The sequence below is a fragment of the Bergeyella cardium genome (assembly GCF_009914665.1).
In the GTDB taxonomy this organism is placed as follows: domain Bacteria; phylum Bacteroidota; class Bacteroidia; order Flavobacteriales; family Weeksellaceae; genus Bergeyella_A; species Bergeyella_A cardium.
The window spans coordinates 1,282,672-1,340,342 of the sequence record NZ_CP029149.1 but is presented as its reverse complement, the minus strand read 5'-3'; the positions used below and the strand labels follow the sequence as shown (position 1 = coordinate 1,340,342).

Below are 57,671 nucleotides of genomic sequence, written 5' to 3'. Positions count from 1 at the left end.
CTCCTCTTCAGCGGCGGGAAGGACTCTATCACCCTCGTACATCTCGCGATGAAAGCCTTCGCACCGATGAAGATTCCCTTCCCACTCGTCCATATCGATACGGGGCACAACTTCCCCGAAGCACTCAAATTCCGCGATGAATTAGCAAAAAACATCGGTGCCGAGCTCATCATCCGAAATGTGGAAGACACCATAAAAGCCAAAGGGCTCACCGAACCTAAAGGTAAATTTGCCTCGAGAAACTGGCTCCAAATCCACACCCTCCTTGATACCATCGAAGAATTCGGCTTTGATGCCTGCATCGGTGGTGCGAGGAGAGACGAAGAAAAAGCCCGAGCAAAAGAGCGATTCTTCTCGGTGAGAGATGAATTCGGTCAGTGGGACCCGAAACTCCAGCGCCCAGAGCTCTGGAATATCTACAATGGGAGAATCCACAAAGGCGAGAATGTCCGCGTATTTCCGATAAGTAATTGGACGGAGCTCGATGTATGGAGCTACATCAAAGCCGAGCGCATCTCGCTGCCTTCGATATACTTCGCCCACGAAAGGGAAGTAATCGAGCACGAAAACCGTCTCATAGCGGTTTCAGAACACATACAAATAGACGAGGGCGACCGCATCCTCCGCAAGCAGGTGCGCTACCGAACCGTTGGCGATATGACCTGCACCGCTGCCGTAGAAAGCTCCGCCAAAACCCTCGACGAAGTAGTGGCAGAAATCTCCGCATCGCGAATCTCCGAGCGGGGAGAAACGAGGATAGATGATAAAGTAACCGAAGCTGCAATGGAAGACCGTAAGAAAGGCGGATACTTCTAAACTCTCCTACAGAAAGAGATTTTAATGACAGACAGGATTAAAAATTTGAATCAATAAAGAAATGGATATACTTAGATTTATCACCGCAGGAAGCGTGGACGATGGGAAAAGTACCCTGATCGGTAGGCTTTTGTACGATAGCAAGAGCATCTTGGCAGACCAGCTCGAGGCACTCGAACAGCAGTCTAAAAACAAAAATGCAGAGGGAATAGACCTCGCGATCTTGACCGACGGGCTGCGCGCCGAGCGCGAGCAGGGGATTACGATAGACATCGCGTACCGATACTTCGCTACACCGAAACGAAAATTCATCATCGCCGATGCCCCTGGGCACATCCAATACACCCGAAATATGATTACGGGCGCATCAAACTCGGAGCTCATCATCATCCTCGTTGATGCCAGAAATGGCGTTACCGAGCAAACCCGCAGACATTCCATCATAGCCTCGCTTCTCAATATCAAAAATGTTGTGGTAGCAGTGAATAAAATGGATCTGGTGAATTACGATGAAGATATCTTTACAAAAATCAAAACCGATTATCAGGAAATCGCTCATCGTTTGGGACTTCAGCAAGTGAGCTTCTTCCCGATTTCGGCATTCGTGGGCGATAATATCGTGAATACCTCTGAGGCGATGCCTTGGTATAAGGGAGAATCCTTGCTGCACTACCTTGAAACGGTGGAAATCAGCCATAGGGAATACGAGCAGTCGAGGTTTCAAGTTCAATATGTGATTAGACCACAAACCGAAGAATTGCACGATTACAGAGGTTATGCGGGGCAAATCATTTCAGGGACTTATGCGAAGGGAGACGAGGTGATCATCTATCCGCAGGAGCAGAAGACGCGCATCAGCAAGATAGAATCTGCGGGCGAGGAGGTTGAGCAAGCCTTTGCTCATCAGCCTGTGGTGCTTCACATCGAGGATGATATTGATATCTCTCGCGGAGATTTCTTCATTAAAGCCGATGAAACCCAGCCTCTCATCAATAATGATGTAGAAGCATTGGTTTGTTGGCTCGATAAACGCGAGCTTTCGGAAGGCAGTAAGTGCCTCCTCCAGCACCGAAGCAGAATCCTGAAAACCATAGTGAAAGAAATAGAATACAAGATAGATGTAAATACCCTAGAGCAAGTACCTGCCGACGGAACCCTCAAGCTGAACGAGATTGCTAAAATAAGGCTCCGCACCGCCTCGCCCGTTATCTACGATGATTTTAAAGAAAATGAAACGATGGGCAGTGCCATCCTCATCGATGAAACCAGCAATGCAACCGTAGGTGCACTGATGATGATGAGGTAGAAACCAACAAAGAGAGGGCAAAAAGCCTTCTCTTTTTTTAGGCAAAAGCTCGGTGCGAAGAATGAAAAAGATTTTCTACATTTGCGCACCCAATACAGGGGAAGCTAAAACATCATAATGCCACATTCTCAGAGGAAACACATCCGTTTGTCATTAAAATCCGAATACCTTAGGGTGCTCATCATTGGGGAGCCAGAGCTTATTATGGACGAGCTACCCCTCCTCTACGATAAAGACTTGGAAGACCTGCAAATCTTTGCCCCAGAAGAGACGGAGAGCCTTAGGAACTTCGCAGAAGAAATGCCCAATACCACCCTGCACACCGGCATACCTAACGATAGCGACTTTGAGAAAGCGCACATTGCGTACATCCTAACGAAAGATGAGACTGAGAAAATCAACCTGATACACTTAGCAAAAAAGCATAAGATTATCATTATAGACGAACTTGCCCCTTCATCAAAACATAAGAACACAAAGGAAAAACTCATCCTTAATAAAGTACAAAGCACCATACCCGGCACCAGAAATTACCAGAACCCTTACGAGGTTTTGGAATATATGACCACCTATACCAAAATGGCGAAAATTCGTGCTACAATGTACCTTTCGCTTATCGGGATAATGGTTTTTGCAGGATTGTTCTTCCTCACCATCTACGAATTTGAGCTCTATCCAGAGGTGAAGGACTTTCTGGGCAGAGATCACAGCATATTCTATTGGATGCTTCTCGTGGGCTTCCTTGCGGAAATGGTCGCAGGTTCTATGGGAATGGGCTATGGGACTATTTGTACCGCGATATTGCTCTTCCTCGGGCAGAGCCCAGCGGTTGCCAGTGCCAGCATACACTCTGCACAGACCTTTACTACATTTGCAGGCGTAGCGAGCCATTACAAGCTGAGAAATATCAATATGAAATTGGTAAAAGCCCTTGCTCCTTACGCCATCTTAGGCGCTCTGATGGGCTCATTCTCCCTTTACTTTATCGATAAAGAATACGGAAAAATAATGAAACCTCTGCTGGCTGGCTACACGATGTTTATCGGGGTTAATATCTTCATCCGTACCCTTATGAACCAGCGAAAGAGGCAGAATATCAACCGCAAGAGGAGTAATTTGCCAGTGCTTGGGCTCGTAGGGGGATTTCTTGACTCATTTGCAGGCGGAGGCTGGGGGCCATTGGTTACAGGCTCGCTGATAAAAGATGGTAGAACCCCAAGATATGTAGTGGGGAGCTCCATATTCCTGAAATTCCTGCTCACGACCACCAGTGCCATTACCTTTATCTTTACACTGGGAACCCAGCATTGGAATATCATTCTCGGGCTATTGCTCGGTGGGGTTATTACGGCGCCTTTCTCAGCAATGCTTACCACTCGCCTCCCGATAAAAAAGATGACCCTCGCGATTAGTATCCTCGTTATTATAATGAGTGCAATTACTTTGTATAAAGCGCTATTTTAAATCTCCACCTATAAATCTGAATGCTTTAAAATGCCTATCTTTGGGGGCGTAAAGATTGATTATGCAGAAAACTTCTGAACAGTTTAAGAAAATCATAGCCGAGTGCCGTGATTTATTTTCAAAGAAAATGAAAGACTATGGAGTCGCCTGGCGCGTGCTGAGACCGAGCTCTATTACGGATCAGATTTACATAAAAGTGAACCGAATACGCACCCTGCAAATGTCTGCCAAAAGAATGATAGATGAGAGCGAAGAAGGAGAGTTTATCGCGATTGTTAATTACGCGATTATCGGGCTTATACAGATGGAAAAAGGGCTGACCGATAATCTGAATGAAAGCCCTGAGGAAATCCTAAACCTGTATGACAAATACGCAAGCGAAGCACAACTGCTGATGGAAAAGAAAAACCACGACTATGGAGAAGCGTGGCGGGAGATGCGGGTGTCTTCCATCACCGATTTAATCTACCAAAAAGTTCTTAGGACGAAACAAATTGAGGACAATAACGGGGCAACCCTCGTCTCCGAAGGTCTGGATGCCAACTATTTTGATATGCTGAACTACGCGGTATTCTGCCTTATAAAATCAAGCGAAGAATCTAAAAAATAAGATATGAAAGACGCATTAAGAATCATCGTTGGAGTGATTTTCATTATCTCGGGATTTGTGAAAACCATTGATGCGAGAGGGTTTTCATTCAAATTGGAGGAGTATTTCTCACCATCGGTCTTTAACCTCTCGTTGCTGGAAACCTATGCACTGCCTTTGGCAATATTCGTTGCCATCTTTGAGATTCTCTTAGGGCTGGCATTGGTGATAAAACTTTGTTTAAAGAAATCATTAGCACTGCTCATCGCACTCTGCGTATTCTTTGCTTTTCTCACTTTCTATTCAGCCTATTTTGATAAGGTAACCGACTGTGGATGCTTTGGTGATGCTATTAAATTCACCCCTTGGCAGAGCTTCTGGAAGGATATTATCCTGCTTGTCGGGCTGCTGATTTTATGGATTGGATACAGAAAAGAAAAGGAACAAAAGAACAAACTCGCACTTGCCTTCTTTTTTATTGGGCTTTTGGGGACTATCGTTATAACCTCAGCTGGGATTTATGGTGAGCCTTTAATTGATTTTAGAGATTATAAAATCGGTACCGACCTGAATGCTGAAAGAAAAAAAATAGAGAAAAACCCTGCCGAATACAAAACCTATTATACCCTGAAAAATACCAAAACAGGCGAGGAAAAAGAAGCAAACCAAGACGATTATGTGAATAAACAAGAATACTGGGAAGAAGGCACACCTTGGGAAATTATTGAAGATAAAACCATTTCCAAGCTCGTGAAAGAGGGATATAAATCTGAGATTTCTAAGTTTAAACTCAGCGATAAAGATGAGAATGATGCCACAGAGGAAATCCTAAACAAGGAAAAAGTGATCTTGATTTTTAGCTATAACCCTAAGGAAATAAAAGATTACTCTGCAAAAATCAGCGAACTGAAAAAGAAAAACTCAGAAATCTATGGTGTATCTCCAGAAGGGGATACTTTTAAAGGGCTTACGAATTTCAGTATGGACGGTACAGCTATCAAGACGATTGCCCGCTCCAATCCTTTTGTTCTTGTATTAGAAAAAGGAAAAATAGTAGATAAACAACCTCTGAAAAACTATTAATATAATGCTACAAAAATCTAATAAATCCATTGCTGGCTATCATCTGTTGATGATTCTATCCGCTGTAGATCACCACTTCTCACCAGAGGAAGGATTAAAAATTCGAGAATATCTGGAAGAAGAATTTCCATTCAGAATCAACCTTGACAATGAGCTGGACATTATTGCACGGCTACAACCCGAGGAGTGGAAAGACCATTTTGAGTTTCACTCACATTGCTTCTATGACGACTCTACCGAAGAGGAGAGGCTCAAGTTTGCTGACTTTGCTAAAACCCTCATCAAGGCAGATAATGAAGTAACCGACCGCGAGCATAAATTCTATAAACTAATGAAACACATCTGGAAGCTGGAGTAAAAAGTAGATTTCATTAGCTACATTACGATTAACGATAATATGAGGATAGAAAAAACAGCTTAGAATAGAGTAATTAACCTCGGGATTATTCTGGAAAATATTATAAAAGACTATCGGTAGCATCTTTGGTGCTACCGATAGTCTTTCTCAACCAAAACTAAAAGAGTGTTGAGTACCACTAACCAAAACTCTATACTTTATAGTTTAAAGTATCAAAGTCTCTCTACCAGTCCTTACTTTTGGTTACAGTAAAGAGGTTTTCTTTGTCTAAGCCTACGAGCTCGTGCTCTATATCAGCAGGGATGTGATAGGTATCATAGGTATTGAGGAGGATTTCCTCCCCTGCGATGATGAACTTCACCTTGCCTCTAAGCACTACCAAAAGGGCAGGCTCGGAGGTAGTATGATTGGGCAATACGGCATCTTTCCCGAGGGCTACGGCCACCTGCTTTGCGGTGCTCCCAGACTTTATTACAAATACCGAAGGCTTATCTTTTAGGAACTTTACCTTTTGTATAATGTTGCTCTTCTGTAGCATCTTTACATTATCTACGGTTTTGCCGTTATAGACATTCACGCCTTGCTTTTTCAGGATTTGATACGCCTTTTCTGCTCGCTTGCCAGAGCGGCAGAAAACTACGACTTTCTTCCCTTTAAGCTGGTAGACTTGCTTATCAATGGTATCGACAGGGATATTGATAGCGCCTTTTACACTGCCTTCATCAAACTCTTTTTCGGAGCGAACATCTACAAGGACGGCGTCTTTGGAATTAATAACCTCTGATAATGACTGCGCCCTTGCAACCGAAGTGAAGAAACTCAGCAGAAGGATGAGGGGAAATAAAAACTTCGTTGATTTCATTTGTTTATGGTTTTAAAATTAGACTTTATATCAAAGAGGGAAGTAAAGCCCATACAAGCGCTCCTCCCCTATACATTTATTTTAATAATACATACTGGAAAACAGGGTGACCTCTTTCTCCGCTCTCGCTACTTACAGCACGGAAAATGAGTTTATACTTATTTCCCTCACTATCTTTTACTACAAAGATTAAGTCTTCAGCTACGGCAGTCTCTCCAAGCCCTCCTTTCCTCCAAGCAGTAGCCATAAAGTTTTGATTAATCCTCTTAGGTGTTTCAAAATCTATTTTATTTGCTTTTTCTAAATTATAAGCTTGAAAAATCTTTTCTTTTTCATATCTGTCTACTTGCAGACCTGCTGCTCTTACACCTCCGTGAACATTGAGCTGAATAAGATCTGGGAAGAAATAAACAAACTGCTTATCAAACGGTGCATTTGCCACCAATGCTGTATATGTATAGTTTGTAGTAAAGCACAAATCCCAGTCTTTCTTCTTAGGCTGAACATCTACGGTATTATTAGCCTTTATACTGAAAAACTTAAAATTGTATTCCGAATCTTTTTCTATAAAGAACTCTTTATGCTGGGTATCTGCCAAGTCGGCATATTGAAGGAGGTATCCATTTGCCCTTTTCAGAACTCGGATTTTCTTCCAGCCTCTATGCTCACCTGTAAGGTCTATGCTGCCTGGCTGTGGGTTTTTATTGCTTATTTCATAACCCATACTTACAAGATAGACTTTATTTTCTGAATCGTTCGCAGAGATTTCTGCTATGGCTGTACCTGAACCCTTCTGCCCATTATCTTCTTTCAGCTTCCCTGATGGATTATCTACATAGCCCAAACTTGCTTTCGTAACCTCAGTTGTATTTGGACCTGGGGAAGAAATCAGGATACTGTTATCTATTGACTGTACCTCATCTATATTGGTAGAGTTAAGGGCTTTTGTAGACATTTTTACAGAGCCATTAAGTATTACTCTGAAATCTTCGCCACAGTAAAAACCAAAGTCCCAAGAGTCTCTTCTTACTACTTTCGTGGTATTGGTCCTCAAATCTACATAAACCTGATTGGGCTGATTATGCCCTCCTACTTCGGGTTTCAGAGTCAATAAAGAACCCGGGGGTATACTTGGCACTTCTGCTATACCATCTTGCCCATCTTCTGTGGAAGAGCAGGAAGTAAGCATTAAAGTAACTGCTGCTAATGTTGTGATGATTACATTTTTTCTCATAGCGATGAAATTTTTATTGTTTTATATTAAGATTATATGTTAGTTTCAAATAGAAAGATCTACCGTAGCCCAATGCCACAGACTGTACATTCCTGCTACTACCATCAGCGGAAGTGGTTGTTCGCTTTATATCGGTAGTGTTAAGTAAGTTTCTCGCACCGAATGCTACCTCTACATTCTTCTTAAAGAATTTCTTTTGTAGGGACATATCCAGCCAGCCATAAGGGTCTTGCTCGCTAATGACATAGCCTTTGGTACTCACCGTCCACTGCTGAGATTTCCCAATAAACTTATAGTAAGCGGAAATCCTTGTATCCCACTGAGGGATATTATATGAGAGGTTTAGATTCGCATTGATATTGAGCAGGAATCTGTCATCTGTATGATGTTTCTCACTCTCTACTTTTTGAGAAACCCAAGCGAAGGAAGCTCCTAAACCAAAATCCCAGTTATCCGACTTAAAATTATTGCTGGTAGAGATATGATAGCTTTTGTACTTACTGATATTAATATACTGGAACTTCGGGGCATTACCATCTAAATCGAGCAACGCATTATAGATTTTATCACTGATATTATTAGTACTGAACATTACTTGATTGTGCAGTCTGGATTTTCCGTTATTCAGTTCGGTGGTCTTTTTAATACTCGCTTCTGTGGAGAAACCATTTTCGGGGATTAAGTTTTCATTCCCAAGGAAAGAATGCCCTTCGAATACATTATAGGTATAGAGCTCATCAAAACTTGGAGTACGATAAGATTTCCCTCCTGAAGCCCTAAACTCATAGTCATTTAACAAATACCTCAGCCCAAGTGAATAGGAATATTGGTTATTAAAGAGCGTCTGGAAAGAATACCTGAAACCTGGGCGAATGGAAAAGTTCTTGGTAAAACCGATTTCGGATAGAGCAAAGACATCATAATTATCTATTTTCTTGTTGATTTGTTTTATGGTATGCCCTGCATCATCTACTTCGGAGAAGCCTTTGTTATTCACCAACTCATATCCGAGCTGAATATTATACCTCTTATCCGCAAAGCTCTTGCTGAGAGTACCTGTGGAGTAGATCACATCCATAGATTGATCTTTTTTACGCTCTCTATTAATGGACTGTCGTGTATTAATAATATATCGGAAGCGCTCAATTTCCCTTTCCTGATACTGATAGGAGGCAGAGATGTTATAAGCAAAATCATTAAACCTGCCATTAGCATTTAAGTGATGAGCATTTCTTGAATAATAGTACTTTTTATCTGTTCCGTATCTATACGCTCCTATTTCATCATTATATCCAGATTTAGAATTCCTATCGAAGAAATTAAAGTTTGTTTCCATATACTCAAACTTGTAAAAAGATTTAAAACTCCCTTTACGATAGCTGATTAAAGCATTTTCCTGAGTATAATCTCTCGGGAGAAATTTATATCCCCTTCTGCCATCGGGCAACAGATAATTTTTCCCTTTATAGTTTCCAAAATATCCATTAGACTGGTTTCTATTAAAGCCTGTGGAGAACATCCAATTATCATTAATATTATAATTGACTTTAAGGCTTTGTATGTGCCGCCCTTTATCTTTCAGGTTATATTCATTTCCCATACTCTCTTCCTGCACACTGGCACTTATCTCATATCTGCTCTGTGCTTTTTTCTTGGTAATAATGTTGAGAATACCGCTCACGGCATTGGCTCCGTGGGTAACGCCCATAGAGCCTTCTATAATCTCCACCCGCTCTATATCATTGATATTGATTTGAGAAAGGTCGGTATTATTCCCCACTCCCCCTTCGCTTACAAAAGGAATATTATCTATAAATATCTTGAAATAAGAGCTGTCGAGCCCAAAAAGAGAAACAGTGGAGCGGCCACTATTTACATCTGGGAGTACGGTAATATTAATATATTGATTTAATGCGTCATCTAAATTTACAGCACCCATATTTTTTATATCCTGTGCTGTAATTACCCGTACATTTTTTATTGATTCTTTTACTGATTGAGGGGAAATCTGCCCCGTAATTACGACTTCTTTTATATTTCTCTCTCGGATTTTTTCTTTATTCTGTGCTATTGCAGAAATGCTGATAAGCAGAATACTCCCAAGAAACAACTTCCCATCAAGCCTCATTATTTAGTTATTTTATTTTATCACTTGCAAAGTTAAAGCATCTATTTTCCATAAACAACCAGATATTTACTTAGTCTCATTCTAAGGAAATGACAGGATGTAGGCTTTTACTATTATTATATTTCTAATTATTTTTCTATATATTTTTTATTTAATCTTATTACTGTGTGTTATGGTAAAAATAAATTAAAAACAAGTCTTATGATATATATCATATTTCTATTTTTTTAATTCTACTTATTCTTTATTTAAGACTTAGAACTATTTATTTTGTGCTCATACCACTAATAAAACTAATTAATAATAATTTATATATGTCGTATTCTATTATTTTAAATCGAGCTGTTGCTACAGCAGCAGTTTTCGCACTTACAGGAGTAGCTACTGCTCAATCTACACAAGCCAATGGAGATATCTTTGAAGATGCAAGTTTTAAATACGGCATCTTAGATGAGGTTCAAAAAACAGTTGCTATTATTGACTCTAAACTTGCTACAAAGCAAGAGGAAACAAAAGTTACAATCCCTGAAACTGTAACACACGAAGGCAATACTTATACGGTTACCGAAATCCGTGCGATGGCCCTTAATGGTCATCAGTTCGTAAAAGAATTCGTACTTCCAGAAACTATCACCTATATTGGTGAGAGAGCATTTCTCAATTGTCTGGCTCTTGAAAAAATTAATATGCCCAATAGCTTGATTGAAATAGACAATGCTGCTTTCAGCTTTTGCCGTTCTTTAGCTTCTGTTAAATTCGGAACTTCTCTTAAAAAAATCGGAGAGAAAGCTTTCCAGTTCTGCCACGCGCTTACTTCTGTGGAGTTCCAGGAGGGGCTTGAAGAGATAGGAAACAATGCTTTCTGGTATTGTGCTTTAGAGACGGTTAATCTCCCTAAGAGCTTAAATAATTTGGGGGCTGGTGTCTTTGCCATTAACGAATCAAAAACTGATGTTAGAACCCTAAAAAACATCAATGTAGATCCAGATAATCAGCACTACGCAAGTATAGATGGAGTTCTTTTCAATAAAGATATTACGAAGCTATTACAATACCCTATTGGTAAAGAGGATACCGAGTATTCTGCTCCTGCTACAGTTACCATTATAGGAGCACATGCTTTTGAGCAGGCAACTCTTCATACCATTACATTAGATGAGTCTGTTACTCATATTGAAGACTATGCGGTAACTTCCTGCCCAAATCTTACGATATTCAACTTCCCAGATTCTCTTGTTCATATAGGGGAGCACGCTTTCAGTTTTAATGAGAAAATTGAGTCCGTTCGTATCTCTCCTAATGTTCTTACTATTGGTCCAAGCGCGTTCAGCACTTGTAAGGCATTAAATGATGTTCATCTCCCTGAAAGATTAGAGAAGATTCAGAACAGCACATTTGCCAACTGTGAGTCTTTAGAGAATATAGAAATCCCTGATAGCGTTACTGAGATTGAAGACTCTGCGTTCAATGGCTGCAATAATCTTAAAGCCATAAAAATCCCTGATAGCGTTACTAAAATCGGTGCTCAGGTATTCCAAGATAATGAAGCTTTAGAAGATGTAGAGCTCTCTAAAAACTTAACTGAAATAGGTAAATACAGTTTTGATGCTTGTAATGCAATTCGTGAAGTAAGAATACACGCTTCTACCCCTCCTAAATTGGGCGAAGGTGTATTCCGTGGTGTATTTGAACCTGACTATAATGACGATGAAGAAAGAAAAGTGCCTTTAAAAGTTCCTACTGGTGCTGCTGCTAAGTATAGAAATGCTCCTCAGTGGGATCAGTTCCAGATTTCCGTAGACCCATCTCTTGAAACCAATGAAGAAGCCTTGAGCAAAGCATCTACCGTAAGCGTATATCCTAACCCTGCTACAGGTACATTCTTCATCAAGACAGATAAAGCAGAGACAGCTACACTCCTTAATATAGAAGGTAAACTCATCAGAACGCTGAGCTTGAAAGCAGATACCAATACTATTAATATCACAGGACTACCTGCGGGAGTTTATTTCGTAGTGGTAGGTGGTAAGTCTCATAAGCTTATCGTTAAATAAACCTTTAATCTTGTAAATATTATTTTTCATAAAGTTATATTTTGTTTTTAGGTTATCTTCATCAGGGCTGGTCTTGTACCAGCCCTGATTTTTTTACATTAATGAATAGCAATCTTATTTGTATTTTTGTGCAAAATCAGTAGAATGCAAACCGATAAAGTAATACACCATATTGTAGGCTGGCTAAAAAACTACGCCGAAACCGCAAACGCAAAAGGATATATTATAGGTGTATCTGGCGGGGTAGATTCTGGGGTGGTCTCTACCCTCTGTGCTATGACGGGGCTGGATACTTTGGTGCTTGAAATGCCCATTCGCCAAAAAGCCGACCAGATAGATAGAGCACAGGAGCATATCGCTTTCCTCGAAAGGAAATTCAAAAATGTAAAAGGCTTGAGGGTAGATTTAAGCCCCACTTTTGAGGAAATCTTTACGACCTTTAAAGAAATCGGAGAAGCATCCGAGCAGGAAAATCTCGCTTTTGCCAATACCCGCTCGCGTCTCAGGATGCTTACCCTCTATCATTTCGCACAGATTAATGGACTTTTGGTCTGCGGAACGGGGAATAAAATTGAGGACTTTGGGATTGGCTTTTTTACCAAATATGGAGATGGTGGAGTGGATATTTCTCCGATAGCCGACCTCTATAAAACCGAAGTTTATGAGCTGGCAAAGGCACTCGACCTTCCAGAAAGCATTAAAAACGCCATCCCTACCGATGGGCTTTGGGATACCGACCGCACCGATGAACAGCAGATAGGTGCTACCTACCCCGAACTGGAAAAAATACAGAAAGAATACAGCACAAAAACAGAACAGGACTATACAGGCAGAGCGCTTGAAGTCTATAAAATATTCCGTAGAATGCACAGCGCCGCAAAGCACAAAATAGAGCCTATACCCGTATGCTACATCCCTGAAGAACTAAAAAAATAAACCATAAAATGAATTTATATATCGATTTCGTAGATATAGGAGACAGCGAAGACTTCTATACCCAGCTAAAAGAAAAACTCAACCTTCCAGAATCTTTTAACCATAGCCCAGAGGCTTTATTAGACTACATCAGCACGGAGGTAGAGCACCCGCTTCATATAGAATTTATCAATATGAGCGTAGAGCAGCTGGACACCTTTGAGGATTTACTCACCGCCTTAGAAGATACAGAGGAGGAGGTAGAAGGCTTCAGCTTTTCCTATTATTTGGAGCAGTATGAAGATTAGTCTGCCAAAATTTCCATCCATTAACATTAAAACTCTGCCAAAATTTCCATTAAAAACCTACGGCATATTCTTAGTGAAAAGGCAGAGCATCCAATCAAGAACATAAAATAAATAGAAACTATGAAAAATATTATCATTATTTGTGCATTGCTTTTGAGTGGGATTTCTATTGCTCAGACGAAAACCTATAAAGGTGCTTGGTTTGAAATAAAATATCCCGCTTCTTTCAAGGCGAAGGGCTCAATAAAGTCTGCAACCTCAGGCAGTGGGTTTGACAGCGCTGTATTCGACTCTCCCGATGGGAAAGTACAGTTCTACATTTTCTCTCCACAATGGAGCGGTACCGCCCACGATATCGAGATAAAATCCTCCGAAAAGCTCGTAAGCTCCGAAACAAAAGAGAGCGGAGATAAAGAACTATTGTGGTGGACAATCTCTGCAAAAAATAATAGCTACACAAGAAGCTACCAAGAAACAAAAGAACACAGTACAAACTGGATATTCGGAATAAAATACAAGGATGATGCTTCCCTTAAAAAATACAAAAAGCAGTATCTGAACTTTAAAAAATCTTTGGTACAGTTTGCAGACTAATCAAAGAAATCTACCAAGAAGAATCAATAATTTCAACAATAAAATAACATTATTATGTCAGTAAATTTTAGACCATTAGCAGACAGAGTGCTCGTAGAGCCTGCTCCTGCCGAAACAAAAACCGCTTCTGGACTTATTATCCCAGACACAGCGAAAGAAAAACCACAAGAAGGAACCGTAGTAGCCGTAGGTGATGGCAAAAAAGACGAGCCCCTTACCGTAAAAGTAGGAGACAAAGTCCTCTACGGAAAATACGCTGGACAAGAACTGAAATTGGATGGTAAAGATTACCTTATCGTAAGAGAAAGTGATTTATTAGGAATTATTGGATAATTAAAAGCAAAAAAATATTATGGCAAAAGAAATTAAATTTGATATCGAATCAAGAGACGCATTAAAAAGAGGTGTAGATGCATTGGCGAATGCAGTAAAAGTTACATTAGGTCCTAAGGGGAGAAATGTGGTTATCGAGAAATCTTTCGGTGCCCCTCATGTAACCAAAGACGGAGTTTCCGTAGCTAAGGAAATAGAATTAGAAGACAAAGTAGAAAACCTCGGTGCACAGATGGTGAAAGAAGTAGCTTCCAAAACCAATGACATCGCAGGGGATGGTACTACTACTGCTACCGTACTCGCTCAAGCAATCGTAAGAGAAGGGCTTAAAAATGTAGCCGCAGGAGCTAATCCTATGGACTTAAAAAGAGGTATCGACAAAGCGGTGGCTACCGTTGTGGAAAACCTTAAATCCCAATCTCAGCAAGTGGGCGATAATAACGACAAGATAAAACAAGTCGCTTCCGTATCCGCAAATAATGACGATACCATCGGCGGACTCATCGCTGAAGCATTTGCAAAAGTGGGCAAAGAGGGCGTTATCACCGTAGAAGAAGCAAAAGGTATAGACACTACCGTAGATGTGGTAGAAGGTATGCAGTTTGACAGAGGCTACCAGTCCCCTTACTTCGTAACCAATCCAGATAAAATGGTTGCCGAGCTCGATAATCCTTACATCCTTTTGGTTGAGAAAAAAATCTCCTCTATGAAAGAATTACTACCTGTTCTCGAGCCCGTTGCTCAGCAAGGAAAAGCCCTCCTCATCATCTCCGAAGAGGTAGAAGGCGAGGCACTCGCTACGCTAGTGGTTAATAAACTTCGAGGCTCCCTCAAAATCGCTGCTGTAAAAGCACCAGGCTTTGGCGACAGAAGAAAAGCAATGCTCGAAGATATCGCTATCCTTACAGGCGGTCAGGTTATCTCCGAAGAAAGAGGCTTCACTATGGAGAACGCATCCATCGAGCTCCTCGGTAGAGCAGAAAAAGTAGTCATCGATAAAGACAATACCACTATCGTAAATGGTGCAGGAGACGATACTCAAATCAAAGCACGAGTAAATCAAATCAAAGCACAAATCGAGACTACAACTTCCGACTACGATAAAGAAAAACTACAAGAAAGGCTCGCTAAATTGGCTGGCGGTGTAGCCGTTCTCTATGTAGGTGCTGCTTCCGAAGTGGAGATGAAAGAGAAAAAAGACAGAGTAGATGACGCCCTCCACGCTACCCGCGCTGCCGTAGAAGAAGGCATCGTAGCAGGAGGAGGCGTAGCCCTCGTAAGAGCTGTAGCTTCTCTCGACAATGTCTCTGGAAGTAATCAGGACGAAAGCACAGGTATCAAAATCGTAAAACGAGCAATCGAAGAGCCTCTAAGACAAATCGTAGCCAACGCAGGTGGCGAAGGCTCCGTAATCGTAGCAAAAGTAGCAGAAGGTAAAGGCGATTTCGGATACAATGCAAAAACCGACGAGTTCGTTAATATGCTCGAAGCAGGAATCATAGACCCTACGAAGGTAACCCGCGTAGCCCTAGAAAACGCAGCTTCCGTAGCAGGTATGCTCCTCACCACCGAGTGTGTGATTACTGAAATTCCAAAAGCAGAACCCGCTATGCCACCAATGGGAGGCGGTATGCCAGGAATGATGTAATAATATATATTTATTTATAAACATAAAAAGGCTAATAATATTAGCCTTTTTTACTTATCATGACTATAGGATATGCTGATGAATTTGGAAATAATTCATTTGACTTTGATAAACAAGGAACTCATTTCATTGTAGCATCAATATTAATAGATGAAAAAAATATTTCAACTATTGAACAAAAATTGAAAAATATAAGACAAAAATACTTTCAAACAGGAGAAATAAAATCAAGTAAAGTTGCTAACAACCACAAACGAAGAATAAAAATTTTAACGGATTTACAACAACTAGACTTTACCATTTTTGCTGTTATAGTAGATAAAAAAAGTCTTTATTCTAAAGGTTTTCACTATAAAAAAAGTTTTTATAAATATATTAATCATCTTCTATATAAAGAACTCTTCAACACATTTGATAGTCTATCATTATATGTAGATGAATTTGGTTCCAACAAATTTATGCAAGAATTTAAGAAATATGTAAATAAAAAACATCCTCTAACATTATTTTCAAACATTGAATTTGCTCATCAAAATAGTAAAAATTCTATTTTTATACAATTATCTGATTTCATCGCTGGTTCATTAGGATATATTTATGACGAAACAAAGAAAAATAATAAAAGTATAGATATAAAAAAATTACTATATAATAAAATTGCTTATATTAGACAATTTCCTAATCCTCTTCCTATTATTAAAAGTATTTCTCAGGATGATAACTTTGATGAAGATATATCAAAGTTATCTCTTCTAAGAATTGAAAGTTTCATAGAGAAGAATGAATCTAATCAAGATCCTCAAATAAAAGAGCAAATACATTTTTTAAATATATTACTTTTTTTACAGCAAGTTAAGCCTTGGGTCTCAACCAAGGAAATTCTAAATCATTTAAACATTAAGAGAAAAGAACCTATGAATAAAGAATATTTCAGAAGTAAGATTATAGGGAACTTAAGAGATAAGGGAATTATTATAGCCTCAAGCCAAAAAGGATATAAAATACCTATATCACTAAAAGATATAGGACACTTTATTAAGCATGGAAATAGAGTTATCCTACCAATGCTAAATAGAATTAAAGAAGTTAATAATGCCATAAAATTAATATCAAAAAATAAAATTAATATTCTATATAATTATAATGAACTAAATAAAATAATTAATTCCATAGAAGAAATTTCCTAATCTTGTCTAAAAACAACCACTCTCACAAGTGGTTGTTTATTGGGCATTTTAATTTCTCCACATAAATAAAGACTTTTATTCTAAACTTGCCAATACCCTAAAAAAGCCTGAGGATATCAAAATAGAGAGCTATAGCGTAATCTACTACGCAGGAGGACATAGCGTAGTATAGAATTTCCCAGAAAATGAAAAAGTGCTCAAAATTCTCTACTAAACAAGCTGACATATCAACACTAAAAATCCACCTCTTTTTCTGTACAGATAAAGAATAAATCCATATTTTACTAAACAGTTGGAGCGCCAGCCGAAATTTCGGCTGGCGCTCTCATATTATCTATGAATAAAAACAACTTTTCTAATTTCAGCCCCTCTCAAAAACGAGAGTAATGATTACTGTATCTCATTTTGCTCATTGCGAAGCTGCTCACTAAGCTCCTCCAAAACGGGCTTTATAGTGCTCTCTGGCAGCTCACTGATTCGGATGTACATCAGGCCATCTATCGCATCATTAAAGCTCGGGTCTACATTGAAGGAGACGACCTTTGCGTTTTGCTTAATGTACTTCTTGATGAGGACAGGGAGGCGGAGCTCGGGCTCAAGGTCATCGATAATCTTATCGAGTTTGTTGAGGTCGGCATTCATCTCATCGAGGAAGAGGCTCTTGTCTCGGTCTTTGAGCTTTACTTTGTACTCATTTTTTGGGTGTATGTACTGCGCCACCGCAGAGTCGTAGTAATTGGAGCGCATAAATTCTATCATTAATGATTTTGAGAAATCGGAGAACTTACTGCTGATGCTCACGCCCCCCATCAGGAATTTATGGTCTGGATTCCTGAGGCAGACATGAACGATGCCCCTCCACAAAAGGAAGAGTGGCAGTGGCTTTTGCTGATATTCAAGGGTGATGAACGCCCGCCCCATTTCTATCACTTTTCGGAAGAAGGGCTGCAGCTCTTGGTCAAACTCAAAGAGAGATGCGGTATAGAAGCCATCGATACCGTGTTTTTTCATTATTTCCTTACCGAGCCCCATACGATACGCCCCTGCGATTTTCTTCTTGTCATTATCCCAAAGGAAAAGATGGTGGTAGTGCTTGTCGTAGTTATCAAGGTCAAGAGGAAGATTACTGCCCTCGCCTACCGCGCGGAAAGTGAGCTCGCGGAGGCGCCCGATTTCCCTCATCACGGAAGGGATGTCGTTATACTCAGCGAAGAAAACCTCATAATTTCCATTGGCGAAGAATTGTTTATCCTTCTCCCTAAGGTTTTGAATTTCTTTGAGGATATCTTCCTCTGGGGTTTCATCTATAATGTTCTGAACGATATTAACGGTCTTAGTCGTAGGAAAGTTGAGCTTCAGATTGGGGAGTTTGAGGTTCTCCATCTGAGATTTGCTCTTGTCATAATAAGACTTTAAGAGGTAAATTTTCTTCTGTAAGTGCTCGCTGAGTTCGTCTGTACTCTCCTGCTCATCAATCACCTTTGCGGAGATAGGCCTACCGATTCGTACGCGTATAGGGCAGTCCCTATCTCTCATCATTTCTGAGGGGAGCATTAGTGTTTGGAGGTCTGGGTGAATTTTGGCTACGCTGTAGAAGAAATTGCTGTTCTTAGCATTGAAATACATCGGTACTACGGGTACTTTTGCAGATTTTATGAGCTTGAGGGCAGGTTTTTCCCACTCCTTGTCTCTCACCTCGTTGTACGAATTATTTTTATTTGAGACCTCACCTGCGGGGAACATACCTACACATCCGCCTGCTTCAAGGTGTTTGAGGGTTTCTCGCATCCCTGTGGCACTGCTTCGGATGCTTTTTCGCTCGCCTCCAAACGGGTTTACGGGGATTACAAACTCCTTCATCGGTTCTATTTTCTCGAGGAGGAAGTTGCCCATTATCTTAAAATCTGGGCGAATATCGGAGATGATTTTGCACATCAGAATGCCATCTATCGCTCCGAGGGGATGGTTTGAAACAATGATAAATGCACCTGTCTTTGGGATTTTGGCAAGGTCTTCTTCAAAGACGATATACTTCAGCCCCCTCTCACGGATAAAAGCATCGAAAAACGCTTTGCCTTTGTACATTTTTATCCTGTCATACAAGGCATTTACTTTGGTAAGCTGTGTGGTGCTCATCAAAATTTTAGCAATAGGATTTTTGAGAATACCGAACTTGGTAAGCCCCGTAGCTTTTATCAGTTCTTGGGTTGAAATCAGGCTCATTACTTCTTCTTTATCGAGTGTTTTATTGAATTACCATTTGAATCGTTCGCTTGGAAATTTGCTCCAAAAGTACGGTTTTATTTTCGTAAAACTTGAGTGTATTATTGGTGTCTGCATTCCTTACCGTGAAGAGGGAAACCTTTGGGATAATTTCGGTTTTAAACTCCTTGCCCAAATCTCGATTAAATTCATCGATGTGGGCATACTTATCTTCAAGGCAAAGTGCGAGGGAAATGGCGGAGTTCTGCATCAGCGAGATTTTGATTTTATACTTTGCCAAGAGGGAGAAGATAAAGCTGAGATGCTCTTCGGCAATGAATGAAAAATTCTTTGTGGAAATCCTCACCAGTATCTGATTTTCCTTTAATATATAGGACTCTCGGTATTCGTTATCACTCCCAGAGCCTACTTTTGTCCCCGCTTTTTCTGGTTCTAAAAACGACTTTACGAAGAACGGAATATTTTTCTGCTTTAAGGGTTGGAGGGTTTTCGGGTGGATGACACTGGCTCCGTAATATGCCATTTCTATCGCTTCCTCATAGGAAATATTGGAGAGCAAGGTCGCTTCCTTGAACTTGCGAGGGTCTCCCGTCATCACTCCAGGTACATCTTTCCAGATGGTTAGAGTTTCTGCATTGAGACAAAAGGCGAATATCGCTGCGGAATAATCTGAACCCTCGCGCCCTAAGGTTACTGAGAAATTATGTGCATCAGAACCGATGAAGCCTTGCGTTACATAGGATTGCGATAAACCGAGCGTGGAGATAAGGGCTTCGGTAGCTTCCCAATCTACCTGCCCTTCGCGGGAGGTATTATCGGTTTTTATATAGTCCCTCGCATCGAGCCACTGATTAGCAAAACCTTTCTGATTGAGGTATTCGCTTAGGATTTTGGAGGAAATCAGCTCACCACAGCTCACCACTTGGTCATAAACAAAATTATAGTTCGGGGATTTATTTCTCCTCAGAAAAGCGTCTATATCATCAAAGAAAAGAGCGATTTCTGCAAATACTTTATGATGCTCTGGAAACAGTCCGCTGGCAATCTTTATATGAAAATCTTTTATTTCTTCTACCCCTATCTTGTAATCCACATTCTGGAAATAATCTTCTACTACGCGTTCCAGTGCATTGGTCGTTTTCCCCATCGCCGATACTACGAGGAGGCATTTATCAAATGTCTGGCTTTCTAAGACTTTTGCTACATTGCTCACACTATCTGCATCTTTTACAGAAGCTCCTCCGAACTTAAATACTTTCATCGCTTTTTGTTTTGTTTCAGCCTTAGCTGTAATGTTTTCCCTAAAAAAGGATATCAAAAATAAAAAATTCAGATAAAATAAACAGAGCAGAAAGACTCTTTTATGAAAAATTTTATCATAAAATGCTACCCTTATTCCTAAAAATCATTGCTTATCAACTTGAATAGTTTGAGTTTAATTGCTTACATTTGTTGCCACTGAGCCTACCTCTTATTTGAGGCATCAAAGAGATAAAAAAGGAGGAAGCTCTTTACTTATAATAAAAGGAGAAAGAGAGAAAAGAAAATTAAAACCACAAAAACAAAAGATTATGGAAAAGAAAAAAACAAAAAAAGAAGACAACAAAAAAGTGAGATGGGTTATAGACCCTGAAACAGGGAAAAAGATATCTAAAACAGGATATGCTATGAGGCTGTCTTGGAAGCAAGGAGGAATGATTAAAATTTTAGATATGAAAGCGGTGTTGAAATAAAGGATATGCGATATTTATTGGATACAAATACGCTTATTTTTGCCATCTCTGATAGAGAACAATTATCTAATGATATTTTAAATTTATTAGATGACTATTCTAATATTTTATATACAAGTTCTATTTGTATTGTGGAGTTATTACAACTATATCGTATAGAAAAAATATCTACTCAGTATAAAACTGCTGGAGAAATGATACAGGCTATTGAAGATGATTTTTATATAGAGATTCTCCCTTTTACAAAGCAACATACAAAGCTTCTCTCAAAATTAGAAATAGCTGATGGACACAATGACCCTTTTGACCACGCAATTATCTCCCAAGCAATTGCTGAGAAATTAAATGTAATAAGCTCCGATAGAAAATTTGAAAAATATACTCCTCAGAAACTCCTATTCACTTATAATAAAAGATAAGAGGATAAACGAGAAAGAAAATTAAATACACAAAATCAAAAGCTATGGAAAAGAAATACCTAAATACAAAATTTGAATTATATGAATAACGAGAATCACCTCTACCGACCCCTAATCTCTAATATCTAAAAAAGATGAATAATTTAAAAGAATTACTCGAGTTCAGAAGAGCAGTGCGCTACTATTCCAATCAACCAATCGACCCAGAAGTGGTAAAGGAATGCTTGGAAACCGCAAGGCTCGCACCAACTGCCTATAATATGCAACTTTTCGAGATGTATCACATCACTGATAAAGAAATGCTCAAAAAATTTGTGCCTGCGTGCCTTGATCAGGATAGTGTAGCTACCGCACAGCAACTCGTAGTATTCGTAACTCGACAAGATCTCCACCGAAAACGCGCCAAGGCGATGCTCGCACACGAAATTGAAAATGTAAAACGTAACAGTCCGCCCGAAAAAGTAGAAAAACGCATCAAAAAATGGGAAGCCGACTATAACAAACTAATGCCACTCCTCTATGCAAGAACTTGGGGCTTGCTCGGAGCCTTCCGTAAAACCCTATCCCTTACCGTGGGGCTCTTCCGACCAATGTATCGCCAAACATCCGAAAACGATATGCGTATAGATGTCCACCGTAGCTGTGCTTTAGCAGCTCAAACCTTTATGCTGGCAATGGCAGAAAAAGGATACGACACTTGTCCAATGGTAGGCATTGATAGCCTCCGTATCAAAAAACTCCTGCACCTGCCTTATGGTGCTGAAATCAATATGGTGCTAAGCTGTGGCATCCGAGAAGAACGAGGTATCTGGGGAGATAGATACCGTCTGCCGATGGAAGAACTCTATAAACGCATCTAAAAAATCATTAAAAATTATAATTATTTAACTCATATTAAACCAATAAATTTTTACTTATGTCAGAACAAGGATTACAGACTTTAGGAGAGTTTATCATTGAAAAACAAGATGACTTCCAGTATTCTACAGGGGAGCTTTCAAGACTCCTGAGTGCAATTAGACTTGCCTCTAAAATCGTAAATAGAGAGGTAAATAAAGCCGGGATAGCAGATATTATCGGGCGCGCTGGTAATACCAATGTACAAGGCGAGGAACAGCAAAAACTCGATGTGCTTGCCAATGAAATCTTCATCGCAGCACTCTCCCAAAGAGAGGTTGTTTGTGGGATTGCCTCCGAAGAAAACGACGATATTATAGAGATAAAAGCGGGCGAAAACGGACATCTCTCCAAATATGTAGTCCTGATTGACCCGCTTGACGGCTCTTCTAACATAGATGTAAATGTATCCGTAGGGACTATCTTCTCTATTTACAGACGGGTAACCGAGCCCGGCTCTCCCGTAGAGATGAAGGACTTCCTGCAAAAGGGTACAGAACAGGTAGCGGCGGGTTATATCGTCTATGGTTCTTCTACAATGATTGTCTATACCACAGGCAATGGCGTTAATGGCTTTACACTAGACCCAAGCCTTGGTACCTACTACCTCTCCCACCCCAATATGCAATTCCCCAAAAAAGGAAAAATCTATTCTATTAACGAGGGCAACTATATCAAATTCCCACAAGGAGTAAAAGACTATATCAAATACTGCCAGATGGAAGAGGAGGACAGACCTTATACCTCACGATACATTGGCTCATTGGTTTCAGATTTTCATAGAAATATGATTAAAGGTGGTATTTATATCTACCCTTCTACCTCACAATCTCCAAAAGGGAAACTTCGCCTCCTCTATGAATGCAATCCAATGGCTTTCATCGCTGAGCAAGCTGGTGGAAAAGCGTCAGACGGAAAAACGAGAATCCTCGAACTAGAACCTACCGAGCTTCACCAACGAGTACCTTTCTTCTGCGGAAGCATAGATATGGTAAGAAAAGCCGAAGAATTTATGGAAAATGCTGAGAAGCATTAAAAAACCAATATTATTTTAATCAACCCTGGGTATTGCAAGACTTCAAAATGAATGCTCTTGCAATGCTTTTTTAACTAAAATTTCAAACGATGAAAGCCCGTTTCTCTAAATATATCCTCAATTTCAAACGCCCAGCAGGCACCTCAAGAGGTATCCTCACACAAAAAGAAACCTATATCTTAGAAATATCCGATGGCGATAAAAAAGGCATAGGCGAATGTGCCCTGTTCCGAGGGTTAAGCTATGATGATACTCCTGACTATGAGGAAAAACTGAATTGGCTCTGCCAGAACATCAACCAAGATAGAGAAAGCCTGAAACACGAGCTCCTCCACTACCCATCTCTCTGGTTTGGCTATGAACAAGCGATGAATAACCTATCGCTCGGTGCCGACCGCTATTTTGAAAACGACTTTACCAAAGGGGTTGATTCCATAAAGATTAATGGGCTTATCTGGATGGGCAGTGTAGATTTTATGAAAGAGCAGATACAGGAAAAGCTCAGCCAGAACTTTGACTGCATAAAACTCAAAATAGGCGTTGATTGGGAGCAGGAAAAAGCTGTACTCTCTGAGCTAAGAAAAGCCTATCCTAAAGAAGTTCTGGAGCTCCGTGTAGATGCCAATGGTGCCTTCACCCCACAGCAAGCTACCGAAGTTCTAAATGCCCTACACAGCTTAGGAATACACTCCATAGAACAGCCCATAAAAGCAGGAAACTGGGAACAAATGCGCCAGCTATGCCAGCAAACTCCCACTTCCATTGCCCTCGATGAAGAGCTTATTGGGATAATAGACCTCGACAAAAAAATTCAGCTTCTCGATACTATATCCCCTCAATACATCATTCTAAAACCCTCACTCGTAGGTGGATTTTCAGGAACGGACGAATGGATCTCCCTCGCAGAAGAAAGGAATATCGGCTGGTGGATTACCTCCGCCCTTGAAAGCAATATCGGACTCAATGCCATAGCTCAATACACCTACTCCAAGTACCCAAAAATCCCACAAGGGCTTGGCACGGGCTCACTTTTTACCAATAACTTCCCAACACCATTGATTTTAAAAGGGGATAAACTTAGGTTTAAACGCTAAGCTTTGTGCTATTGGCTAATTGGCTACTAGCTTTTGGCTAAGCCTCACCGGCTACGGTGTGTCTGTCATGCTGTGGCTGCCCCACTGGCTACGGTGCAGTAGGCAGTGGATGGTAAAAAAAGAGGATGATATCCTCAAAAACAAGCCTCAAAAAGTATAAAATTTTACCTTTGTAAGTTATTGATTTCCAAAACTCACAGAGGAGGTAAAAAAACTGACTGAGTTTTTCAAAAAACTGACTGCCTTTTTTTAAAAACTGACTGAGTTTTTTCAGAAACTGACTGTTGGCTTTTAGTAATGAGTATAAACTTCAAATTCTCGGCTTAGTACTAAAAAATTATGAATACTCTATCTTGAGAAGAATAAAATTTTATCAAACAGAAAAAGAGCTACCGACTTTGTCAGCAGCTCTTTTTATATACAAAGCAAAATTTATTTAGTAATCCATTCTTCCCCATCCGAGATAATACATTTGCTTTCTCCTGCTTCTATTGTGCTTTTACCAAGTGCACCCGTAGAGATAGTAGCGTTTTTAGAGAAGAAACAAAGTTCTCTACCTTTATCATCTTTAGCCGAAGGCAGCTTGCCCAGTGTAGCCGAAGCAGAGCCTGTATACTTAATCATATAATCTCCTTCTTCTATTATAATATGGCTATCACTTGTAGTTCTTACACTTTTATATACTGCGCCATTTTCAGCTTGTTTATTCGAAGATTTCCCTGCTACACCACTTACTTTTAAAACTCCATCACTATCTACAACTACAAAACGAATTCCGCTGTTTGTAGCTAAGCCTGTAATCTTAACATTACCATCTACCGTTAATTTATGGCTTGGGGCAGTCTTACCATATCTATTGCCTATACCTACATTTCCATTATCAGAAATAATCATCTGACTTCCCTGATTTTTTCCTCCTCCTTGATAAGCCCAAAAATGTAAGCCTGGTAAATATTTTTGATATTCGTCGGTTACTCCTGGCTTAGTATTGGTCATATTATAAAGTGCCCAAGTCTTAATAGCATTGCCATCCTTAATCGTATTGGTAAGGTATAAAGCTCCCCCTTCATTAGTTTTGTCTTCGGACATAAAGTAACCTTTTTTTAGAAGCATATGACCATCTTCTACTGTTATTGATTCTTTTGGAGTATCCGTTCCAATCCCAACTTTTCCATCCGATTTTACAATTAAAAGTTTGTTGGAATCTTTATCATTTACCTCCAATACTTTACTCGTATTACCTTTTGCTTTTACATTAAGTGTAGCGGATGGTGTTTCAGTATTTATCCCTACTCTACCCTCATACTGCTGTTGTGCTACTAATGTTACCCCAAAGCCAATAAAGGCTAATACTCCTGATTTCTGAAAAAAATTTCTTACTATCATAATAAAATATTTGTCCCCCGACCTCTAAAAAGGGACTTGTTGTTATTAGTTTTTATTAGTATTCATCTCAAAATAGAGGTCAGCTTTTGAGACTTTCTTCTTTTATCTCTCCATAATATTAATGCCAAATACAAATAATGAAAAACGACTAATTGTATTTATGGTATTCCTTCTTTTTTACAGTTTTAAGGAAGCAAAAGTAAAGAATATTTTATGCTCAACAAAACACTGGCTAACCTGTTGAAGGTACAATATTGAATTTTAGCAGAGCTATAAATAAGGGTGAAAGGCATCTACCTGATAAAGAATAATACCCCTTAATTTACTATATTTGTACTCTTATTTTTAGAATATGGACGAAGAAAAAAAATCCCTCAATTTCATTGAGCAAATCATAGAAGAAGATGTAGCAAACGGGCTTAGCCCTGATAAAATCCGTTTTCGTTTCCCACCAGAACCTAATGGCTATCTGCATATCGGGCATACGAAGGCTATTTGTATCAACTTTGGTTTGGGTGAAAAATACAACGCTCCCGTAAACCTCCGCTTCGATGATACCAACCCAGAAAAAGAAGAGCAGGAGTTTGTAGATTCCATAAAGAAAGATGTAGAATGGCTCGGCTTTAAGTGGGATAAGGAGCTCTACGCTTCGGATTACTTCCAGCAGCTTTATGACTGGGCAGTAAGGCTCATAAAAGAAGGGAAAGCCTATGTAGATGAACAACCCTCTGAACTCATTACCGAACAAAGGAAAAACCCTACAGAACCTGGTATAGAATCTCCGTACAGAAACCGCCCTATCGAGGAGTCTCTCGACCTTTTTGAGCGAATGAAGAAGGGAGAGTTTGAAGAAGGGGCAATGTCTCTCCGTGCAAAAATAGATATGACCTCTCCCAATATGAATATGAGAGACCCTGTGATGTATCGTATCTTGAAGAGGCCTCACCACAGGACAGGTACAAGCTGGAAAATCTATCCTATGTACGACTGGGCACACGGCGAGAGCGATTATATAGAACAAATCTCCCACTCGCTTTGCTCTTTGGAGTTTGAAAACCACAGACCGCTTTACGACTGGTATCTTGACCAAGTCTATACGGAAGGAACTATCAGAAACAAACAGCGAGAGTTTGCCCGAATGAATGTAACCTACATGATTACTTCTAAAAGAAAGCTCCAAAGACTGGTGGCAGAAGGAGTGGTTACAGGCTGGGACGACCCGCGAATGCCTACCGTCTCTGGACTTAGACGCAAGGGCTATACACCGGCTTCCATCCGAAACTTTATCGAGCGGGTAGGTGTAGCAAAAAGAGAAAACCTGATAGACATCCAACTATTGGAGTTCTGCGTAAGGGAAGACCTCAACAAAGTGGCAAAAAGAATGATGGTCGTAATGAACCCCATTAAGCTCATCATAGAAAACTACCCAGAAGGAAAAACCGAATGGGTAGAAACAGAAAACAACCCCGAAGACGAGAACGCTGGAACAAGGCAAGTACCTTTCTCCCGAGAGATTTATATAGAAAGAGAGGACTTTAAAGAAGAAGCCGATAAGAAATTCTTCCGATTAAAACTCGGTGGCGAGGTAAGGCTTAAATCTGCCTACATCATCAAAGCAGAAAGGGTAGAGAAAGATGAGCAAGGCAATATAACGACCATCTACGCTACCTATGACGAGAAATCCAAGTCTGGAAGTGGCACAGAAGAAAGCCTCCGAAAGGTAAAAGGTACGCTGCATTGGGTTTCTGCTGATAATGCCCTTCCTGTGGAGGTTCGCGTGTATGACAGGCTCTTCACCACCGAGCAGCCCGATGCAGAGAAAGACACCGACTTCCTGGAATTTGTAAATCCAGACTCCCTAAAAGTAGTAACGGCCTATGCAGAACCAGCACTTAAAGAAGTGAAAGTAGGCGAGCCGCTCCAATTCCAGCGAATAGGCTACTTTACCAAAGATGAGGACAGCACGGAAGAAAAATTGGTGTTTAACCGAACCGTTACCCTGAAAGATTCTTACAAACCCGCGAATTAATAATTAGCTCAAAAATACCCAAAAGTGCTGAGGAGGCTTTTCTCAGCGCTTCTTAATTTTACCAGAATAAAATAGAAAACTATGAAGAATATTATCTTTGATTTCGGAGGAGTGCTCGTAGACTGGAACCCTCGATATATGTACAGAAAACACTTCCAGACGGAGGAAGAAATGGAGTTTTTCCTTAAAAATATCTGTAATGATGAGTGGAATGCCGAGCAAGATAGAGGCCGCCCCTTTGCAGAAGCCATAGCCCTCCTCCAAAAGCAGTACCCTAGCTATGCCGATAAAATTGCCCTATACTGGGACAAATGGGAAGAAATGCTAAAAGATGAAATACACGGCACAGTACAGATTCTCCACGAATTAAAGGCTCACTACACCCTCTACGGACTTACAAATTGGTCAGCTGAGACCATAGATTTTGCCTTCCAGCGGTTTGATTTCTTCAAAGAATTTCGTGGAATTTTAGTTTCTGGCAGAGAAAAACTCATCAAACCTGACCCAAAAATCTTTCAGCTCCTCTTTCAGCGGTTTAATATATCACCCTCCGAAAGCCTTTTCATAGATGATAATGAAGCAAATATAAAAACAGCAAAATCACTTGGCTTACAAGGAATTCTCTTTAAAACCCCCACACAGCTAAGACAGGATTTAGAGGCGATGAAGCTACTTTCGTAAATTTTTATTGTACTGTTTTGTTTAAGCCTACTATTCAGTTGGCTTTATTCATCATATTCTAATGATAATTTCAATAGCTTTAAAATTGGATTTCCTTTCACCATCTATTACGAATTTCATATTGATAAAAATAAATAATTCAGCTACTTACCTATAAACTTACTGAAAAATATCATCATCTTTCTTATCGGCAGTATTATTCTGGTCAGGCTTTTCATCAAAAAAACTCATAAGAAAAAGTAAAAGCAGAGAAGCAATACCCTCATTATAACATCAAAAAAGATTTTTCTTACTTTTGGAGGGTTAATTTTTCGCTATGCTCAATATCAATTTACCCGATAAACTCTACTACTCCATAGGCGAGGTGGCCAGAGCCTTTGATGTAAATCCATCGCTTATACGCTATTGGGAGAAGCAGTTCCCCATTCTCCAGCCCAAAAGAAATAGGAAAGGAAACCGATACTTCACTCCAGAGGACATTAAGAATCTGAAGATGATCTACTACCTCGTAAAGGAGAAAGAATATACACTCGACGGCGCGAGGATAGCCCTCACCACCAATGCAAAACTCTCCGAAACCGTCTCTATGATTGATAGGCTCAATTTTGTAAGGGCAGAGCTCATCAAACTGAAAGAATCTTTAGTTGATAAACCCCAGTAAACCTACGACTAATGAAAGTCCCACTATCACTTTCTATCAGGCTCAAACAGTTAGTTTGGCTGATAAGCCTTGCTACCGTTATAGGATTACTACAAATTAGTTTTTGGGCTTTTCAAAACTCATCAAAGACTGAGATACCTGCACTGAAATTCATTAACCCTGAGACTGAAAATATTCCCCAAAACCTTTCCGAATTTAATCCCAATGAATTGGATAAAGAAGATTGGATAAAGCTCGGTTTTACGGAGAAACAAACCCAAACCATTCTTAAATATAAGGAAATAGTGGGCGGTGAGTTTCGCTCCAAAGAGCAGCTCAAAAAATGCTATGCCCTCTCCGAAGAGAAATACAACGCACTGAAGGACTACATCCTCCTGCCGGAAAAAACGCAATACAACAATAATACCTACAAAAAAAGGTCAAGAGAGCTGAGTATCAAAGGGAGGTTCAACCCTGACCACTACAGCCAAAAAGATTGGGAAGCAATGGGCTTCTCCGAAAAGCAATCAATGGCAATTTTAAAATATAAGGACTACTTGGGAGGCAGTTTTGTGAGCAAAGAGAAGTTTAAAGAATGTTTCATCATCAGTGATGAAAACTATCAAAAGCTCTCGCCTTACCTCATCTTACCCGAAAAAACTCCCGATGACTTCAGAAAATTTAAAAGCGAGAAACCAAAGATTGCCCTTCAAAACTTTGACCCAAATGACTTAAACCAAGAAGACTGGCAAAAGATGGGCTTCTCTGAAAAGCAGTCCGCTGTTATCATTAATTATAAAAACAAAAAACTCGGCGGTACTTTCAAAACACTGGAAGACATTAGAAACTGTTTCGTTATCTCCGAGCAGAAGTTTGAAGAATTAAAGCCTTTCATCCAGCTAAAACCACAGAAAAATACAACTGAAAGCATAGCTCCAGCTCAGATTTCAGAAACCGATTTCACAAAAGTGGATTTAAATAAGATTAGCTTTGACCAGCTTATAGAGTTCGGGTTTGATAAAAGAGCGGCAAGCTCTTACTTAGGCTTTAGAAGGAAACTCGGTGGCTTTGCCGATAAAAAACAAATCTTAGACACCTATAATATAGATAAGGTATTGGCTGAAAAGCTGATTTCTACCTGCTACCTTGATGATTCTTCGGTAAAGAAATATTCGCTGCTCAATGCACCAGAAGATTGGCTAAAAGATCACCCATACTTTAAATACTCCGCGGATAAAATCATCTACTACCGTATCTCTACAAATGACGAAAAAAAGATATGGAAACTCCTTAAACTAAAACCAGAATACGAGCAGAGAATGAAGCTCTACATCATTCCCAATTAGGTAAAGCCCTACTCTGCTTCGGAGAAAAGGAAATCATTGGTTAGATAATCTGATGACGCTTCCTCTACTGAATACGCTCCAATTTTGGTGCGCCTAAGAGCAGTAAGATATGCCCCCACCCCGAGCTCCTGACCGATATCGTGAGCCAAACTGCGGATATAAGTACCCTTAGAACAACCAACAGTAAAAGACACCAGCGGAAGGCTAATCTCCACATCCTTTATATAATGTATAGTGGTTTTCCTTGCCTTCATCTCTACAGATTGCCCTGCTCTTGCGAGGTCATACGCCCGCTCGCCATCTATTTTAAGCGCAGAGAATACTGGTGGCCGCTGATCTATCTCCCCAATAAACTTACCTAATGCAGCAGATATATTCTCCTCCGTAATATGAGTATAATCTCGGTGAAGGATTTCAGGTTTTTCAGTATCATAAGACTCGGTTTGTACTCCGATTTTTATCTCCGCACGATATTCCTTCTCCGCATCTTGGATGAGGGGAATCTGCTTAGTAGCTTTACCCGTACAGACGATAAGCAAGCCCGTAGCCTTAGGGTCTAGCGTACCTGCGTGCCCTACTTTTATCTTTCTCAGCTTGAACTCCCTTTTCAGCTTGAACTTTATCTTATTCACTGCCTGAAAGCTCGTCCAATCCAATGGTTTATCTACCAACAGCACCTTGCCCGCCTGTATATCTTCTATCTGCATTTTGATTTTTTAAGCATTAAACCTGTTGTTTCAGGTAGAAATAAATGTATAAAGCGATGCCAACAAAGATTCTGTACCAGCCCCAAGGTTTAAAACCATATTTATTGAGCAGGCTGATAAAAGTTTTAATCGCAATAAGCGCTACTACAAACGCCACTACATTCCCAAGGATAAAGACCATAATATTTTCAGAAGAAGAGAGAATCATCTCATAGCCTTTCATAGGAGTTGGGGTTTCTTTTCCCCAAGTTTTTACAAAAACCGAATAAACGGTAACAGCAAGCATTGTAGGAACTGCCAAAAAGAAAGAGAACTCTGCAGCCGCCTTTCGGGTAACGCCCTGCACCATCCCCCCAATAATAGATGCTGCGGAGCGGCTGGTACCAGGCATCATTGCGAGACATTGCCAGAAACCTATCGCCACAGCGGTTTTAATGGGCATTTGCTTTTCATCTTCTATCTTCGGATTTTTAAACCAAGAGTCGGCAAAAAGCAATACCACTCCCCCAAAAACCAAAGCCGATGAAATGGCAATCTGATTCCCTAAAACAGCTTCTATTTTATCATCAAAGAGGTAGCCGAGAATTAAAGCGGGGATAACCGCAAAGGTGAGTTTTACATAAAGCTGAAAATTGTTTAAATCAAAAAACTTCTTCCAATAAGCCACTACCACAGAGAGAATAGCCCCAAACTGAATAGAGACCTGAAACATCTTGAGAAATTCTGTTTCCTCCATTCCCATCATATTTGCAACAAAGCCCATATGCGCGGTGGAAGAAATCGGAAGATATTCGGTAAGCCCCTCTACAATAGCAATGAGAATTGATTTGAGTAAATCCATTATCAGTTTTTGTTTTTACGATAAATTATTTCTTTTTGAGGATAGCATAGACCTCCACGATGAATCCTGAAATAACGAGCAGAGGCGCAATCCTAATCCGCCTGATAGAGAAAATATCCTCATTCCAATAGTTGGGATTAAGCGTACCATCGGGTTGTGTATTGGCATCATTGCCCAGCATTAATAAAAACCCAAGAGCAATCAGCCCCAGCCCTATCAGCATCCATTTATAATTCTCCCTCCCGAAATAGAAGCCCTGATTTTGGCTCTCCTTAGCCTCTTTGGGAATAGCTTTATCATTTTTCATTACCAAGATATTAATAGAAAAAGAGACATAAGACCCGTTCCTATGCCTCATTAAAATCGTTTTTAGTTATAGTAGAGCTCATCTACGCTCGTTCTAAGGAACCTCCAAGTAGCAATTACAGTGCTGAGTACCGTAATGAAAACACCAATGCAGAAGATAAGGAGGATGAGGTAAGAATACTGAGTAATGTCCTGCTCAGAATACCTCTCGCCAATCTGCAATGTGAAGTAATACCACACACCAAAGAGTGCTGCCGTGCCGATAATAGCTCCGATAAGCCCCAAAACCACCGCTTCCTTTACAAATGGTTTTAAGATAAATCTTCGCTTTGCTCCTACGAGCTGCATCGTCTTGATGATAAACCTCTTTGAAAATATTTTAAGGCGAATAGAATTATTAATTAACACAATGGCAAGGACTAAAAACAGAAGAGAGAAACCAAAAATCCACTTCAAAATGCGGTCTAAATTATTATAAACCTCCATCATAAGGGTACTGTCGTTCTTAACCTCCACTATACCTTTCACAGCAGAAATCTGCTTAATAGCAGCATTAATCTTAACAGGGTCTATATACTCTGGCTTTAGGGTAACCTCCACAGATGACGGATAAATGAGCTTCTCAAACAGCGCATCCGAATCTACTCCCAAGCCTGCTTTCGCTTCCTGAACCGCCATCTCTCGGCTAATATATTTCGCCCTTTTCACAGGCTGAAGCTGCTGAATCTTCTCCAAAGCCTCCTGCTCCATTTGATTGATTTTAAGAGAATCCTTTTCATCATAATCATTATCAAAATATGCACTCACCACAAGCTGCTCCTTGATATAATCCGAATACTTCTGAGCCTTGATGAGAATCAAACCCATCAACCCCAAAAGAAAAAGCACCAATGCAATGGAAATAACCACCGTAATGTTGCTCGAACGAAGCCTCTTTCTATTAAAATCATCTGCTGTCTTAGCCATCTATGTAAAAAATTTTGGCTAAAATACAAAAAAATAATAAAAACCCACTCGCATTGGAAGCACTTAGCCCTTAGCAGGGCACGCAATTATCCTGTCGGGGCACCCCGAGTTCTTAGCAGGGCAGGCACCCACTCGCGTGGGGAGCAATTACACCGTAGCCAGTGAGACTCTTAATTCGTTTGCCGTTTTTAGCTAATAGCCAAAAGCCAGACGCCAGACGCCTCTTACTGACCAAAAAGATTTACTTTTGCAGAAATAAATAATCGGCGAGAATGGTAAAAGCAAAGAAGCACCTCGGTCAGCACTTTCTGACGGATGAAAATATTGCAGAGAAGATTGTAAAAGCCCTATCGGGAAAGGGATTTACCTATGTTTTGGAAGTAGGTCCAGGGATGGGCGTACTCACAAAATACCTTTTGGAAAAACCAGAGCGATTGCTCCTTGCAGAGATTGATGAGGAGTCTATCTCCTACCTTAAAGACACTTATTCCACACTTTCGGATGCACATTTTAAAGGCGATTTCCTGAAAATGGATTTTAGCTTTTTAGAAGAGCAAGTAGCGGTTATCGGGAATTTCCCTTATAATATTTCGTCTCAGATTCTTTTTCAGATTATAGAGCATTACCGCCAAATCCCCGAAATGGTAGGGATGTTTCAGAAGGAAGTTGCCGAGCGAGTGGCAGCACAGCCGAGAACGAAAGACTACGGAATAGTCTCAGTGATGGTACAGGCATACTACGATGTGAAGTACCTCTTCACGGTTCACGAGAATGTCTTTAACCCTCCTCCAAAAGTAAAATCTGGTGTGATAAGGCTCGAGAGAAACCCCAAAGAAGGCTTAGAAGGAAATGAGGTGCTGTTTAAAAGTATTGTAAAAACGGGCTTCAACCAAAGGAGGAAGAAACTCTCCAATGCGCTGAAACCACTCGGCATACCCGAGCATTTAAAAAGCCATCCTTTCCTCGAAAAACGAGCGGAAGAGCTATCAGTAGAGGATTTTATTTCTTTCACCAATGAATGGAAAGCATAAAAGCGCTGCTAAACCTTTGCCGAAGAAGGCTCAAAAATTCGCTTGGCATTTTGGGTGGTTATCCTATCCACTTCCTCATAGCTGATGCCGTAGATATCAACCAATTTTCCTGCGATAAAGCTGAGATAAGCACTTTCGTTTCTTTTCCCTCTATTGGGCACAGGAGCGAGGTAAGGGGCATCGGTTTCCAAGACGATATTCTCAATAGGAATCTGGCTAAGGTACTGGTCTATCTTCCCATTTTTAAAGGTAACAACGCCGCCAATCCCCAGCATAAAACCGAGCTCAACAGTCCTTTTTGCCTGCTCGAGGCTCCCACCAAAACAGTGGAATATCCCTCTGAGCTTAGTATGTTTTTTCCTATCCAAGACCTCAAAGACCTCATCAAAACTATCGCGCCCGTGAATGACGATAGGAATATCGTAATCTATCGCCCAATCGATTTGCTTTTCAAATGCCTTTACCTGAATATCCAGCGTAGATTTATCCCAATAGAGGTCAATCCCAATCTCACCAATCGCAGGAAACGCTCTCTGTTTTAAATATTCCTCAACGATTTGGAGCTCCTGCTCCCAAGTTTCTGGCTTTACTTCACAGGGGTGGATGCCTATCATTGCTTTCACCTGTGGGTATTCTGCCTCTAAGCTGAGCATTTTTTGATGAGTAGTAGAATTGATGGCAGGGAGGTAAAACTCGGTAACGCCAGCATCTAAGGCTCTCTGGATCACCTCTGCCCTATCGGCATCAAAGTCCTCTGAATAGAGGTGAGTATGGGTATCTATCATAAGATTTAGGGTTTAATACTGAGTGAATATTCTGTGCTTTACTTTCTTCTGCTGCTCGGCAATTTTCTGGCGAAGCCTTTCTCTAAACTCAATATATTGGGGGCTTTTCTCATCATTCGGGCGATGGTTAAGAGATTGAAGAATCTTAAAATTATCAGCGATAAAAGCCTTTACTTCATCAGAGAAATACGCATTTCCAAACTTTTCAAAGATATAATGTACCGCCTGCTGCGTGGGGTGTATCATATCTTCTTTATAGAAGCGATAGTCTCGGAGCTCATCCATCATCAGCTCATAAATGGGGAGATAATGGCAATTAACCTCATCATCTATCGCCTCGTGGAGAGCATTAAGCAGCCTCGCTTTGCTCCATTGGTTCTCAGGAAAGCCATCTTTGGTATGACGAACGGGCGAGAGGGAAAAGAGTATCTGAACCTCTGCTTTGCAAATATCCTTTATCAATGCAATACTCTCTTTTATCGAGGAAATAATTTCCTGAGTGGTGAGCAACCTCTTTGTAAAGAACTTTTGAGGGATTTTATGGCAATTCGCCACCAGCTTGCCCTGCGGAAGAAACTCGTAGATAAAAGAAGTGCCGTAGGTGATAACAACCCATTGCGTTTTTTGTAGGAAAAAGTTTGCCTCTTCCAGCTTTTCATTGATTTTCGCAAGGGTTTTATGGGCATAAGGCGTATTAAAACCCGAATAATGGTCTAATGAGATAAAAGCCCCTCCGTAATTTATCAGATCTGCTTCCGTATAAGGCTCGCCCGAGTGGAGGCGCTTGAGCGCATAGTTGATAGAATACGGATTAAAAATCGTCCCAAAAGGATTACAAAGGGTCTTCATCTGCCCACTTGCCATAAGGTTGGCCATCTCTGTAGCAAAACAGGAACCGATGAAAAACGAGGAATCTCCAAGAGTGATTTTCTTATCAGAGAGGGGAATTTCTACCTCTGTTCTAAACTGCATTGGGTGGTTGATATTTTTTTTAAGATTCTCTTTTCAATAAATAATTTGCAAGCTCGATAAACGGCTTTTTCTTCTCATCAGAAACATTGATTTTATCAAGATAGCCCTGTGCAATTTCATTATGCTTTTGGATAAGGGCAAGTACTTTCTGGTCAATTTTCGTTCGCCTGAAAATCTTTTCTACACCATAAATCTTGTCTATATTATTGGTCTTTTTGGCATACCAAAATTCAAGTTCGTTTTTCTCTTCAGCGGTAGCATATTCCCTTGCCAGCAGGTAGAGGATGGTCTTTTTATTCTCAAAGATATCGCCTGCGTGCTTCTTACCAAACTGCTCCATATTACCAAAGACATCAAGGTAATCATCTTTAATCTGAAAAGCAATACCGATATGCTTCCCAAAGTTGAAAATAGCCTTTGCCTCTTCGGTATTTGCTCCTGCGATAATGGCTCCGATTTCAAATGCCGCCGCAGCGAGAATACCCGTCTTATAGGTAATCATTCGGATATAATCCTCATAGGTTACATCTTTCTGGGTTTCAAAATTCACATCATACTGCTGCCCCTCGCAGAGGAGGATACCCGTATGGGTAAAAATCCGAACACACGCCTTGAAGAGCTTAGGTTCCAAGTCCTCAAAGAAGCTGTACGCTTTCAGCAGAAGCCCATCTCCTGAGAGGATTGCCGTATTAATCCCGTGCAAAGTATGGATTGTAGGTACATTTCTCCTAAGGGGAGCATCATCCATTATATCATCGTGGATGAGGGTAAAATTATGGAAATACTCAATGGCAAGCGCTGGTTTTATCGCCTTGCTCATCTCTCCGCCAAAGAGCTCATTTGCCATAAGAACCATTATCGGTCTTAGCCTTTTCCCTCTATGGGAGATAATGTAATTCATCGGTTCATAAAGCTCCGAAGGTTGGTTTCTAAACATATACTTCTGCACTGCTTGTGCTATAACTTCCTCGTAACGGTCTATAAATTCCATAAGTTTTTTTTACGCCAGCAAAGATAACTATTTAGAAGGGAGCAAGCAATTACACCGTAGCCGGTGGGGCACTTAGCATCAATCAAAAAAACCTCTGAGAAAGATTTTCCTCAGAGGTTAAAATAAAGCTATGACTATTTAATAATAAAGATATGTCTACTGAATTAAGCCGTGATTATTTCTTAATTAGCTTAATGCTCTTAGAGAGAGCTCCTGCCTTTACTACCACAAAATATACTCCTGCTTTTAGGTCGCGAACATCGTATCTACCCTCAGAATCGGTAGTAGTTTGTTTCACTACACGACCTGCTCTATCATATATGAAGAGGTTTGCAGACTGATGATCCAAACCTTGAAGACTGAAATAATCTACCACAGGATTCGGGTACAGCTGAACGGAAAGCGAAGGCTTAGCAACAAAGTCTGCCGTAGCGAGGAAAGAAGCATTCGGAGACTGCTCCCAATAGAAAGTCTTGAGGTAATCAGAATTATCATTTACCTTTTTACTGATGGCAACATTCTTAGACTGATAAACCTCCTCGAGGCCGCCATAAAATGTCCAATCCTTAAAGGTATAAACCTCGTCGTGGAGTTTATTGGTATCATACACGTATTCGTACTTGAAGTTGAGCGTCCAGGCACCTCTTTTTATTATGGAATTCACTTGGGTTTTAACATTATCATTCCCATCATAAGTATATTCTACTTTTCGGAAGTCTTCCCAGTCGGTTCCATTAAATTTCTCATCTATATAGTGGGTACATTTGCCGGTGGTAGGGTTATCTCCCTGGTAATAATAAGTTCTCTTGTTCTTTATTTTGTCATCTAAATTATTACCATCTCTCTTTACGGTGAGTACTTTCTCAATCTTCTCCACATAAGTATAAGTATCTGTGTAGAGGTACTGCACATCTCCGCCTTGGGCCACTCTGATGTAATAATTGATTTTAGTAGGCTTAGAAAAACCTTCCGAATATTCTAATTCATACTTATTGTGTGGGAGGTATTCGCCTTTCCCTGAGCCGTCATCATCAGGTTTCCAGTTCTCTATATAAAGGCTGATAAGCTGGTTGGTAGCCTCATTATAAGTATAAGTAATTCTGGATTCTGGTACGAAAGGAATAGCCTCCGAGCCTGGGTCTTCTTCAGATTCCGGGTCTCGCTGATAGGCGATTTTAGCTTTAATTCTCCCCTTAGCATCGTATTCTAATTCGGCATATTCCAAAATGTATTTCTTGCCTCCATTTTGAGTATAATACTCTATTTTAAGGAGCCTCGTATTCTCATCATTATAGATATAGCCTGTATAATACTTACTTCCATCTACATTTTCTTCCCACTCCTTTTGGAGGAGATACTTGTGGTCTTGCGGAGAAATTCCCGCATTGGAATAAGGGTCATAATCCTGTGAAAACGCTACGCTTGCCACCGATACCGTGAGCAAAGACGATAATAAAAATTGCTTCATTATTTATTTTATTTAAAAATTTCGTGCAAAAATATCCCAATTTGTATTTAAACCAAATTATTCCCCATATGATTTTTATCACCCACTGCGTGGGGAGCACTCATTTTTAAGAGCCTCACCGGCTACGGTGTATTTTTTTTTGCGCAAGACCTCCGGAGGACTTCCGAGATGCATTTCTTTTTGCGCAAGACTTCCGGAGGACTTCCGAGATGCATTTCCGAACGGTGCGAGACCTGCAGAAGTTTTTTTCTGACTGAAAAATGGCTTAAAGTATCCCTCGAGCTTTAATTTCCAAATATTTGTTGATGGCATCTATGCTGAGGTTCTCTGGAAGGGTATAAACGGAATAGATGCCGTACTTCCTCAGCTCTTGGATGATGAGCTTTTTTTCAAACTCAAACTTCTCGGCGATAATCTCATCATAGACCGATTGTATGGTCTCGGGCTGGGAATGAATGAGGTTCTGGAGCTCCGAATTCTTAAAAAAGATAACGACGAGGAGGTGGTTCTTGGCGATGCCTCTCAGGTATTTCATTTGCCTTTGTACAGCATCGAGGGTTTCAAAATTGGTAAAAAGGAGCACGAGGCTGCGCTGGGTGATGGTGGTCTTCAAATCCTGGTAGAGGCGGCTAAAATCGCTCTCGAAGAAGTTGGTCTGTATATTATAGAGGGCTTCTGAGATTTTCTTGAGCTGTCCGGACTTGCTATCGGCAGAGACACGGTTTTCGGTTTTCTTGGAGAAGGTCATCATCCCTGCACGGTCGCCCTTTTTCAGGATAATGTGGGAGAGCGCCATCGTAGCATTGATGGAGTAATCGAGCAAACTAAGCCCATTGAAAGGCATCTGCATCGTGCGACCTTTATCTATGAGCATATAGATTCGCTGGGATTTCTCGTCCTGATACTGATTTACCATCAGTTTATTCTGCTTGCTGGTCGCCTTCCAGTTGATGGTTCGGATATCATCACCCTGTACATATTCTTTTATCTGCTCGAATTCCATTGTATGCCCTAGCCTTCGGATTTTCTTGATACCTCCGAGGAGGAATTCATTCTGAACCGCCATCAGCTCGTACTTTCTGAGGTGGATGAAGGAAGGGTAGCTGGGGAGCTTTTCATCTTTTTGGAAAGAAAACCTTCGGGCAACAAGCCCCAGAATGGAGCTCGCATAGATATTGAGCGCCCCGAAGCTGTATTCTCCCCTCTCCTTTGGGGTGAGTTTGTATTCAAACATTCGGCTACCTCCTGCGGGGAGGCGCTTGTGAATCATAAAATCCCTCACTTGGAATTGGAAAGGGATTTCATCAATCACCTGTACGCTGAGCGGGAAGAAATAATTGTTTTTAAGGTCTATTCGTATGGCGTTCTCATCTCCATTGGAGAGCTTTTCGGGCAATATTCGCTGTGCTTCTACGCCTTTTTTCTGATTAAAAAGGAGCATAGCATCTACGGTAAAGATGAGGAGTAAAAGCGCGAGAAAGCTATGGGCAAAAGGCATAAGCCCGCCGAAGAAAAACGAAAGGATGTATAAAACCCCGATGATGAAAAGGATGAAGAACAATCGGGAGTTTAGATAAAGATGCTTGAGCATAAGCTATTTTTAAAACTACCTTGGAATCTCTATTCCCTCTAAAATCTGTTGGATGATTTCATCTGCTGTAAGCCCTTCCATTTCGCGCTCGGGGGAAACAACTACCCTGTGCCTGAGAACCGCAAGACTGGCTTCTTTGATGTCTTCTGGCGTTACGAAATCTCTGCCCCGAAGCGCTGCAAAAGCCTTGGAAGCGCTGAGGAGTGCCAAACTTGCCCTCGGCGATGCGCCCAGATAGAGGAACTGATTTTCGCGAGTGGCGATGATGACTTTCGCAATATACTCTATTAAATGAGGCTCTACGAGCACCTCTTTTACAAGGGTCTGGAACCTGACGAGCTGCTCGCCCGTAATCACTGTACGGATGCTCTCGGTTTTATTTTCGGATTTGCTTTCGTGCTGTTTTCTGATGATTTCTATCTCCTGCTGTAGGTTAGGATACTTCACTTCTATCTTAAAGAGGAACCTGTCGAGCTGTGCCTCTGGCAATCTGTAAGTACCCTCCTGCTCGATAGGGTTCTGAGTAGCAACGACGAGGAAAGGCGAAGACATCTCGTAGCGAGTGCCGTCCATCGTAACCTGCCGCTCCTCCATTACCTCGAAGAGTGCTGCCTGGGTTTTAGCTGGCGAGCGGTTGATTTCATCTATCAGAATAAAATTGGAGAATATTGGCCCTTTTTTAAACTCAAACTCGGAGGTTTTGATATTAAAGACCGATGTGCCGAGTATATCGGAGGGCATCAGATCGGGAGTGAATTGTATCCTGCTAAAACCGACATCAATGGTCTTTGCGAGGAGTTTTGCGGTAATGGTCTTCGCTACGCCTGGTACGCCCTCTATAATGATATGACCATTGGAGAGGAGTGCCGCGAGGAGATGCTCTACCATAGACTCCTGCCCTACGATGACTTTGGAGATTTCGGATTTTATTCTGTCCAAGGCGTCTCTCAGCTCGGTCATATCAATCCTCGACTGGAAAGAGGAAACGGGATTTGTGTTTTCTGTATATTCCATTATATTCAAATTTTATACTTGTATTTTATGATTAATTATCTTAGGATTTCGTCTAAGATTTCATTCATTTTTACTAAATCTTCTTTGGTTAGATAGGCATATTCGTCCTGCGCTTTCTTTATAAGGGCTATTGCCTCCGTAATTTTTTGTAGAGGTTTTCCTGTTTTCAGATGCAGCCTCTTCGCAAAATGCTCATCTAAATGATGGGTGTCTATTAGCAATTCGGTACGAACTCTATTAAGGAAGTACTGTGCCTTTTTGCTCATCATATCCTGAAAATCGCCTTCGTTTAAGTATAAATTGCCAATGCTTTTTACAAACTCTACCGATTTATTCTTTTTCGGTTCTATAATAGGGATAATTCTTTGCTTCCGCTTGGCATTAAAGAAAAGGAAGAGAAATACCCCACCGAGAAATAGCCACCAAGCATACCTGAGCGGCGGATTGGCAAGGATGAAACGAAGAGGAGAAGTGGATTCATTAAAGAGCTTTCTCTCCATAAACCAAACGGTTTTCCTCTCTGGGAGGTAGGAGAAGACTTTCTCTACATATTGTCTGTTTGCCTCTCCTTTTAAGAGGGAATAATTGGTAAGAACTAGCGGCTCGGTATGGAGGTAGATATTCCCCTTGCCAAAAGGAACTTTAATGAAATTGACGCCCGTTTCTTTGCCTTCAAATGTAGCATAGCCTAAAATCTGCTGCTCCTTTGTGATGTAACTAATTCTCTCTCTTGAAGGGAGCTTGTCTATGATGGCTTTATCTTTTAATTTCTTATCGGTAAAGTGCAACGAAGCGCCATCAAAGTCATACCACGAAGTACCGATGTGGAGGGTATCGGCTAAAAAGTAATCCATCTCATCTGAAAAGATAAGGGCATCTGAACCCTTTTCTACCTGTTTCAGTATTTTTTTACAGGATTCCTTATCCATATTCTGCTGGATGAGGATAATATTATGAGGCTCTTTTTCTTTATTATAATAGATATAAGGAGCGGTACTTTCCTTTTCTAAACTGCTGCCAAAGAGAGCGTCTATCTCCTGAGAGAAAATATAAAGTCCGAAAGGGTTTTTATCGCTTATTCCATAAGTTTTTTTCCAGCTTACGACCTCTGTTTTATTCACTTCTAATAGCGCAAGGAGTACTAAAACAACGGCAAGGATAATTCCATATATCTTAAATGTCTTATTCATACGATTAATTAAATTTATCCTTATAAGTTTTATACTCGGTTTCGTTTATGCTAAACTCTCCGTACCAAACATAATCAAATATTCGGGAGGCATCTTTGAACTGCTCTTTGAGCTCGGAAGCACTTATCTCGGAGATATAATCTCGGTTGGTTTTCTCAGGATTCCAGTCTATGAGATTTTTATCTGTAAGGGTTTTTAGCATCCGTAAGAAATGATAGCGAATTGCCAAGCGATAATCCTGCTGATTCTCGGCTTTGGAAATCATCTCTCGGAAGTTGATTTCGTGAATATTCTCTACGATATCATTACTTGGGATATTAATCTTTTGATTTTTCTTTCCGAAGAACCAGTTGCCGTCTTTCCTCATCAGATATTTAATAACGAAATAGAGCAGAATCCCCAAGACGATAATCCCTATAAGGCGAATAATATTATGCTCGTATTTGGAGATTTTATTAAAGTCGGTATCACTAAAAAGACGATCTAATAAACGCCTTAATTTCTTCTTTAATTTTTCTAAGAAAGAGGTTTTGGGTTTATTGGCAGAGTAATCAAAATCTTCTCCTTTATATTTATCTTTTATATCGGTGGAGAGATTTCTTTCTTTAAGAGGGGTATCTGTTATTACTCCCTTTTGAAGGAGAGAATCCGCAGAATAGACAGGCACTCCGCCAATAGAATCATTTTTTGGAAGAACTTCTGTATAGCCATCAAAAGGGATTTCATTATCTTCCTCCTCCTGCTGTGCAAATACGGGAGATGAGAGAAATATCAAAAAGAATATAAGGAGCTTAATCTTCATTTTTTCCTATGCTTTCTATTTCGGAAAGGTCTATTTTCTTGTGCAGATCCGTCCTGCTATCGTAATAAATAAAACCTGTAGCAATATATATAATATTATTAATGATAAAAGATATGATTAAAGCAATTGAATATAGGATTAACACCATTAATCCAAACATTGATTCTTCACCTTCTATGGAATCATAAGTAGGAAAAATGATTTTATATCCAAAAATAAATATCATAGGAATGGTAGTGAATATTGAGGCAACAATCTGCACTATTATATAGATAACCAAAGTAGAACCGATATACTTCCAGAAAGGAGAGCCATCACGATGATGCTGGTACGAGAACTGAGAGCGCAAGCCATAGCTCAAACTACTAAAAAAGCCCTTTTGGGTATTGAGATAATCAAAGAGCGTAAGGTTGATAACATTCATAATAAACGGCATTACAATCATCATAAGAAATAGCCCTATCAGAATAAGTATCAGTATATAACTAATTGCCATTACAAGAAACGCAAAGGGCAAGACAATAAAGGTGATACCTAAAAAGTAGATAAAAATACGCCCCGTATTCTTCTTAATATCCGATAAAATATCCTGAAGCTGTACCGGTCCTCCTGTTTCAGAAAGCCGCTTAATATAGAGTACGGGATAAGAGTAATTAATAACCATCGCTACCATAAAAATGAGAAACATAAGTACTACGACGGCTACTATAAGCACTGGATTTTGTGTGATATACTCCTCAATATAATTTCCTTCTGGCCCTTCTCCAAACATAAAACTGCCGATAATATCCCTTAAACCTACAACGAAGAGAATCATCATCAGAATAAGGAGTAATCCATTAATGACCAAATAGTTTTTAAAGAAATTCTTGCCATAGATTTTCAGGAAGTTGAAGGTATCGGAGACAATCTCGCCTAATGTTCTTTTCTTATAGAATTGTATCATCTTTTTTTAGTGTTTTATAGACAAAATGTGGGTATATGCAATAATAAAAAATCACAATAGCCAAAGAGCCGAATATAATCAGCATATCTAACCATAATGGCATTACAAGAGCGTGCCTTGTAACAAAACTCTCAAATATTCCTGCTACAATAGTGAATGGCACAGTACTCAGAAAGATTTTTATAGCATCTTTAGCCCCGAGTTTAAAGGCATTAAAACGAGAATAAGTCTTTGGGAAGAGCACCGAAGCCCCGAGGATAAGCCCTGCTGCAGCTTCTATAATCATTGCAAAGATTTCAAAGACGCCGTGTATCCAAATTCCTTTTGCACTATTCGCCAAAGTACTTAGATCACCATACTGGAAGAATAAATACTGAAATGCACCGAGCATTATCGCATTATGCATTAGAACTACAGCCGTTCCCAAGCCGATAAATACTCCTGATACAAAGTGATAAGCACCCACTTTTAAATTGTTTATGATAATCATAAAAGTCATTATGAGTGCATTTTCATCTTGATAAACGCCGACTTCATTTCCCTTTTTTATATTCTCAATCGTCATATACACATATTCATCACCGAGGATAAGATTGGTAAATTCTTCGTCATAATGAGCTGAAAAAGCACCGATAATCGTAAATAAAAGGAAGAGAGAAAAAGAATACACGAGATAGTTTCTGTATCGGTACATCAGCAAAGGGGTTTCAGTCTTAAAGAAAGAGATGATTCTGCTTTTTTCCGTCCTTCGCGTCTTATAAATCATCTGGAAGACTTCCGATGCTAAGAAATTAAGGTAAGCCGTAGTTTTGCTCTTTGGATAATAAGTCTGGGAGAAGGATAAATCATTGATTAGATTGATGTAGATAGAGGACAAGTCATCCGGGTTTTTCTTCACTCGTTTATAGACTACATTTTCTACCTCTTTCCATTTATTGAGATTTTGTTTTATAAAGGCTACCTCTCTCATCGGTTTATTCTTGCCGGCTAAATTAATGCTTTTTCGGAAATATTCTTTATTTCATCTATTTTTTTTAATATTTCATCAAATAAATACTTTAATGCATTATATTTGTGCTCTATTATAAGCAGATAATTGAGTATTCTATGAATGAGATAGAAATAAATACCTCACAGAATGTTAATATTAAGTTTAAGACAGCAAGCATCGGTGAGCGGATACTCGCTTTCATCATAGATATACTGATTAAAGGGCTCTACGCCACCGTATTCCTCTATTTCTTTGGCGAAATGATGTATGAATTTTCAAGAATCGTAGAAGAATGGGTCTATATCACAGTTATTTTGCTTCTGTTTAGCCCCATTTGGTTCTACTCTCTCATTTGCGAAATGATGTTTGAGGGGCGAACATTCGGGAAGATGCTGCTCGGATTAAAAGTTGTGAAGATAGATGGCTATCAGGCGAGTTTTGGGGACTATCTCACGCGTTGGATTTTCTGTATCATTGATATTTATACTAATGCGGGGATTGTGGGGGTCTTGTCTATCATCATTTCCAAGAATAACCAACGATTGGGAGGGATGATCAGCGGTACGGCGGTTATCTCCACAAAAAATAATATCAATATCTCTCATACAATCTTTCAAAATATCAGCACAGACTATACTCCAGCCTTTCCACAGGTTATTACACTCTCAGATAATGATATTCGCATCATCAAAGAGAACTTCCAGAAAGCAATCAAGGTCTATGACCCTGCCGTTATCCGCAAACTCTCCGAAAAGATTGAAAGCGTAACCTCCATCAAGCGAAACACACAGGAATATACCGAGCAGCAGTTTATCAGAAAAGTACTTCAAGACTATAATTACTTTACTGGTAAAGAGAATTGAGAATTTATTCCCTCCGAATTTAGATATAAAAAATCCCCTGCAATGTGTAGGGGATTTTTAAGTATTGCTTGTTATTTATTACTTTTTAATGACTTCTAAGAACTCGTCGTGAGAAATCTTAGTTTCCTTTTTAGTAGCTTTTTCTAAGATGATGTCTTTAAGTTTAGTCATCGCCACTTCGGAAGAAACCTGTCTTACTTGCTCTTGATCTTTTAGCATTTCTACAGCATACTTCTGAATTTCTTCATCGGAAAGGTGGTGTATGCCATAAATCGCAAGCTGATTTCTTACCAACTGCTCTGCTTGAGCCAATACCTCTGCATAATCAATCTTAATATCATTATCGCTCATCAATTTACCTTCGATGATTTGATACTTGATTTGCTTTTTCTCAGCTTCTAAGATTTCTTTTGCCTGCTCTTCGGAGGTGATATTTTGATTAGAGAATACCAACCACTTCACTAAGAAAGTTTCTGGAAGCTGCACTTCTTCTTTCTCGTTAATCTGCTCTAATACTTTATTTACGAAGTATACATCAGCATTTTGTTGGAAGTATTCGTCTAATTCAGATTTCACTTTTTCTTTAAGTTCTTCTTCTGATTTAATTTTCCCTTCTCCATAAACCTTGTCAAACAATTCTTGATTAAGCTCGTGAAGATTGAGTTTGTAAATATCCGTTACTTTTACTTCAAGCTCATTATGATGAAGATGCTCTACCTCTTCTTTTGAGAAACCGAGCTGTTTTGCAAGCTCTTCATTTTCTACTAACTGCTCTTTAGTAATTTTTAGGCTTTCATCTTTCTTTAATTTCTTTACTAAATCATAAGCCGCTTTCTGGTCTTTGGATACTGTAGCAAATTTCGGATGATGATGGTGCTCTCCCTCTGCATCTTCTTCTACGATTTGAGTAATGGATAAACCGGCAAAAGTATCTTTTCCTAATTTTTCCTGTTCTTCTCTTGTGGAGAATCTCTTTTGCATATTTTCTATGCTTTGACCGATTTCTTTTTCAGATGCTTCTACTTTATAGAGAGGAGCTTCGTATTTAGAAAGATCTACAGTAAAGGCAGGCTCATAACCCACTTCAAAAGCTACGGTGATTTGCTCTGCATTATGGTCAAAATTATCTACTGGCTGTGGTACGGGCTGCCCTACCAATCGCAGTTTATTTTCGTTTACATAATTATTCAAAGCCTCTGATACAAGTTTGTTAATCTCTTCAAAAGCAACAGGCGCTTCATACTGCCTTCTCACCATACTCAAAGGAACTTTTCCTTTTCTAAAGCCTGGTACTTGTGCCGTCTTTGCATAGTTGTGAAGTTGTTTTTCTACTTTGTCTTTATAGTCAGACTTGTTTAGTGTTACTGTAAGTAATGCACTTACTTCGTCGTGGTTTTGAGCCGTAATGTTCATTAATCGAAATTTTAGGTGTGCAAAAATAACAAAATTTATCAATTATACTAATTTAATACGCTATAAAAGTAAATCCTCCATCTTTTATATGGAGTTAAAATATTTTATCAGCATTTAGTATGAAAAAGAAAGGGCAAATAAAAACCTCCAATCCTGTTTTAGAATCGGAGGCTTTATTCTGTTTAGGAGATTATTTTCTTAATCCTAATTTAGCAATAATTGCTCTGTATCTTTCGATATCTTTATTTTTAAGATAATCTAATAATCTTTTTCTCTTACCTACTAACTTCACCAAAGATCTTTCAGTATTGAAATCTTTGTGATTGTTTTTCAAGTGCCCTGAAAGGTGGTTAATTCTGTAAGTAAACAGTGCGATTTGTCCTTCAGCACTTCCTGTGTCCTGTGCAGATTTCCCGTATTCTGCGAAAATTTCTGCTTTTTTCTCTGATGTTAAGTACATTCGAATATTTTTTAAATGATTTTTATGTAACGGCGGCAAATGTACGCCTATTTTTCATATCTGGCAAATCACTTCTATTCTAATGATGAAGGATTTTCTTGATATAAGTCTGAAACCGACCAGTACCTCTCCCCAGTATCATAATTAAAGGTCAATATCCTTGCTCCTTTGGGTAGCTCTTCTAATTTCTGAGCAATTGCTGCCAAAGAAGCACCAGTGGAGATGCCTGCGAGTATCCCCTCTTCTCTTGCTAATCGTCTTGCATATTCAAATGCTTGCTCCTTAGTTACCGCAATCGTCCCATCAAGAATGGAAGTATTCAGCACATTCGGAACAAAGCCCGCTCCTATCCCTTGCAAAGGATGTGGTCCTGGCGGATTTCCTGCAATAACTTGCGACTCCACTGGCTCTACTGCATACGATTTCAAATGAGGGAAAGACTGTTTTAGAACTTCTGTAACGGCAGTAATATGCCCACCAGTGCCTACGCCTGTAATCAGATAATCCAAACCCTCTGGGAAATCAGAGAGAATTTCCTGTGCAGTCGTAAGCCTGTGTATCTCTGGGTTTGCTTCGTTATCAAACTGGTGAGCTACCCACGAGTTTGGTGTTTTTTCTGCGAGCTCCAATGCTTTCTTCACCGCTCCAGAAGTCCCTAATTCTCTTGGTGTGAGGACAAATTCCGCTCCGTATGCAGACATCAGCTTCCTACGCTCCACACTCATACTCTCTGGAAGTACAAGAACCAATCTATACCCCTTAACAGCACAAACCATCGCTAAGCCCACACCCGTATTCCCCGATGTAGGCTCAAAAATCACAGTATCTTTATTAATTTTTCCTTCTTTCTCTGCTCTTTCAATCATCGCAAGTGCTATTCGGTCTTTAAGGCTCCCGCCAGGGTTTTGTTTTTCAAGTTTTATATAAACCTCTGCCTCACTACCGAAGATTTTATTAATCTTCACCACTGGAGTATTTCCAATAGCTTCTAATACATTATTCAATCTCATAATATTCCTTTGTTTTTTGTTCTAACTTAATAATTTCTTTACTATTTCTGCTTCGTTTTTTCTTGATTAAATCACGAAAATAATCGGTTCATCACCTGATTTTTTATTTTTAATGGTAACCTGACCTTTGTGGAAGACGATAGAATCGCGAGCGATGGATTGAGTAATCCACACATTTCCTCCAATAATACTCCCCTCACCTATAACCGTTTCACCACCCAAGATAGTAGCATTAGCATAAATCACTACTCCATTTTCTATGGTTGGATGCCTTTTAACATTGGCAATCTCTTTTGATACGGACAATGCTCCAAGTGTAACGCCTTGATAAATCTTTACATTATCACCGATGACAGCCGTCTCACCGATTACGATTCCCGTACCGTGGTCTATAAAAAAATGCTCACCGATCTCTGCTCCTGGGTGTATGTCTATCCCCGTTTTGCTGTGGGCAAGCTCCGTCCAGATTCGGGGGATAAGCGGAACATTTTCCTTATACAATTCGTGCGCAAATCTATAAATCGCAATAGCATAGAAACCAGGATAGGAATAGCTCACTTCCTCTCTGTTTTTTGCGGCAGGGTCATTGGCATAAATCGCTTCCAAATCCTTTGTAAGCAAGTGATAAATCTTTGAAAAATGCTCAAAAAAGTAGGCGCTTTTCTCTCGGCAGAGCATTTTATCTCCCAGCACTGAAAAGAGAATGCTCGCAAATTCTTTTCTAAACCCCTCCAGTCGTTTATTTATTTCAGATTTTGAAGTACATCTCTGGCTTTCCAAAAAGAAAACAAAATGGAAGAATTTATCGATAAACTCCTCTATTTTCTTTTTATCGAGGTCGTATGTTCTATTGCAATAGCCTGAGTACAGCTCTTCTAAAAATTGATTTTCCATAAAATATGTGCAAATATAAAGATTTGCGCGCCCAAGAGATTGTGCATCACTATTGATTTAATCAATTACGCTTTTTAGCCTATTGACACCATCATTTTTTCATCATTTCCCAAGAAAAAATATACCACTCTAATGGTATTTAATCGCTTTTATTGGTGAGATTTTACTAATCAGATAGCTTGGGAGGATGAGCACCACTGCCGAAATTGCCAGCATACCGAAAGAAATCATAAAGATGTAAAGCGGATTGAGCTCCACAGGTACTTGGCTTACATAGTAGTTCTCGGGGTTAAGTTCTATCACGCCTGTAAATTTCTGCACCAGCAAAAGACCAAGCCCAATAAGATTACCGATAAGCAAGCCAGGAATCATAATATAAAGGGTGTAATTGATGAATATCATCCGAATCTGTACATTATTCGCACCCATTGTTTTTAGAATTCCGATTGAGTTCGTGCGCTCGATAATCAGAATGAGAAGAACCATTATAATATTAATAATGACAACAATGAGCATTATACTAATGATAAGCGCAACATTGATGTTAAAGATATTAATCCAATCTACGATGACGGGGAATTGTTCGGTGATGGGGAGGAGGAAATTCTTGTACCCAATAAAATTCTGAATCTCATTCGTAGCAGTATCTACGGCATCAAAATCGTGTAGAAACACCTCCAAACCTCCTATTTCGTCTTTACCGATGCCTTGTACCTTCCTCGCATTACTTATACTCCCGATGATGTAGAGCTCATCCAGCATCTTAATATCAGTTTTGTAGATGCCTGCAATCCTAAACTTGCGGTAGAGCGGTTTCTGGTCTTCCTTAGAGAACACCGCCACGATGCTGTCGTTTAGCTTTTTATTGAGGCCATCTGCTATCTCTTTCGAGAGAATGACATCCATACTCAGCTGATGATTATCATAATGAGGAATGCTGCCTTCCACCAAAAATTTACTGAATCGCTTTGCATTAAAATCTTCTCCTACCCCTTTAAATACGATTCCTGCAAAGCTGTTTTCGGTTCGCAGGATACCATTTATGGTTACGAATTGCTGCACATCGGCTACGGAAGGCAGGGCTTTTATCCGCTCCAAATCTAATCCCTCACGGCTGAGAACTGAGGAGTTATACGACGCATTAGATCGGGTAGATTTAATGCTCACCTCCCCCCCAAAGTCTCCAAGGCTTTGCTTAATCGCTTTTTTAGAACCGAGCCCTGTAGAAATAGTGATGAGCGAAACGATAATCCCAAGCGCTACCGACAGCCTTCCGATGAAGATAATCACTCGCGAGAGATTATTTTTATTATCTTTGGAATTCGCAATTTTTCTCGAAAAATAAAATGGAAATTTCAAACCTTATGAATTTAGCTGCCAAAATTAAAAATTTAGTCTCTTTGAGCCTAATTTTTTGTTTCTCCACCTGCCTTTTTGCTCAGTCTAATGAATTTAAAACCGGAGCCGACCAGCCAGAAATCTACCTCCCCCTCCTCAAAGGAAAAGCAGTGGGAGTTGTTACAAACCAAACGGGTCTCGTCTTGGTCAAAACGAAATACAATGCCGCTCCTCGCGGGCGTGGTTGCAGTTTAGCGATGCGAACAGACTCCCTCAGCATCGTAGATTTTCTGCTGAGAAATGCCATTAATGTAAAGAAAGTCTTTGCCCCAGAGCACGGTTTCCGAGGTGATGCAGACGCAGGAGAATCCGTCCGAAACGGAATCGATACACAAACGCAGCTCCCCATTATCTCCCTCTACGGAAAGAATAAAAAACCTACCGCCGACCAGCTGAAAGACCTCGATATTATCCTGTTTGATATACAAGATGTGGGCATCCGCTTCTACACCTATATATCTACGCTTGCCCTCGTAATGGAAGCAGCTGCCGAGAACCAAAAGGAGGTCATTATCCTTGACCGACCCAACCCGCACGATGGATACATCGACGGGCCGGTACTAAAACCTCAGTGGGCGAGCTTCGTCGGGATGCACCCCATACCCGTAGTCTATGGGCTTACCATCGGCGAGTATGGATTGATGGCCAACGGCGAGGGCTGGCTCAAAAACAAAGCGAAAGCAAAATACACCGTCATAAAACTAAAAAATTACCACAAAAAACAGAGGTACTCCCTCCCGAAACCTCCCTCTCCCAACCTCCCGAATGCTCTTGCCATCAGCCTCTATCCATCGCTCTGCTTCTTCGAGGGCACGGCAATCTCCGTCGGAAGAGGCACGCCCACACCTTTTCAGATTTATGGCAGCCCGCACCTGAAACCGTCCGCATTTAGTTTCACTCCACAGCCCAGCTATGGTGCCAAAAGCCCATTCCTGAACGGCGAACACTGCTACGGAGAAAATCTGCAAAACGAAGCACTCCACCCTACCCGATTAGAACTAAAATGGCTCATCAGCGCTTATAAAAACTTTGATGACAAACGAAAAGCGGACTTCTTCCTGAGCAATCTCTTTTTCGACAAACTCGCGGGGAGCGATGAGCTGCGAAAACAGATACAAAACCATACCCCAGAGGAAGAAATCCGACAGTCTTGGGCTACCGACCTGCAAAAATTCCAAAAAATTCGTCAGAAATACCTCCTCTACCCCGATTAATCAGTAGGCTTCATGCCACTAGAATCTGGCTATTAGCTATTCACCAAAGACTATAAGCTATGAGCAGTGCTAAGGAGGGTTTTTAGTTGGTTCCGGTCTACTTTTCCATTGGGTGTGCGTGGGATGGCTTGTACGAAGCGTATTTCCTTTGGTTTGTGGAAAGATTTTGTGTATTCTACCCTTGCAAGGCTGCTGATGAGGCGCTCGCTACGCTCGCCCTCTATGATAAGAACCAGTTTCTGCCCCAAGACTTCATCTTCCAAGCCTAAGAAAACCGCTTCGTTATCGATTTGTTTCTTTACGAGGCGCTCTAATTCTTCTGGGAATATTTTTGCTCCGCCCGAATTAATAATATGATCTGCGCGACCGAGAAATCTGAATTTTTTATCGGTTTTGAGCGCTACTAAATCATTGGTTTGTAAGATTTCGCTATTGAGCAAAGGGGCATTAATCCTAAGGCAACCCCTCGTATCTTGGGAGATTTGGATGGAGCCGAGCACAGAGAAATACGCCTCTTCTTGGGGATAAATCTCCTTCAAAGCGATATGTGAAAGGGTTTCGGACATTCCATAGGTCTCGAAAACTCTGCTCTCCGCTTTTGTGAGGGATAGCTGCTCTCGTAATCTCTTTTTAAGGTTTTCGGAGACGGCTGCACCGCCTATGATGAGGTTTCTTATGAGATGTATTTTGTGGAGTGAATGCTCTACTTGTAGGGGCGTCATTGCGCAGAAATCGATGGTTTCTTCAAGCCTTTCGAGGGGTTTTGTGGAGGGTTCGGTGGCCATTAGTTTCATTTCTTTTATAAGGGCTCGGACGAACATCATCTTCCCAGAAATATACTCAATCGGGAGGCAAAGGAGTGCGGTATCATTCTTTTTTAATCGTAAGAAATCGGTAGTCATCACCGCTGAATTGATCATTTTTTGCTTTTCTACATCAAATATTTTAGGCGCCCCAGTTGACCCCGAAGTCTGCACCTTTACCGTATCCTGCAAAGAAAACCAATCATCTATAAAAGAAAAGAGTTTTTTTTCGAATTCTTTACTAACGCCTAAAAAACTAATTTTTAGATTACTGACTCTATTTATAAGCATAACCCCTGATTTATTTTGCGTAAAAATATAACTTTTTTCATCATCGGGGCTTGTATATTCCGAAAAAGCTATTATATTTGCACCACGAAAAACGAAACAGACTCATGGTGTAACGGTAGCACAAGTGATTTTGGTTCATTTAGTTGGGGTTCGAATCCCTGTGAGTCTACCAATAATAAAAGTCTCTGCAATGTATTTACATTTTGCAGAGATTTTTTTATGGAGTTTCCGCAATTTATTAGCAAAGAGATGAAAGGTAAAAAATTTCATTCGCTATTCATGTATTACATTCTATATGATATATATCATTATTTATCATTTATTTCTTTAAAATGAATAGTTTTGCGGACAATGATAAGGTTTTAGCTCCAAAATAATTATTTTCAATGATAAAATTCTACTCTTTCATAGCTTTTATATCATCTGCACTCTGCTTTTCTCAATATAATGATAACTTGTCGTATGGCCTAAAAGTAGCGGCTTTGCATTCTACAACCACCAATATCCCAGAAATGCTCATCGGGAGAGAGCATAACCTTACAAACTTCCAAATGAAGACAAAGGGAGTCTATAGCGTAGAGGGAGGATTTTTTGTCAATTATAAATTTTCTAATACCAGAACAGCAATACAGCCCGAACTAATCTACCGAAAAGGCGGAGAGAAACTCCATTACCATAATAGCCAGTCGGGTCAGGAATATGATATTGATTTTAAATACTCCTACCTCATTTTAGGAAGCATTTACAAAATATACCCCTATGAAGGACTAAACTTTGGTATAGGAGTGCATTATGCTAAAAACTTAACTCCTCATAATATAGAATATTCTTCTAATGAATTTGATGGACGACACGATACCAACTACCGACAGTTCTACCGAGATGGAATTATAGGAAAAGATGACTTTAATTTGAGCTTTAATGTTGGATATGAACTTGAAAATGATTTTCATTTTGATTTAAGATATTATTTAGGAATAGGCGATGCGATAGGAACACGGAGTACTTCCTTTCAATTTACAGAGAATACCAATCGTAATTCTTTCCTCGCACTATCCTTAGGATATAGCTTTCATAACTGGTAATACTTATGCGTAAATATTTTTTATTCACCTCTATTTTGAGTACCTGCCTTATCAATGCTCAGTTGGTAAGAGAAATCACCTACGGAGTCTCGGCTGGAGCTATTTATTCTCAAATGAATAATCTGGAACCTATGATTATTCCTCAAGGGGTTTATCAGAACTATTCTACCTCAGAAAATGCAAAATTTGGTGCTGCAGGAGGTGTATTCCTCAACTGGAAATACCCTACTGAAAAAATCAGTGTACAACCTGAGCTCTACTACAGCAGACAGTCGACAGACTTTAAATACAATGATAAAAACGGGCTCAACTACAATATAAAGTTCCCATTTCATAATCTCAATTTAGGCTTCTTGTTGAAATACTATTTTACAGATGGCTTTTACATCGGTGCAGGGCCTTTCTTCACATTTAGCTTAGATAAAGATGCGCTAACCTATACTTCGAATGCAGAAGAGCTATCGAGGCAATCGGGAGTTTATTTTGAACCCGATGCCGTAGTCCAAAAAACACTCAAAGAATCTTTTGAAGGTAAGGACTACTTCCATTCTGCATTTGCGATAGGTTATGAATTTTATAATGGACTTAATATTGGCTTTAGATATCATCTAGGGCTTAGCGATGCATTGGAAACTCAGGAAAATGGTCATCGATTTAAGAATACCAATAATAAAGTCAGTGCCTTCTCTTTGCAAATAGGATACAGCTTCTCCTTTGATGGGCATAATAACTTCTAATACTACTGAAACTTATGAAAAAGCCAAAACAATTTCACAAATCTATATTTCTCTTCTTCTTATGGCATAGTGGAATTGCTATGGCACAAGAAATTTATCCCGCAGGAGTATCCGAGCCCTATCTCTGGATTAAAGCAGAAACCAAGTATAATCAAACTCAGATTACGGAGGTTAGAAAAAACAAAAACTTAGAGCATTTATTTTCGCCTGCTCATTTGATTAATGAGAATCCTTCCTTTAAACTTTCATTATCTAACGATAAAAGTAATAATGGGCTCAATGAAAATCTAAGTCTTTCCCAAGCGGAAAACTACTCGCTATTTATCGTTTATAAAGACAATACTCAGCATCAACACTCATCAAATCCAGTAGAAGAAAACCTTTGGACGCTATCTGATGCTCAGTCTTCCTCCCCTATCATTAGCGCTACAACCCATCGTTTAGCGAATCTTGCCGAGCATCAGTATCGCTCTTTTTCTGAATATTTCAGAAATCAGAAAGTTAAAATCCATTATTATCAGCATTCTAAATCTCTTTCCAAAAGAGCCATAGAAAAACAAAAATCTCAAGGTGAAAATCCCACCCCAAAAGATTCTTATACCTTTAATATTGGTGGGAAAACAGCTGAGCTTCCCCCTCATCTTTTTAGTGGAAACTTTGCAGAAATTCTTATCTATGACAGGGTGCTCTCCCCTCTGGAAATGCAGCGAATAGCCTCTTATCTTGCAATAAAATACGGTATATCCTTAGAACAAACAGAATTTAAAAATTATTATAACAGTAAAGGACAAAAAATTTGGGATTTTGAGGAAAACAAAGCCTTTAATCAGAATATCACAGCTATTGGAAAAGATAGCGAAGGAAGCCTCCTCCAAATCAAAAGTCAAAACTCAAACGATGAAGGAATCCTTTCCTTAGGTTTAAAAAAAACTGAGAATCTACAAGACCAAACTTTTATTTTTTGGAGTGATAACGGTCAAAGCCTAGAAATAAAAAAACAAAAAGAAGGACAGCCTAATGGTGTTTCCAGACAATGGAAACTCCAATATGCTCCTATAAATTCTTCATCTACTCATAGCTCTGCTTCTCCTGAGGTATTCTCTATCTTTGACACGCATAAAATCATTCATCAAAAAAATAAACAAAAAGAAAACTCTCAATTCTATTGGCTCGCTATTGATGATTCTGGAACTGGGGATTTCTCCGCTGAGGAAACACGGTATATCAAGTTAGGAGATGCCAGCGCTACCCCATCAAGCCAGCCTGTATCTTTTGAAGATTGGAATCTGAAAAGTAACAAGCCATTAATATTTAGCATTTGGCAAGCTCCTAAAATGTTTGCTCACCTCTCCTTAGAGCCTTCAAAATGCATATCATCAGACTTGGGAAAAATGAAATTCAATTTTATAGGAGGCAAAGCACCTTATCATATTCATCTTATCAATACTGAAAATCCTTCATTCCAAAAACAATGGACTGAACTGAAAAATAAAGGAGAAAAAGAAACTCTCCTCGCATCAGGAAAGTACCAGTATACCATTACTGATGCTGAAAAGAACAGCTACTCAAACGAGGTCTATCTCACCGATGAAGATGCTCCTAACCCTCAACTAAATACAGAATATCTCATAAAAAAACCACTGCTCCTAAGCCCGCAGAAAGATCTCCCAAAAGGAAATTACTTCTATGAATGGTATCATAACGGGAATCTCATCTCTCAGAATCCAGAGTTTCTACTCTCTCAGGCGGGGGATTATGAACTCAGATTAACCAATGAATTCGGATGCCATTCAGTAAATTATTTTACTGCTTATACACATTCTGATACTACTGATAGCCCAATATTACTCTACCCTAACCCAAGTACAGATGGGCATTTTACTCTGCTTGCTCAGTTCCCCAAAAGAACCAGTGGCTCTGTAAGTATCTATACGATGTCTGGGCAGATAGTCTATAGCAAAGACTTCTATAACGAGTCTCAATACCAATATTCTGGCTATCTGCCTACCGCAGGAGTATATATCATAAAACTAAAAACCACTTACCAAGAAATCAGTAAAAAACTAATCATAAACTAAAAGATGAAAAAAAACGCCTTTCTATATATTATCATCCTTCTCCTCTTTACCAGCGGACTGGTCGCAACCCCTTGGGCAAAGTCTGTGCTTTCCAATATTGATAAAAACCCTACTCTCCTCTCCCTTATCAAAGGCGAGAAAACTCCAAATAATAAACAAAAATACACTGGAGATATTAATGATATTGAGCACCCATCTGCTACTCATTTTCAGCAAAAAATATTTAGAAAGTCTGCTAATACTATTAACTACAAAGGACTATCCATCAACATACCCGAATATGCTATCAAGAGAGACCTTAGACTTTCTATTATCAACCTAATGGAAAGTAATCTGCATCTCCCTCCTAATATTGTTAATCTAACAAAAGAGGCTGCTGGCTATCGGATTCTTCCTCAAAATATCAAACTCCAAAAAGAGATTCAAGTCGCTATCTCTTATGATAAAACCAAAATCCCCGA

Annotated in this window: 55 protein-coding genes and 1 tRNA gene (2 of these 56 only partly in view); 30 read left to right on the top strand and 26 right to left on the bottom strand. The window is 39.9% G+C overall.

Annotation, left to right across the window (positions count from 1 at the left end):
* From cysD to DBX24_RS06150, 6 genes are all read left to right on the top strand, one after another.
* Positions 1–816, top strand: the 3' portion of a protein-coding gene (cysD, locus tag DBX24_RS06175; RefSeq protein ID WP_160224316.1) for a sulfate adenylyltransferase subunit CysD. 93 nt of this gene lie to the left of the window's left edge; the window shows 816 of its 909 coding nt (coding positions 94–909); its start codon lies beyond the left edge, outside the window; its stop codon occupies positions 814–816.
* A 61-nt stretch (positions 817–877) separates the two neighbouring features.
* Positions 878–2,122, top strand: coding sequence for a sulfate adenylyltransferase subunit 1 (locus DBX24_RS06170; RefSeq protein WP_120489486.1), 1,245 nt, complete (start codon positions 878–880; stop codon positions 2,120–2,122).
* A gap of 117 nt (positions 2,123–2,239) precedes the next feature.
* Positions 2,240–3,586, top strand: coding sequence for a sulfite exporter TauE/SafE family protein (locus DBX24_RS06165; RefSeq protein WP_160224315.1), 1,347 nt, complete (start codon positions 2,240–2,242; stop codon positions 3,584–3,586).
* Positions 3,587–3,647: 61 nt separating this feature from the next.
* A complete protein-coding gene (locus DBX24_RS06160) occupies positions 3,648–4,196 on the top strand; it encodes a DUF1599 domain-containing protein (protein ID WP_160224314.1) in 549 nt (182 codons plus the stop codon).
* Between the two features lie 3 nt (positions 4,197–4,199).
* Positions 4,200–5,258: a BT_3928 family protein gene (locus DBX24_RS06155; RefSeq protein ID WP_160224313.1), complete on the top strand. Its 1,059-nt coding sequence runs from the start codon at positions 4,200–4,202 to the stop codon at positions 5,256–5,258.
* Positions 5,259–5,262: 4 nt separating this feature from the next.
* Positions 5,263–5,616 carry a tellurite resistance TerB family protein gene (locus DBX24_RS06150; RefSeq protein WP_160224312.1) on the top strand — a complete coding sequence of 118 codons (354 nt, stop codon included), beginning with the start codon at positions 5,263–5,265 and terminating at the stop codon, positions 5,614–5,616.
* 223 nt (positions 5,617–5,839) lie between these two features.
* Here DBX24_RS06150 and DBX24_RS06145 read toward each other — a convergent pair whose 3' ends face one another.
* From DBX24_RS06145 to DBX24_RS06135, 3 genes are all read right to left on the bottom strand, one after another.
* Entirely contained in the window at positions 5,840–6,478 is a 639-nt protein-coding gene (locus DBX24_RS06145) for a rhodanese-like domain-containing protein (protein ID WP_160224311.1), read from the bottom strand.
* Positions 6,479–6,554: 76 nt separating this feature from the next.
* Positions 6,555–7,712, bottom strand: coding sequence for an HmuY family protein (locus tag DBX24_RS06140; RefSeq protein ID WP_160224310.1), 1,158 nt, complete (start codon positions 7,710–7,712; stop codon positions 6,555–6,557).
* A gap of 13 nt (positions 7,713–7,725) precedes the next feature.
* Positions 7,726–9,840 carry a TonB-dependent receptor plug domain-containing protein gene (locus DBX24_RS06135; protein ID WP_120489493.1) on the bottom strand — a complete coding sequence of 705 codons (2,115 nt, stop codon included), beginning with the start codon at positions 9,838–9,840 and terminating at the stop codon, positions 7,726–7,728.
* Positions 9,841–10,154: 314 nt separating this feature from the next.
* Here DBX24_RS06135 and DBX24_RS06130 point away from each other — a divergent pair, with 314 nt between their 5' ends.
* From DBX24_RS06130 to DBX24_RS06100, 7 genes are all read left to right on the top strand, one after another.
* The gene (locus tag DBX24_RS06130; RefSeq protein WP_160224309.1) at positions 10,155–11,894 is read left to right on the top strand and encodes a leucine-rich repeat domain-containing protein; all 1,740 of its coding nucleotides are present in this window, start codon (positions 10,155–10,157) and stop codon (positions 11,892–11,894) included.
* 144 nt (positions 11,895–12,038) lie between these two features.
* A complete protein-coding gene (gene nadE / locus DBX24_RS06125; protein WP_160224308.1) occupies positions 12,039–12,830 on the top strand; it encodes an NAD(+) synthase in 792 nt (263 codons plus the stop codon).
* Positions 12,831–12,838: 8 nt separating this feature from the next.
* A complete protein-coding gene (locus DBX24_RS06120; protein WP_160224307.1) occupies positions 12,839–13,117 on the top strand; it encodes a barstar family protein in 279 nt (92 codons plus the stop codon).
* A gap of 120 nt (positions 13,118–13,237) precedes the next feature.
* Positions 13,238–13,711: a hypothetical protein gene (locus DBX24_RS06115; RefSeq protein WP_160224306.1), complete on the top strand. Its 474-nt coding sequence runs from the start codon at positions 13,238–13,240 to the stop codon at positions 13,709–13,711.
* A gap of 54 nt (positions 13,712–13,765) precedes the next feature.
* Complete coding sequence (locus tag DBX24_RS06110) at positions 13,766–14,044, top strand: co-chaperone GroES (RefSeq protein ID WP_160224305.1); 279 nt, start codon at positions 13,766–13,768, stop codon at positions 14,042–14,044.
* Between the two features lie 19 nt (positions 14,045–14,063).
* A complete protein-coding gene (groL, locus tag DBX24_RS06105) occupies positions 14,064–15,692 on the top strand; it encodes a chaperonin GroEL (RefSeq protein ID WP_160224304.1) in 1,629 nt (542 codons plus the stop codon).
* A gap of 59 nt (positions 15,693–15,751) precedes the next feature.
* A complete protein-coding gene (locus tag DBX24_RS06100; RefSeq protein WP_160224303.1) occupies positions 15,752–16,879 on the top strand; it encodes a DUF3800 domain-containing protein in 1,128 nt (375 codons plus the stop codon).
* A gap of 390 nt (positions 16,880–17,269) precedes the next feature.
* Here DBX24_RS06100 and DBX24_RS06095 read toward each other — a convergent pair whose 3' ends face one another.
* Positions 17,270–19,102, bottom strand: coding sequence for a bifunctional lysophospholipid acyltransferase family protein/GNAT family N-acetyltransferase (locus DBX24_RS06095; RefSeq protein WP_160224302.1), 1,833 nt, complete (start codon positions 19,100–19,102; stop codon positions 17,270–17,272).
* A 22-nt stretch (positions 19,103–19,124) separates the two neighbouring features.
* On the bottom strand, positions 19,125–20,363 hold the full coding sequence (locus DBX24_RS06090) for an aspartate kinase (protein WP_160224301.1): 1,239 nt from the start codon (positions 20,361–20,363) through the stop codon (positions 19,125–19,127).
* Between the two features lie 310 nt (positions 20,364–20,673).
* Here DBX24_RS06090 and DBX24_RS06085 point away from each other — a divergent pair, with 310 nt between their 5' ends.
* The 5 genes from DBX24_RS06085 to DBX24_RS06065 all read left to right on the top strand — a co-directional run bounded on the left by DBX24_RS06085 (position 20,674) and on the right by DBX24_RS06065 (position 24,281).
* A complete protein-coding gene (locus DBX24_RS06085) occupies positions 20,674–20,835 on the top strand; it encodes a hypothetical protein (protein WP_160224300.1) in 162 nt (53 codons plus the stop codon).
* Positions 20,836–20,852: 17 nt separating this feature from the next.
* A complete protein-coding gene (locus tag DBX24_RS06080; RefSeq protein ID WP_160224299.1) occupies positions 20,853–21,254 on the top strand; it encodes a type II toxin-antitoxin system VapC family toxin in 402 nt (133 codons plus the stop codon).
* A 134-nt stretch (positions 21,255–21,388) separates the two neighbouring features.
* Entirely contained in the window at positions 21,389–22,114 is a 726-nt protein-coding gene (locus DBX24_RS06075) for a nitroreductase family protein (protein ID WP_160224298.1), read from the top strand.
* Positions 22,115–22,170: 56 nt separating this feature from the next.
* Positions 22,171–23,187, top strand: coding sequence for a class 1 fructose-bisphosphatase (gene fbp / locus DBX24_RS06070; RefSeq protein ID WP_120489505.1), 1,017 nt, complete (start codon positions 22,171–22,173; stop codon positions 23,185–23,187).
* Between the two features lie 89 nt (positions 23,188–23,276).
* Positions 23,277–24,281 carry an o-succinylbenzoate synthase gene (locus tag DBX24_RS06065; RefSeq protein WP_160224297.1) on the top strand — a complete coding sequence of 335 codons (1,005 nt, stop codon included), beginning with the start codon at positions 23,277–23,279 and terminating at the stop codon, positions 24,279–24,281.
* A 432-nt stretch (positions 24,282–24,713) separates the two neighbouring features.
* Here the strand turns inward: DBX24_RS06065 and DBX24_RS06060 are convergent, their stop codons facing one another.
* Entirely contained in the window at positions 24,714–25,667 is a 954-nt protein-coding gene (locus DBX24_RS06060) for a hypothetical protein (protein ID WP_160224296.1), read from the bottom strand.
* A gap of 352 nt (positions 25,668–26,019) precedes the next feature.
* On the opposite strand from DBX24_RS06060, the gene DBX24_RS06055 reads away from it, so the two are divergent.
* The 4 genes from DBX24_RS06055 to DBX24_RS06040 all read left to right on the top strand — a co-directional run bounded on the left by DBX24_RS06055 (position 26,020) and on the right by DBX24_RS06040 (position 30,363).
* Positions 26,020–27,696 (top strand): glutamine--tRNA ligase/YqeY domain fusion protein, encoded by a 1,677-nt coding sequence (locus tag DBX24_RS06055; RefSeq protein ID WP_160224295.1) that lies wholly within the window; start codon positions 26,020–26,022, stop codon positions 27,694–27,696.
* Between the two features lie 81 nt (positions 27,697–27,777).
* Positions 27,778–28,377 carry an HAD family hydrolase gene (locus DBX24_RS06050; RefSeq protein ID WP_120489509.1) on the top strand — a complete coding sequence of 200 codons (600 nt, stop codon included), beginning with the start codon at positions 27,778–27,780 and terminating at the stop codon, positions 28,375–28,377.
* Positions 28,378–28,693: 316 nt separating this feature from the next.
* Positions 28,694–29,038: a MerR family transcriptional regulator gene (locus DBX24_RS06045; RefSeq protein ID WP_160224294.1), complete on the top strand. Its 345-nt coding sequence runs from the start codon at positions 28,694–28,696 to the stop codon at positions 29,036–29,038.
* A gap of 11 nt (positions 29,039–29,049) precedes the next feature.
* Positions 29,050–30,363 (top strand): ComEA family DNA-binding protein, encoded by a 1,314-nt coding sequence (locus DBX24_RS06040; protein ID WP_160224293.1) that lies wholly within the window; start codon positions 29,050–29,052, stop codon positions 30,361–30,363.
* An 8-nt stretch (positions 30,364–30,371) separates the two neighbouring features.
* Here DBX24_RS06040 and truB read toward each other — a convergent pair whose 3' ends face one another.
* From truB to DBX24_RS06020, 4 genes are all read right to left on the bottom strand, one after another.
* Positions 30,372–31,070, bottom strand: a complete 699-nt coding sequence (gene truB, locus DBX24_RS06035; RefSeq protein WP_160224292.1) for a tRNA pseudouridine(55) synthase TruB — start codon at positions 31,068–31,070, stop codon at positions 30,372–30,374.
* 16 nt (positions 31,071–31,086) lie between these two features.
* On the bottom strand, positions 31,087–31,911 hold the full coding sequence (locus DBX24_RS06030; RefSeq protein WP_160224291.1) for an undecaprenyl-diphosphate phosphatase: 825 nt from the start codon (positions 31,909–31,911) through the stop codon (positions 31,087–31,089).
* Between the two features lie 25 nt (positions 31,912–31,936).
* Positions 31,937–32,218 carry a DUF3098 domain-containing protein gene (locus tag DBX24_RS06025; protein WP_160224290.1) on the bottom strand — a complete coding sequence of 94 codons (282 nt, stop codon included), beginning with the start codon at positions 32,216–32,218 and terminating at the stop codon, positions 31,937–31,939.
* A gap of 62 nt (positions 32,219–32,280) precedes the next feature.
* Positions 32,281–33,183 (bottom strand): cell division protein FtsX, encoded by a 903-nt coding sequence (locus DBX24_RS06020; protein WP_160224289.1) that lies wholly within the window; start codon positions 33,181–33,183, stop codon positions 32,281–32,283.
* Positions 33,184–33,455: 272 nt separating this feature from the next.
* Between DBX24_RS06020 and rsmA the strand changes: the two genes are divergently transcribed.
* Complete coding sequence (rsmA, locus tag DBX24_RS06015; protein ID WP_160224288.1) at positions 33,456–34,214, top strand: 16S rRNA (adenine(1518)-N(6)/adenine(1519)-N(6))-dimethyltransferase RsmA; 759 nt, start codon at positions 33,456–33,458, stop codon at positions 34,212–34,214.
* An 8-nt stretch (positions 34,215–34,222) separates the two neighbouring features.
* Here the strand turns inward: rsmA and DBX24_RS06010 are convergent, their stop codons facing one another.
* From DBX24_RS06010 to DBX24_RS05965, 10 genes are all read right to left on the bottom strand, one after another.
* On the bottom strand, positions 34,223–34,999 hold the full coding sequence (locus DBX24_RS06010; protein ID WP_160224287.1) for a TatD family hydrolase: 777 nt from the start codon (positions 34,997–34,999) through the stop codon (positions 34,223–34,225).
* A 12-nt stretch (positions 35,000–35,011) separates the two neighbouring features.
* Entirely contained in the window at positions 35,012–35,971 is a 960-nt protein-coding gene (locus tag DBX24_RS06005) for a GSCFA domain-containing protein (RefSeq protein WP_160224286.1), read from the bottom strand.
* Between the two features lie 19 nt (positions 35,972–35,990).
* Positions 35,991–36,962, bottom strand: coding sequence for a polyprenyl synthetase family protein (locus DBX24_RS06000; protein WP_160224285.1), 972 nt, complete (start codon positions 36,960–36,962; stop codon positions 35,991–35,993).
* Between the two features lie 175 nt (positions 36,963–37,137).
* On the bottom strand, positions 37,138–38,430 hold the full coding sequence (locus DBX24_RS05995; RefSeq protein WP_160224284.1) for a T9SS type A sorting domain-containing protein: 1,293 nt from the start codon (positions 38,428–38,430) through the stop codon (positions 37,138–37,140).
* A gap of 265 nt (positions 38,431–38,695) precedes the next feature.
* Complete coding sequence (locus tag DBX24_RS05990; protein ID WP_160224283.1) at positions 38,696–40,021, bottom strand: DUF58 domain-containing protein; 1,326 nt, start codon at positions 40,019–40,021, stop codon at positions 38,696–38,698.
* Between the two features lie 15 nt (positions 40,022–40,036).
* A complete protein-coding gene (locus DBX24_RS05985) occupies positions 40,037–41,035 on the bottom strand; it encodes an AAA family ATPase (protein ID WP_160224282.1) in 999 nt (332 codons plus the stop codon).
* Positions 41,036–41,070: 35 nt separating this feature from the next.
* Positions 41,071–42,225, bottom strand: coding sequence for a DUF4350 family protein (locus DBX24_RS05980; RefSeq protein ID WP_160224281.1), 1,155 nt, complete (start codon positions 42,223–42,225; stop codon positions 41,071–41,073).
* 4 nt (positions 42,226–42,229) lie between these two features.
* On the bottom strand, positions 42,230–43,027 hold the full coding sequence (locus tag DBX24_RS05975) for a DUF4129 domain-containing protein (protein ID WP_160224280.1): 798 nt from the start codon (positions 43,025–43,027) through the stop codon (positions 42,230–42,232).
* Complete coding sequence (locus DBX24_RS05970) at positions 43,017–43,973, bottom strand: DUF4013 domain-containing protein (protein WP_160224279.1); 957 nt, start codon at positions 43,971–43,973, stop codon at positions 43,017–43,019. The genes DBX24_RS05975 and DBX24_RS05970 overlap by 11 nt, the downstream gene beginning before the upstream one ends.
* A complete protein-coding gene (locus DBX24_RS05965; protein ID WP_160224278.1) occupies positions 43,957–44,943 on the bottom strand; it encodes a stage II sporulation protein M in 987 nt (328 codons plus the stop codon). The genes DBX24_RS05970 and DBX24_RS05965 overlap by 17 nt, the downstream gene beginning before the upstream one ends.
* Before the next feature lie 137 nt (positions 44,944–45,080).
* Between DBX24_RS05965 and DBX24_RS05960 the strand changes: the two genes are divergently transcribed.
* On the top strand, positions 45,081–45,827 hold the full coding sequence (locus DBX24_RS05960; RefSeq protein WP_160224277.1) for an RDD family protein: 747 nt from the start codon (positions 45,081–45,083) through the stop codon (positions 45,825–45,827).
* 78 nt (positions 45,828–45,905) lie between these two features.
* Here the strand turns inward: DBX24_RS05960 and DBX24_RS05955 are convergent, their stop codons facing one another.
* From DBX24_RS05955 to DBX24_RS05935, 5 genes are all read right to left on the bottom strand, one after another.
* Positions 45,906–47,240 carry a trigger factor gene (locus DBX24_RS05955; protein ID WP_160224276.1) on the bottom strand — a complete coding sequence of 445 codons (1,335 nt, stop codon included), beginning with the start codon at positions 47,238–47,240 and terminating at the stop codon, positions 45,906–45,908.
* A 190-nt stretch (positions 47,241–47,430) separates the two neighbouring features.
* Positions 47,431–47,700 (bottom strand): 30S ribosomal protein S15, encoded by a 270-nt coding sequence (gene rpsO / locus DBX24_RS05950; protein WP_120489529.1) that lies wholly within the window; start codon positions 47,698–47,700, stop codon positions 47,431–47,433.
* Positions 47,701–47,774: 74 nt separating this feature from the next.
* Positions 47,775–48,710, bottom strand: a complete 936-nt coding sequence (cysK, locus tag DBX24_RS05945; protein WP_120489530.1) for a cysteine synthase A — start codon at positions 48,708–48,710, stop codon at positions 47,775–47,777.
* A 66-nt stretch (positions 48,711–48,776) separates the two neighbouring features.
* Positions 48,777–49,604 (bottom strand): serine O-acetyltransferase EpsC, encoded by an 828-nt coding sequence (gene epsC / locus DBX24_RS05940; RefSeq protein ID WP_120489531.1) that lies wholly within the window; start codon positions 49,602–49,604, stop codon positions 48,777–48,779.
* 129 nt (positions 49,605–49,733) lie between these two features.
* Entirely contained in the window at positions 49,734–50,963 is a 1,230-nt protein-coding gene (locus DBX24_RS05935; protein WP_120489741.1) for an ABC transporter permease, read from the bottom strand.
* Positions 50,964–50,968: 5 nt separating this feature from the next.
* Between DBX24_RS05935 and DBX24_RS05930 the strand changes: the two genes are divergently transcribed.
* Positions 50,969–52,216: an exo-beta-N-acetylmuramidase NamZ family protein gene (locus tag DBX24_RS05930; protein WP_185150745.1), complete on the top strand. Its 1,248-nt coding sequence runs from the start codon at positions 50,969–50,971 to the stop codon at positions 52,214–52,216.
* A gap of 50 nt (positions 52,217–52,266) precedes the next feature.
* On the opposite strand, the gene DBX24_RS05925 is transcribed toward DBX24_RS05930, so the two are convergent.
* Entirely contained in the window at positions 52,267–53,310 is a 1,044-nt protein-coding gene (locus DBX24_RS05925; RefSeq protein ID WP_160224274.1) for an AMP-binding protein, read from the bottom strand.
* A gap of 98 nt (positions 53,311–53,408) precedes the next feature.
* On the opposite strand from DBX24_RS05925, the gene DBX24_RS05920 reads away from it, so the two are divergent.
* From DBX24_RS05920 to DBX24_RS05900, 5 genes are all read left to right on the top strand, one after another.
* A tRNA-Gln gene (locus DBX24_RS05920) sits at positions 53,409–53,482 on the top strand.
* A gap of 214 nt (positions 53,483–53,696) precedes the next feature.
* A complete protein-coding gene (locus DBX24_RS05915; protein WP_160224273.1) occupies positions 53,697–54,395 on the top strand; it encodes an outer membrane beta-barrel protein in 699 nt (232 codons plus the stop codon).
* Between the two features lie 35 nt (positions 54,396–54,430).
* Positions 54,431–55,132: a porin family protein gene (locus DBX24_RS05910; protein ID WP_260392792.1), complete on the top strand. Its 702-nt coding sequence runs from the start codon at positions 54,431–54,433 to the stop codon at positions 55,130–55,132.
* An 80-nt stretch (positions 55,133–55,212) separates the two neighbouring features.
* Positions 55,213–57,210, top strand: a complete 1,998-nt coding sequence (locus DBX24_RS05905) for a T9SS type A sorting domain-containing protein (RefSeq protein ID WP_160224271.1) — start codon at positions 55,213–55,215, stop codon at positions 57,208–57,210.
* Positions 57,211–57,213: 3 nt separating this feature from the next.
* On the top strand, positions 57,214–57,671 hold the 5' end (the start) of the coding sequence (locus DBX24_RS05900; protein ID WP_160224270.1) for a SpvB/TcaC N-terminal domain-containing protein. Its footprint extends 8,860 nt past the window's final position; only the first 458 of its 9,318 coding nucleotides appear in the window; it begins with the start codon at positions 57,214–57,216; the stop codon falls past the right edge of the window.

Coding starts and splice junctions, on each gene's coding strand:
- DBX24_RS06065 (WP_160224297.1), top strand. CDS start 23,277: ATGAAAGCCCGTTTCTCTAAATATATCCTCAATTTCAAACGCCCAGCA.
- DBX24_RS05905 (WP_160224271.1), top strand. CDS start 55,213: ATGGCACAAGAAATTTATCCCGCAGGAGTATCCGAGCCCTATCTCTGG.
- DBX24_RS05970 (WP_160224279.1), bottom strand. CDS start 43,973: ATGATACAATTCTATAAGAAAAGAACATTAGGCGAGATTGTCTCCGAT.
- DBX24_RS06160 (WP_160224314.1), top strand. CDS start 3,648: ATGCAGAAAACTTCTGAACAGTTTAAGAAAATCATAGCCGAGTGCCGT.
- DBX24_RS05975 (WP_160224280.1), bottom strand. CDS start 43,027: ATGAAGATTAAGCTCCTTATATTCTTTTTGATATTTCTCTCATCTCCC.
- DBX24_RS05925 (WP_160224274.1), bottom strand. CDS start 53,310: ATGCTTATAAATAGAGTCAGTAATCTAAAAATTAGTTTTTTAGGCGTT.
- DBX24_RS06170 (WP_120489486.1), top strand. CDS start 878: ATGGATATACTTAGATTTATCACCGCAGGAAGCGTGGACGATGGGAAA.
- DBX24_RS05955 (WP_160224276.1), bottom strand. CDS start 47,240: ATGAACATTACGGCTCAAAACCACGACGAAGTAAGTGCATTACTTACA.
- DBX24_RS06075 (WP_160224298.1), top strand. CDS start 21,389: ATGAATAATTTAAAAGAATTACTCGAGTTCAGAAGAGCAGTGCGCTAC.
- DBX24_RS05915 (WP_160224273.1), top strand. CDS start 53,697: ATGATAAAATTCTACTCTTTCATAGCTTTTATATCATCTGCACTCTGC.
- DBX24_RS05930 (WP_185150745.1), top strand. CDS start 50,969: ATGAATTTAGCTGCCAAAATTAAAAATTTAGTCTCTTTGAGCCTAATT.
- DBX24_RS06145 (WP_160224311.1), bottom strand. CDS start 6,478: ATGAAATCAACGAAGTTTTTATTTCCCCTCATCCTTCTGCTGAGTTTC.
- DBX24_RS06025 (WP_160224290.1), bottom strand. CDS start 32,218: ATGAAAAATGATAAAGCTATTCCCAAAGAGGCTAAGGAGAGCCAAAAT.
- DBX24_RS06140 (WP_160224310.1), bottom strand. CDS start 7,712: ATGAGAAAAAATGTAATCATCACAACATTAGCAGCAGTTACTTTAATG.
- DBX24_RS06040 (WP_160224293.1), top strand. CDS start 29,050: ATGAAAGTCCCACTATCACTTTCTATCAGGCTCAAACAGTTAGTTTGG.
- DBX24_RS06045 (WP_160224294.1), top strand. CDS start 28,694: ATGCTCAATATCAATTTACCCGATAAACTCTACTACTCCATAGGCGAG.
- DBX24_RS06095 (WP_160224302.1), bottom strand. CDS start 19,102: ATGAGCCTGATTTCAACCCAAGAACTGATAAAAGCTACGGGGCTTACC.
- DBX24_RS06100 (WP_160224303.1), top strand. CDS start 15,752: ATGACTATAGGATATGCTGATGAATTTGGAAATAATTCATTTGACTTT.
- DBX24_RS06135 (WP_120489493.1), bottom strand. CDS start 9,840: ATGAGGCTTGATGGGAAGTTGTTTCTTGGGAGTATTCTGCTTATCAGC.
- DBX24_RS06165 (WP_160224315.1), top strand. CDS start 2,240: ATGCCACATTCTCAGAGGAAACACATCCGTTTGTCATTAAAATCCGAA.
- DBX24_RS06005 (WP_160224286.1), bottom strand. CDS start 35,971: ATGCAGTTTAGAACAGAGGTAGAAATTCCCCTCTCTGATAAGAAAATC.
- DBX24_RS05995 (WP_160224284.1), bottom strand. CDS start 38,430: ATGAAGCAATTTTTATTATCGTCTTTGCTCACGGTATCGGTGGCAAGC.
- DBX24_RS06055 (WP_160224295.1), top strand. CDS start 26,020: ATGGACGAAGAAAAAAAATCCCTCAATTTCATTGAGCAAATCATAGAA.
- DBX24_RS06030 (WP_160224291.1), bottom strand. CDS start 31,911: ATGGATTTACTCAAATCAATTCTCATTGCTATTGTAGAGGGGCTTACC.
- DBX24_RS06050 (WP_120489509.1), top strand. CDS start 27,778: ATGAAGAATATTATCTTTGATTTCGGAGGAGTGCTCGTAGACTGGAAC.
- epsC (WP_120489531.1), bottom strand. CDS start 49,604: ATGGAAAATCAATTTTTAGAAGAGCTGTACTCAGGCTATTGCAATAGA.
- DBX24_RS06090 (WP_160224301.1), bottom strand. CDS start 20,363: ATGAAAGTATTTAAGTTCGGAGGAGCTTCTGTAAAAGATGCAGATAGT.
- groL (WP_160224304.1), top strand. CDS start 14,064: ATGGCAAAAGAAATTAAATTTGATATCGAATCAAGAGACGCATTAAAA.
- DBX24_RS06115 (WP_160224306.1), top strand. CDS start 13,238: ATGAAAAATATTATCATTATTTGTGCATTGCTTTTGAGTGGGATTTCT.
- rpsO (WP_120489529.1), bottom strand. CDS start 47,700: ATGTACTTAACATCAGAGAAAAAAGCAGAAATTTTCGCAGAATACGGG.
- DBX24_RS06000 (WP_160224285.1), bottom strand. CDS start 36,962: ATGGAATTTATAGACCGTTACGAGGAAGTTATAGCACAAGCAGTGCAG.
- DBX24_RS06010 (WP_160224287.1), bottom strand. CDS start 34,999: ATGATAGATACCCATACTCACCTCTATTCAGAGGACTTTGATGCCGAT.
- DBX24_RS05960 (WP_160224277.1), top strand. CDS start 45,081: ATGAATGAGATAGAAATAAATACCTCACAGAATGTTAATATTAAGTTT.
- DBX24_RS06085 (WP_160224300.1), top strand. CDS start 20,674: ATGGAAAAGAAAAAAACAAAAAAAGAAGACAACAAAAAAGTGAGATGG.
- DBX24_RS06155 (WP_160224313.1), top strand. CDS start 4,200: ATGAAAGACGCATTAAGAATCATCGTTGGAGTGATTTTCATTATCTCG.
- DBX24_RS06060 (WP_160224296.1), bottom strand. CDS start 25,667: ATGATAGTAAGAAATTTTTTTCAGAAATCAGGAGTATTAGCCTTTATT.
- DBX24_RS06120 (WP_160224307.1), top strand. CDS start 12,839: ATGAATTTATATATCGATTTCGTAGATATAGGAGACAGCGAAGACTTC.
- fbp (WP_120489505.1), top strand. CDS start 22,171: ATGTCAGAACAAGGATTACAGACTTTAGGAGAGTTTATCATTGAAAAA.
- truB (WP_160224292.1), bottom strand. CDS start 31,070: ATGCAGATAGAAGATATACAGGCGGGCAAGGTGCTGTTGGTAGATAAA.
- cysK (WP_120489530.1), bottom strand. CDS start 48,710: ATGAGATTGAATAATGTATTAGAAGCTATTGGAAATACTCCAGTGGTG.
- DBX24_RS06020 (WP_160224289.1), bottom strand. CDS start 33,183: ATGGCTAAGACAGCAGATGATTTTAATAGAAAGAGGCTTCGTTCGAGC.
- rsmA (WP_160224288.1), top strand. CDS start 33,456: ATGGTAAAAGCAAAGAAGCACCTCGGTCAGCACTTTCTGACGGATGAA.
- DBX24_RS06150 (WP_160224312.1), top strand. CDS start 5,263: ATGCTACAAAAATCTAATAAATCCATTGCTGGCTATCATCTGTTGATG.
- DBX24_RS06110 (WP_160224305.1), top strand. CDS start 13,766: ATGTCAGTAAATTTTAGACCATTAGCAGACAGAGTGCTCGTAGAGCCT.
- DBX24_RS05990 (WP_160224283.1), bottom strand. CDS start 40,021: ATGCTCAAGCATCTTTATCTAAACTCCCGATTGTTCTTCATCCTTTTC.
- DBX24_RS05985 (WP_160224282.1), bottom strand. CDS start 41,035: ATGGAATATACAGAAAACACAAATCCCGTTTCCTCTTTCCAGTCGAGG.
- DBX24_RS05965 (WP_160224278.1), bottom strand. CDS start 44,943: ATGAGAGAGGTAGCCTTTATAAAACAAAATCTCAATAAATGGAAAGAG.
- DBX24_RS05980 (WP_160224281.1), bottom strand. CDS start 42,225: ATGAATAAGACATTTAAGATATATGGAATTATCCTTGCCGTTGTTTTA.
- DBX24_RS06130 (WP_160224309.1), top strand. CDS start 10,155: ATGTCGTATTCTATTATTTTAAATCGAGCTGTTGCTACAGCAGCAGTT.
- nadE (WP_160224308.1), top strand. CDS start 12,039: ATGCAAACCGATAAAGTAATACACCATATTGTAGGCTGGCTAAAAAAC.